Below are 55330 nucleotides of genomic sequence, written 5' to 3'. Positions count from 1 at the left end.
GCTTGGATGGCCGTGATCGCCACGGTGTTGACGATGTCCTCGACCAGCGCGCCGCGGGACAGATCGTTGACGGGTTTGTTCAGACCCTGCAGCACCGGACCGATCGCGATCGCACCGGCGCTGCGCTGCACGGCCTTGTAGGTGTTGTTACCGGTGTTCAGGTCGGGAAAGATCAGCACGGTCGCCCGCCCGGCGACCGGCGAATCGGGCATCTTGGTGGCAGCCACCGACGGCTCCACCGCCGCGTCGTACTGGATCGGCCCCTCCACCAGTAGTTCAGGATCGCGCATCCGGACCAATTCAGTTGCCTTCCTGACTTTTTCGACGTCGGCCCCGCTGCCCGAGGTGCCGGTGGAATAGGACAGCATCGCCACCCGCGGCTCGATGCCGAACTGCGCGGCGGTGCGTGCCGATGACAGCGCGATGTCGACGAGCTGTTCGTCGGTGGGGTCGGGCACGATCGCGCAGTCGCCGTAGGCCAGCACTTCGTCGGCCAGACACATGAAGAAGATGCTCGACACCGTCGAGGTGTCGGGCAGTGTCTTGATGATCTCGAACGCCGGACGGACGGTGTGCGCGGTCGTGTGCCTGGCGCCGGAGACCATGCCGTCGACCATATCCGTGTGCACCAGCATCGTGCCGAAATACGAGACGTCGTGCATGGTTTCGCGGGCCTGCTCGACGGTGACGCCCTTGTGCTTGCGCATCTCGGCGTACTGCTCGGCGAACTGGTCGCACAGCTCGCTGCGCTGCGGGTCGAGGATGTCTGCTGCCGACAGATCCACGCCCAGCTCGGCCGCCCGGGCCCGCACCTGTTGCTCGTCGCCGAGAATGGTGAGGTCGGCGACGTTGCGCTTGAGCAGCCGGCCGGCGGCCTGCAGGATGCGGTCGTCGTCCCCCTCCGGGAGCACGATGCGGCGCCGATCGCTGCGCGCCTGGTCCAGCAGCTGGTGGGTGAACATCTGCGGGGTGACCACCGAGGGGATCGGAATGGTCAAGCGCGCCAACAGATCTGCGGTGTCGACATAGGTGTCCATCAGCGCCAGCGCCGTGTCGACCTTGCGAGGCGAATCCGCGGTGACCCGGCCGCGCGTCGCCGCGACGCGGCTGGCGGTCTCGAACGTGCCGAACCGCGTCTGCAGGATGGGCACCCGCAGGCCGAGCCCGCTCACCAGCGCGTCGATGGCCGGATGCAGCGGCAGCCCGCCGTTGAGGATGACACAGGACAGCGACGGAAAGCCTTCGGCGGCATGGGCGCTCAGCACCGCGAGCACCACGTCCGAGCGGTCGCCGGGGGTGATCACCGCGACGCCTTCGGTCAACCGTTCCAAGACGTGTTCGGCGGTCATTCCCGCCACCAGCACGTCCTCCGCCTCGCGCACGAGGAGCGCGTGGTCACCCTTGACCACCGAACCCTCGACGGCGGTTTGCAATTCGGCCACCGAGGGGGCCACCAGCAGCGGCTCCTCGGGCAATACGTAGCTCGGCGGCGTCACGCTGCTCAGCGCGTCGGCGACCTGACCGAGCTGGGCAGGGTCGCATCGGTTGACCACCACGGCCGCGGTGTGCGCGTGCTGGGCGGCGATCTCGTCGATGCACAGGCCGACGACCTGGGCCACCTGTTCCGAGGTCCGGCCCAGCCCCCTGACCGCGAGCACGACAGGGGCACCCAGATTGGCTGCGATGCGCGCGTTGGTGGAGAGCTCGCTGGGGGTCGCGACGTCGGTGTAGTCACTGCCGACGATCACCACCGCATCGCACCGGTCGGCCACCTGGTGGAACCGGTCGACGATGTCGGCGAGCGCGCCGTCGGGATCGTCGTGCAGCTGCTGATAGCTCACCCCGACGCATTCCTCGTAGGACAGGCCCGCGGTGGTGTGGGTGAGCAGCAGCTCGAGGATGTAGTCGCGCCCCTCGCTGATGCGGGTGATCGGCCGGAAGACCCCGACGCGGGCGACGGTCGCCGCGAGCCGGTGCAGGATGCCCAGCGCGATCGTCGACTTTCCGGTGTCACCTTCCGGTGAGGCCACGTAGATCGCTGTTGCAGTCCGAGGAGCGTCAGGCACATCGAAAGCCTGCCCGATCCCCGGCGCGATGGCCAGCGCGGTGGCTTGTGCCGCACATTACGGAACCGTAGGGATCGATTTTACTCCGCAGTAAGTTGTCTGAGTTTGCTGAACATGGTTCACTGCGTACAACGTGCTGACAGAGACGTTAATTAGCGTTCTGAAGCGAATCGCTGAAATTGCACAACTCGGGGTTTTTTCGACAGAGGGGGTGTCGTGGCCGTTCTGGACCTGCGCAGTACGAGGGCTCTGCGAGCGCTGCCAGCCACCGGTGAGGCGGTCACCGAAGCCGTCCGAATCAGCCCGTTCGTGGTGCGCATGCTCGCCGCGACCGCGCTCAGCGCAGCCGGGTGGGCACCGCTCTACCTCGGCTTATTCCGAGATCTACCTGGTGAGTCGCGCTGCGCCTACCTGCTGGCCGTCCCCGTGCTGCTCGTCGCTCTCGCAGCCGGTCACCGGAACCCGCCCTGTGGCGTCGGCGACGCCGAGTCGGACTGGATCGTCGCAGTCCTCCTCGGCGTCGCCGGCGTCGCAGGGATCGCGGTCCTCGCCGAGCGACTGCCCACACTGGCCGGGCTGTGGCGCCTGCCCGCACTCACTGGCGTGATCTGGTTTTCGTGTGTGCTGATCCTGCTCTTCGGCGTCCGGCACGTGGTGCGGATGTGGGCCGTCTGGGTGTTCGCCCTGGCCACCGCCACTCCACTGCCGTTCCTGCTCCTCACCGCAGAGCTCGGCGGCAGCGTCCGCGCGGCGGCCGCCGTGTCGGCGGGAATCGGCGCCGTGGCGGTCGCGATCGGGACCCCGGGAGTGCCGTGGCGCCGACGCTCGGTGGCCGCCGTGGCCTGCCTCGGCCTCGGTCTGCTGATGGTGTGGGCAGCCGCTGGAACGGGACAGTCGAACGGGCTGACGATGCTCGTCACCGCCGTCCTACCCGTCGCGACGATGCTGGCCGTCCGAGGCATCAACGCCTCCGTCCCGCAGGAATTTCCGCTGCCCACGCGGTCCGCGCCGGCGATGGCGTTCTTGGTCCTACTGGCCGCGGCTCTGCCCCTGGTCACCGCGCCCGCCCCACCATCGCGCGCCGCCGCCGTATCGGTCGACCCCGGGTGGATCCAGCGCACAGCGTGGGGCACCCCGCGCAATTTCCCGTTCATCACCCGCTACCTCGGTCCGGACAGCACGCTTCGGCGTTTCTCGATTCTCCCGGTGGACGGGCTGCCCGCGGCGGCCGTGGACGTGATGAGCACGCCCGACGCGGGCGCTCTACACGACCTGGCCGACGCGGTCTGGTACCCGTCGGCCCGCCCTCTGGACTACCGCCCCGCACCGCAGCCGATGCCCGACGGCGCGCGAATCCTGCACAGCAACGCCGATTCCGTCACCACCGTGGCCGAGGCGCCCTGGTACGCCGTGACCTGGACCTGGACCAGCGGGACGCTGTACCAGCGGATCACCGTCATCGTCAGTCAGTCGCTGACCGGAGCGGTCCCGCCTCCCACACCCCTGTCGATGCCCGCCGCGTCGGTGCGCCCTCTGCTGTGGCTGGCCCGCCAGCAACCCGACGACACCGGGGACGTCGACGAGCTGGTCGCTGTGCGGGCCCGCGCCGTCGTCGCTCAGGTGGCCGCGGTGGCCAATGTCTGATCACCTCGCGGAGCATCTGTCCGCCCGCACCCTGTTGGGCCGGCGCACCCTGTTCCGCACCGGGCTGACCGCGGTTCCGGTCGTCGCCGCCGTGGCCTGCTGGCCGCACGTGATCCTGCCTGCCGTGACCGCGTTGGCGGCTCTGCTGTACCTGGTGTCGAGCCTGGACCGAAACCTGCTGCTGCTCAGAGGTCTTCATGCCTCAGCCCTGATCCGCATCGACGCCGACGAGGCGTTGGCGATCCCTGACGACGACCTGCCCGTCTACACCGTACTTCTTCCGGTCTACGACGAACCCTCGATCGTGTCCAACCTGATCAACGGTGTCGGCAAGCTCGACTACCCGGCAGACAAACTCGAGATCCTGCTCCTCGTCGAAGAAGACGACATCGCCACCCAGACGGCACTACTGGATGCGGACCTGACCTCCGTGCGCGTCGTGATCGTCCCGCACAGCCAACCCAAGACGAAGCCCAAGGCCTGCAACTACGGAATGTCCCTGCCTGATCTGCGCGGTGAGCTGCTCACCATCTACGACGCCGAGGACATTCCCGATCCGCTGCAATTGCGCCGTGCCGCAGCCGCCTTCCGGCAGCTGCCCGCCGACATCGGATGCCTGCAGGCCCGGCTGGGCTACTTCAACGAACGGCAGAACCTGCTCACCCGGTTCTTCTCGCTCGAGTACGACCAGTGGTTCGGCGTGGTGCTGCCCGCCGTCGAGCAGGCCCGGTGTGTGGTGCCACTGGGCGGGACCTCGAACCACATGCGGGTCTCGGTCTGGCGCGAGATCGGCGGCTGGGACGAGTTCAACGTCACCGAGGACGCCGATCTCGGGGTGCGGCTCGCCCGGCACGGCTACCGGACGCTGATCCTGGACTCGATCACGTTGGAAGAGGCCAACTCCGACGTGGTCAACTGGATACGCCAACGGTCCCGCTGGTACAAGGGCTACCTGCAGACCATGCTCGTGGCTCTGCGCGATCCCGTCGGGCTCCATCGCACGATCGGGACCAAAGCCACGCTGCGCCTGATCAACATGACCGGTGGCGTCCCGCTGACCAGTGCGGTGAACATCGCGTTCTGGTTCGCGCTGCTGGTCTGGGTGCTGGGCCGGCCCCCGTTCATCGAGATGCTGTTCCCGCCGATGACCTATTACGTGTGCTTGACGTTGTTCCTCATCGGCTCGCCGCTGTCGGTCTACTCCGGGGTGATCGTTACCCGAGCGCTCGGCAAGCCGCATCTCGCCTGGGCCGCGCTGCTGACCCCGCTGTACTGGGTGCTGCAGTCGATCGCGGCGCTGAAAGCCATCTACCAGTTGGTGTTTCGGCCCTCCTTCTGGGAGAAGACGGTGCACGGACTCAGCCACCCGCTCGACACACCCACGACTGTCCCCACGGAAGGTTCCCCTCGATGACGCTCCCGCTTTCCCGACGCCTCCCCCGCCTGGTCACCGCGTTGGCCGTGACCGCCAGTCTGGCCGTCCTGCCCGGCGTCTCGCCCGCCGCAGCCGAACCGTACGTGGAAGCGGTGGCGGGTCCGTCGGTGACGCCGGCGATCGGTTGGGCGCAGCTGGGGCTCTCCGATCGAATGGACATCATCGGCGCGAACCTGCCTGCAGACGTCAGTGTTCCGGTGCCCACCGGGGTGACCCCGACTCTGTTGACCGGTGAGGTCGGCTCCATCGTCAACGTCACCGACGGCCGCGTCGACGTCATCGACGGTCGTGGTGTCGTGCTGGGGGTGATCCCACTGCCCGCCGGCGCGATCAGTGTCCCGTTCACGATCGACACCTCAGCCGCCCAGGTGGTCGACGGGCGAACGAGACTCAGCTTCGTCGTCCGCGACACCGGACCCGCCGCGACGACGTGCACGCAGCCCCCCGCGGTGACGCTGAGCCGCCTGGCCACCACGTTCTCCGGACCCGCGCCCGACCCCACCACCGTCGCCGGCTTCCTTCCCGGCTACCTCGACCACGTGGTGATCCGCGTCGACCCCGCCCCCTCGCCTGCCGTCGCCCAGGCCGCACTGGATCTGGTCGCCAAGCTCACCCGGCTCTACCGGCCGATGCCGGTCCGCATCGACGTGAGCACCGGCGCAGAGCCCGGTGTGGTCTCGCTGCAGTCACTCTCGGGCACCACCCGCGTGATCGACATCCGCGACGGCGGCCGTCCCGGCATCACGGTGGAGAACCCCGGCACCCCGGCCGCCGTCCTCGCGATCACCGGCACCGGGGATCAGCTCGCCACACAGGTCGGGTTGTTCACCGACCGGCGGCTCGGCCTGGCGCAGGGGAACTCGGCGACGCTGGTGTCGAGCCGGGAGGCCTCCGACGTGTCCTCGACCATGAAGACGTTCGGTCAGCTCGGCATCTCGGCCCAGGCCTCGGTGGTCGGAACCACCACGCTCTACACCGGTTTCGACGCCGCCGCGTTCGGTGTCGGCGCGATCAACGGGGCCGCGGTGCACCTGAAAGCCCACTACACCCCGGTCGTCGGCGGCGAAGGATCGGTGCTGGTGCGTTCGGGGGACACCGTGCTGGCCACCCACAGTCTCGACGGTTCCGGCACCCTCGACATCACCGGTGACATCCCGGCCGAATCGATCACCTCCAACGTCGGGCTGGCCGTGGAACTGCGCTACATCCCCCGCCAGGACTGCCCGCCGCTGAGCGATCGTGTGACGTTCTCGATCGATCCGCAGTCCACGGTGACGGTGCGGCCCGGCGCGGGTAATCGCGGTGGCTTCGCGGCCCTGCCGATGGCGTTCACACCCGACTTCGACGTCGCGATCGACAGCCCCGAGCACCTGCGGTACGCCGCCGCCGCTCTGAACCTCATCGCTCAGCAGACGCAGATCACGTTGCGGCCCAGAGTGACCCAACTGTCCGATGCGGCATCCTCGGGCTCGAGCACACTCGTGGTGAGCGGTGGGCGCGGGCTGGCCGACGCCGGGATGCATCCGCCGCTGCTGCCGGGCACAGCCGACACCGTGGACGTCGGCAGCGCCCCGTCGTCGGCCGCCACCACGCTGGTCGACCTCCACGCACCGCTGGGTATGGTCCAGGCGTTCACCGACAGCGGCCGAGCAGTGGTCGCGGTCACCGGCACCGGCGACTGGACGCTGGTCGACGCCACGCTCGATCATGTGCGCGGCCTGCCGAACCGGTGGGGATCGCTCACCGGCGACGTCGTCGCCACCGGCATCGCCGGCGAGACGGTGACTCTGTCCGTCAGCGAGGGTGATTCGATGCCCCACCAGCCCGCACCGGGCGAGGGATGGCAGTGGTGGGCCTGGGCGAGCATCGCCGCCGTCGGCGCCGCCGCCGTGGCCGCCGTGGCGACAGTGCTGATCCGCCGCCGCCGCGCGTGAGCCCGTCACGCCGGTGGCCCGACGTCGCGCTCTTCGGCGCGCTCTGCCTCCTCTACACCGTCGTCGGGTCGATTCTGGTGTTGCGGTACAACATCTTCGAGCCCGACGCCCCGAACCGGGTGGCCAACGCCGGCTTCGCCCTGCAGTCCAGGCACCCCCACCTGTCGGCCATCGGCTTCGTGTGGAATCCGCTGCCCAGCCTGGTGGAGCTCCCGCTGGTGTGGCTGAGCCAGTGCCCCGGACTGTCCGCGCTGAAACACGCGGGGCTCGCGGGGGTGATCCAGAGCGCGCTCTTCATGTCCGGCGCGGCACTGATGGTCCGCCGGATCGCCTTCGACGCCGGGGTCTCCCCGCTCCTGCGTCGCGTCGCCACGGCCGGCTTCGCATTACACCCGATGATCGTGATCTACGGCGCCTCGGGGTTGAGCGAGGCCGCGCAGATGTTCTGCCTGCTGTGGTGCGTGCGCTACCTGATGCGCTGGTGCACCAGCCGGTGGGTGGGCGATGTCGGGTGGGCCGGAATCGCCCTGGGCGTCGGCTATCTCGCGCGCTACGAGGTGATCCCGGCGGCCGCGGCAGCAGTGGGCCTCGTCGCCGTGATGACGTGGCGGCGGTCCCCCCGTGAGGTCCGCTGGTCGGCCGCCGCGGCGGACGTCGTGATCGTCGCCTTCCCCGTCGTGACAGCGTTCTTCGTGTGGGCGATCACCGGCTGGATCATCAACGACGAGTTCTTCGCCACGCTGTCCTCGCAGTACGGCAATGCCAGCCAGGTCGCGGGCCGGCTCGCCCGCGGCACGGCCGACGCCGGGGCGCAGTGGTCGGTGGTGGCATCCCGGCTGTTCGGGATGCAACCGCTGGTCGGGGTCGCCGTCGCGGTGGCCGTGGTGGTCGCCGTGGCGCGCAAGCGTGCCGCACCGCTGGTACCGGTCGTCGTGTTCGGTGCCACGCTGGCCTTCGCCGCAGTCGCACAACATGATTCACTGACGTTCGGCTGGTTCCGGTTCTATCTGTTGGCGATCCCGATGGTGATCTGTGTCGGGCTGTCGTGCTGGCAGAAGCAGACCGCTGTCCGGGTGACGGCTGCCGCGCTGGTGAGCGCCTCGGTGGTGGTGGCGATTCCGGTGACCACGCCGTTGATCGTGGACCAGGACATCGCCTACGGCCAACTCGAGGCGGGCTTCGCATCGCTTCTCGACCCGCAAGCCCATCCCCCGGGCGAGGATCCGGCTCGGCGCCGGCTGCTCAGCGAGAGGCGCCTCGCCCAGTGGTTCGACAGCAAGGACCTTCCGGACGGGTCGGTGTTGATGGACACGTTCCTCACCTGGGGGATCTGGCTGTCCTCCGAACATCCCAAACAGTTCGTGATCACCAGTGACTACGACTTCGTCGCCGCGCTGAACCGGCCGTGGGACTTCGGGATTCGCTACATCGTCGCCACCAATCCGGGCCGGAACGTGCCGGATGCGCTGAACCGCCGCTACCCGTCGCTCTGGGACGACGGCGCCGGTGTCGCCGCACTCGGGTACACCACCGACGGACCGACGTCCGACGAGATGTTCCGGGTGTACCGGACCACGGGACGGCCGGTCTCGCAGAATCAGCTCGAGGTCATGTCGACCGGCACGCTCACGGTGGCCACCAGGCCCAAATGATCGGTGCCGGCCACGTCCACCGTCGCCACCGACACCGCGTCCGCGTTCTTGGTCAGGATGTGGTCGATGCCGAGAAGAGCCGGCACCACGCGATTCTGGGGGTAGGTACGCAGCAGTCCACCGCCGGCAACGGCGTTCGCGTACCCACCGGTGAGCAACGCCCGGAACGGCGCCATGTCCGCGGTCGCGTTGTAGTCACCGGCGACGATCACGGCGCCGGCCCCGGCCGTGCGACCGATATCGGACAGCGTGTCGGGGAGCCGAGCGATGTCACCGCGCCAGTGGCTGATGTCCTGCGGCCAGGGCGCGGCCACATGCACCGACAGCACGGTCGCGTCGACGGCCACGCCGGGAATGCGCACGCGGGTACCGATCATCGGCAACGAATACCCGTCGATACGACCGGAGTTCACGATCGGGTAGCGGCTCCAGACACCGATACCGGACGCCAGCTGAGCGGGCGCGATCACTCGGTAGGGGAAGGCGACGTCCATGCCCGCGCTGGACAGCCCCGCCGCCGCCTGCGGCGTCATCTCCTGCACGGCGACAATGTCGGCCCGTTCCCTCGCGAGCGCCGCGAATGCCCGCGGATCCGCTTCTCCCATGGCCAGATTCGTGGTGAGAACGCGGATGTCGACGTCCTGACGCTCGGGCGTCCCCGGTGCCTGGTACCGGGGCAGGTACACCACCACGGCGGCCGCGGTCAGCGCGGCGGCCAGAATGACCAGCAGCCAGCGTCGGCCCACGAGGAGCAGCACCGCGGCGACGGGCGCGGCGAGCAGCAGGTACGGCGCCGCCGCAGCGGCGATCAGCAGCGGCTGATTGGACAGCGGTAGATACCGGGCGGCCATGCCGGCCGCGGCGACGACGAGGCCGAGCACGCCCAGCACCGTCGCGAGGACACGGATCATCCCAGGCGGCGCAACCGCGGTTCGAGATCGCGCTGGAACAGTTCCAGGAAGCGCTTCTGATCGTGGCCCGGAGCGTGGAACACCAGATGGTTGAGGCCCCACCCGACGTAGTCCTTGACCTTCTCCACGGCCTCGTCGGGATCGGAGGCGACGATCCAGCGCTTGGCGACCTGCTCGATCGGCAGCGCGTCGGCGGCCTTCTCCATCTCCATCGGATCGTCGATGGAGTGCTTCTGCTCGGCAGTCAGCGACAGCGGCGCCCAGAACCGGGTGTTCTCCAGCGCCAGTTCGGGATCCGTGTCGTAAGAGATCTTGATCTCGATCATCCGGTCGACGTCGTCGGGATTCTTGCCCGCGGCCTCCGCGCCTTCCCGCATGGCCGGGATCAGCTTGTCCTTGTACAGCTCCTCGCCCTTGCCCGACGTGCAGATGAAGCCGTCGCCGGCGCGGCCCGCGTACTTGGCCACCTGAGGTCCGCCCGCGGCGATGTAGATCGGGATGCCACCCTCGGGCACGTCGTAGATCGAGGCGCCCTTGGTTTTGTAGTACTCGCCGTCGAAGTCCACGCGATCGCCGAGCCACAGCTCGCGCATCAGCCGGACCGACTCACGCAGCCGGGCGTAGCGCTCCTTGAACTCCGGCCACTCCCCCTCATAGCCGGTGGCGATCTCGTTGAGCGCCTCGCCGGTGCCGACGCCGAGGAAGATCCTGTCCGGGTACAGGCAGCCCATCGTCGCGAACGCCTGGGCGATGACGGCCGGGTTGTAGCGGAAGGTCGGGGTGAGCACGGAGGTGCCGAGCACGAGTCGCTTGGTGCGCTCACCGACGGCGGTCATCCAGGCCAGCGAGAAGGGGGCATGCCCACCTTCGTGGCGCCAGGGCTGGAAGTGGTCGCTGACGGTGGCGCTGTCCATGCCGTGCTCTTCGGCGAGGACAGCGAGTTCGACGAGTTCACGGGGCGCGAACTGCTCCGCCGACGCCTTGTAGCCCAGTTTCAGTTCAGCCATGACTATGTTTCTACACTCGCGTCATGAGCTTGGCTGTCGCGGCCGTCACCGACCGCGTGCACTTCGCACACACCGATCTCGTGAACTGGGCGCTGGTCGCAGGGGACGGCGGGGTGATCCTGATCGACGCGGGGTATCCCGGTGACCGCGGCGAGGTTCTGGCTTCCCTGTCCGGCCTGGGTTTCGGCCCGTCCGATGTGCGCGCGATCCTGCTGACGCACGCCCATGTCGATCACCTCGGCTCGGCGATCTGGTTCGCTCGCGAGCACGGCACGCCGGTGTACTGCCACAGCGCCGAGGTGGGGCACGTTCGGCGCGACTACCTCGAGCAGGCGTCGCCGCGCGACGTCATCGCCCGCGCCTGGCGGCCGTCGTACCTGCTGTGGTCGTTGGCGCTGGTGCGCAACGGGGGTCTCACTCACGAGGGCATCCCGACGGCGCAGCCGCTGACCGACGAGGTGGCGGCCGGACTGCCGGGAGCGCCGCAGATCATCGCGACGCCGGGGCACACGGGCGGGCACTGCTCGTATCTGGTCGACGGCGTGCTGGTCAGTGGGGACGCGTTGATCACCGATCACCCGGTGGCGCCGCGCTCCGGCCCGCAGCTGCTGCCGTCGCTGTTCAACCACGATGAGGCGGCCTGCCGTCGCAGCCTCGACGTCCTCGCCGAGGTGCAGGCCGAGGTGATGCTGCCGGGCCACGGGCCGGTGTGGCGGGGTCCGGTGGCGGAGGCGGCTTACGCCGCCTATGCCGCCACGGCGAAGCCGTGAATCACACCAGCGTGTCGTAGCCCAGCAGGAAGATCGCGGTCAGGGCCAGGCCGCAGGCGAGGACGATCGCCGGCATCAGGATCATGGTGTCGAGTTCGTCGTCGTTGAGCACGTCGTCGTCGAAGCGGCCGAACAGCACCCGCGCGATGCCGGTGCGGCGGAACACGCGCACCATCCGCTGGACACCCACGGAATGCCGACGGCGCCCGACGAAGACCCGGGAGAGCCCGCCGAAAACGAACGTCAGCGCAGCAGCGGCCAGCATCAGCCAGCCCACCGTCGCCTGCGACACAGCGGCAAGCCTATAGGCCCGCGCTAGGTGAGGGCTTTGAGAAAGGCCACTGGATACGTCTCACCGTCATACGGCAGCGGCTCGTCGAGCCGGGTGTACCCCATCGACTCGTAGAGCGCTTCTGCCTCGGGCTGGCGGTCGCCGGTGGTGAGGTAGACGCGGGTGTATCCGCGTGCCGCGATGGCAGATTCGAGCTGTTTCACCAACACCTTGGCGTGGCCGCGACGGCGATGGCGGCTGTCGGTCCAGATGCGTTTGAGTTCGGCGGTGGTGTCGTCGAAGCGCCGGAACGCTCCGCCGGTCACCGGCCGTCCGTCGAGCAGTCCGATCAGCAGACCACCGGAGGGCGGATCGAACTCGGCGGCCGGGTAGCCGCGCAGCCACGCGTGCACTCGATCGCGTTGCCCGCCGTAGCGGTCGGCGTACTCGACGGCCAGCTCGTCGATGAGCGGGGCAGCCAGCGGATCGTCCTGACCGACGGCAACGAAGCGGAGGCGCTGCGTCAGGAGCTGCCGGAGTTGGTCGGCGCTGACGGACCAGCCGTGGTCGTGGTCGTCGACCGCCTCGGCAGGCAGAAGCGTGTGCTCGATCGACATCACGGTCTCGTGGTCGCCGTGGGGTTCGAAGGTGACGTCGACGACGCTGGCGGCGCTCGGGTCGGCCCAGCCCGAGTGGCTCCAGGTGAATCGCAGGTGGCCGGGTCGGTCGACGACGAGGAACTGGCCGGAGATCAGGACCGAGCGGCCGCAGTCGTCGATGTCGAAACGCACGCGGCCGCCGACGTGAGGTTCGACGGTGACGGCGACACAGCGCGTCGGGCGCGGACACATCCAGTCCATCAGGGCGTCGGGGTCCAGCCATTCGCCGAACACGGCGTCGGGAGGTGCAGGCATCACGCGGCGGATGCGCACGACAGGCTGGGTCATCGGGTCTTCGAGCGGAGTCGTCGGGCGAGGGCGTCAGCGCGGTCGGACCAGAACTCGGTCTGCTCGTCGATCCACTGCCGGGCCGGAGAGAGCCCGCCGGGGTCCAGCGAGAGCCAGTGTTCGCGACCGCGGATCTCACGACGGACCAGGCCGGCGGCCTCGAGGACTGCGACGTGCCGGGAGACGCCCGCGAAGCTCATCGGTAGCGGCGCGGCCAGGTCGGTGATGCGGGCGTCGCCGGTACGGAGGGTTTCGAGGAGCCGCCGTCGCGTCGGATCGGCGAGGGCGGCATAGGCGCGATCGAGAAGATCTTCAACCATTCTGTTGACTATAGCGGCGGCTGATGGTTCTCTGACGTTCAACTCAAATGTTGAACGTTGGGAGGACGGTGTGACGATGGAGCCTCGGATCGTGTCGGCAACGGAGTGGCAGAAGTCGTTGGCGGAGATGCTGGTTCGCGAGAAGGAGTTGACCCGGGCGCGTGACGCACTCGCGGCGATGCGTCGGCGGATGCCGTGGACTGCGGTGCGCAAGGAGTATCGGTTCTCCGGTCCCGACGGGTCGGTCACGCTGCGGGACCTGTTCGCGGGCCGGCGTCAGCTGATCGTCTACCGGGCGTTCATGGACCCCGGAGTCGGCGGATGGCCGGAGCGCGGCTGCGTGGGGTGCTCGTTGATGGCCGATCATGTTCCGGATCTGTCGCATCTGCATGCCCGCGACACCACGTTCGTGTATGTCTCCCGAGGCTCGCAGGCCGACATCGCGCGCATCAAAAGCCGTATGGGATGGACGATTCCGTGGTTCACCATGCTGGACAGCGAGGATGGCTTCTTCGATGCCGATTTCGACGTCGACGAATGGCACGGCACGAACGCGTTCATCCGACACCCGGACACCGACGAGGTGTACCGCACCTACTTCGTCAACAATCGCGGGGACGAGGCGTTCGTCGGCACCTGGAACCTCCTCGACATCACAGCGCTGGGGCGGCAGGAGACGTGGGAGGACTCCCCGCCGGGATATCCGCAGTCGCCGCCGTATCAGTGGTGGCGGCATCACGACCGGTATGACCACGTTTGTCAGAACGGTGGTGGGTCGCCATCGACGGCATCAGCGGGTGGCGCGAGGTAGTCGTTCCACTTGTGTTGTTCTGCTGCGGATTTGGCGCGTTCTTGAGCGCGTTCGTGGTGGTTGAGTTCGCGTTCTCGGTGGATGTAGGCGAGGTGGTTCTGGGTGCGGCTGCGGCCGCGGGTGGGCATCATGAGGTGGCGGCCCGGGGTGGGTCGCTGCGTGGTGGTGGTGGTCGCCGGTGGTGGTCCGGTGCGGGTGTTCCAGGAGGGGAACAGCAGCCCCGAGAGCGGCGCGGTGGTGTAGGCGTGGCCGGTCGGGCTGATCAGATACAGGCGCCCGTCGGGGGTTTGGCGTTCGGTCCACCCCTCCCAAAAGGTTTTCAGTAAATGATGCTGGCGGCAATAGCATTTCGTGTTCGCCGGATGCGTCGCACCGGCCGGGTAGGGCACGGTGTGGTCGATGTCGGCGTGGGTGGCGGGTCGGTCGCAGCCGGGGAAGCGGCACGTCAGGTCGCGGGCGCGGACGAAGCGGTCCAGCGCGGCGGAGGGTCGGTAGCCGTCGGTGGCCAGGCCCTCGGTGGCACCGACGAAACGGACTGTCGCGCCATGAGCGATCAGTTCGGCCAGCAGCGGTGCGGGCACGATGCCCCCGCCGGGGCCCACGATCAGCGCCGCGCGCCGGGACTGTGTAGCGGCGGGCGGCGAGGCGACGGGTGCTGTCGCCGAATCGAGTTCGCCGGCTGCGTTGTCGACATCGCCGACGGCCTCGGCGACGGCCTCGGCGGCGGGCTCGGCCGGCTCCGCGGTGGGCGCGGTGTTTCGTGGCGTGGAGGCGGGCTTGGGTGTTTCGCCGTGCAGCTGCGGATCGGGTTGAGCGTCGAGGGTGGCCTGGTCGGCGATCACGGTGATCGTGATCGCCGAGGCGCGCCCGTCATCCACCCGCGCGGCGGCGCAGTCGGGGCGCCCGCAGCGGCACGTCAACGCGGTGGCGCCAGCGGCGATCGCCCCGACCGAATCCGCGCGTTTCTGATCCAGCGTGCGCGGATCGAACTCACACACCGAAGCGATCATCATCGCCAACCGAGACGCCAGCAGCGCCGCATCCGAGGCAGCCAACTGCCCGTACACACTGGTGACGCCATCAGCATCGCTGCGATCCCCGATGGTGAACGACCGATCCCGCGACCGGGTGCGCACCCGCCGCACCGCATCCGGATCGTAGGTCTCGATCCACACATCGATAGCGGCCTCGAGCTTCTTCTGCGACAACACCCCCCACCCCGCCACAGCGTCGACGAAATGCCCATCGAGCAGCCGCAAAGTAGCGGGATCGAGGACCAGCGCGGTGCGGGACACGATCGTCTTGACCACGTCCATCGTCACCTGCCCGTCGGCCAACAGGGCCCCCACGCCGGGGAACCGGTCACGCACGGCCAGCGCCAGGTCCATCAGCGTCGACGCCCGCCCCGGGCCCATCCCCAAAGCACACCCGATCTCGGCGGCGGCGGCGTCCCAGTCCGCGCACACCCACCGCTCCCGCTCCGGGCAACGGCGCCGCCGCCACAGCTCCGCGATCGCGGCCAGCGTGACCGCTTCAGCGCGCGCGGCCGCGGCCGTGGAGCTGGTCATCACCTCGACCAGATCCGCGTCTGCCACCCGCCCCACATCGAACACATGTACGAATCTACCCGCAGCCAAGCCCGTCGCGCTTCACCAAAAACCCAGCCTGTGGATGAAACAACCCCTGGGGATAACCCCCTTCCCGGCCAAACTTGACACGTGTAAAGTCGCCCCACATGGACAACATCCGCGGGAAGACGATCGCCATCACCGGTGCCGCGCGGGGCATCGGCTACGCCACCGCCGAAGCGCTGCTCAAGCGCGGCGCACGGGTCGTCATCGGCGACCGAGACGTCGCCCTCCAGGAGTCGTCGGTCGCCAAGCTCTCCAACCTCGGCCCCGCGTCGGGCTATCCCCTCGACGTCACCGACCGCGAATCCTTCGCGACATTCCTGGACAAGGCCCGCACCGACGGCGGCGGCCACATCGACGTGCTGATCAACAACGCCGGCGTCATGCCGATCGGTCCGTTCCTCGATCAGTCCGAGCAATCCATCCGCTCGTCGATCGAGGTGAACCTCTACGGCGTGATCGCCGGCTGCCAGCTGGCCCTGCCCGACATGATCGCCCGCCGCCGCGGCCACATCATCAACATCGCGTCGCTCTCCGGCGTCATCCCCGTGCCCGGTCAGGTCGTCTACGTGGGCGCGAAATTCGGCGTCGTCGGCCTGTCTGCTGCACTTGCCGACGAAGTCGCGCCGCACGGTGTGCACGTGTCGGTCGTGATGCCGCCGTTCACCAACACCGAGCTGATCTCTGGAACCAAGGAGATGTCCATCAAACCCGCTGAGCCGGAGGACATCGCGGCGGCCATCGTCAAGACGCTGAACAAGCCGAAGACGCACGTGTCGGTGCCGCCGGCCCTGCGGTTCACCGCCCAGGCTGCGCAGATGCTGGGACCCCGTGGACGGCGGTGGCTGAACGGAAAGCTCGGCCTGGACAACGTCTTCCTCGAGTTCGACCAGACCAAGCGCGCAGGCTACGAGCAACGCGCCCAGGCAGCTCAGGGCGTCGTCGAAGGCTCCGACAAGAACTAGCGCGCGATCCCGTCGATCAGACGGTCGCAGACCGCGTACATGTCGGATTTCGCCGCGGCCTGATCCGGTGCCCGCGCGATGAACAATGCCGCCTCGTCCAGCGCGCCCAAAAGCACGTGCGCCGTCGGCCGTAGCGGCTGCTCGGGAATCACACCGTCGGCAATCGCCTGCGCCAACATCGCCTCCACCACGCCGAGCCCGTACTGCATCCCCACCTCGCGCCAGCGCTGCCAGCCGAGCACTGCGGGCGCATCGATCAGCACGATCCGCTGCACGTCGGGTGCCGAGCACAGATCCAGGAAGAGCCGGGCGCCCGTCCGCATCGCCGCCAAGTGGTCAGCCGGCTCGGCCTCGGCGATCCGCGTGGCGATCTGGGTGACCAATTCGGCTTCGACTTCCTCGTACACCGCCGCGAACAGCTCGGCCTTGTCCGCGAACTGGTGGTAGAGCGCACCGCGCGTCACACCGGCGGTAGCGACGATCTCCTGTGTCGACACGTCGGCAAAACCGTTGACGGCAAACAGCTTTCGCGATGCGCCGAGTAGCTTCGCGCGGGTCGCGGCAGTGCGCTCCGCCTGGGTACGGCGAGGCCGAGGGTTGACTTCCATACAGTCAGTACGTAACTTTCATACTCAGTGTTCGTAAATGTCGACGCAAAGGATAGCCGGTATGCCCACCGTAGAACTGCCAGCCGCCACCATCGAGTTCCGCGAGTCGGGTCCGGCGGACCCGGCCTTCCCGCCGGTCGTCTTCGTGCACGGCGCCCTGGTCGACTCCCGGCTGTGGGATGCCGTGGCCACCGACCTCGCAGCACGCGGATTCCGGTGCCTGCAGCCGGATCTCCCGTTGGGTGCCCACCGCATCCCCGTCGGCGACCGCACCGTCCTGACGCCCCAGGGCATCGCGGACCTGGTGCACCAGTTCCTCGTCGAGCTGGATCTCGATGACGTGATCCTGGTCGGCAACGACACCGGAGGCGGCGTCTGCCAGTTCCTGATCGATGCGCACCCCGAACGGATCGGGCGGCTCGTCCTCACGAATTGCGATGCGTTCGATAAGTTTCCGCCGTTTCCGTTCAATGCGGTGTTCGCGGCGATGCGAACCCGGATCACGACCAGCGCGCTGATGGCACCCATGGGCGTCACCGCGCTGCGGCACTCCCCACTGGGCTTCGGCCTGCTCGCCCGCACGCTGGATCCGGCCCTGACCGCGTCGTGGCTCACCCCGGCCCGTACCGATCGACGCATCGCCGGCGACTTCGCCGCGCTGGCCCGCGGGATCGGCCGCACCGATCTGACAGACACCGCGCCGCGCCTGCACCGGTTCACCAAGCCCGTCACCATCGTGTGGGGCACCGAGGACCGTTGCTTCACAACGGCTTTGGGTCGCCGACTGGCGGCATTGTTCCCGAACTCGACCGTGATCGACGTCCCCGGCGCCAGCACGTTCGTGCCGCTGGACGCGCCCGAGGCGGTCAGCGCCGCGATCGTGCGTCAGGCGAACTCCGGTATCGGATCACCGAGTCGGTAGGCCTCGATGGCGTCGAGGTTGGCGAAGAACTCCTCGACACCGAACTGGTAGTCGTCGGCCGTCCCGACGAACACCACGTGCACGATCTCGCCGTCGTCCTCGGGAGTCAGCAACGCGACCGTCACGTTGACGACGTCGTCCTCGTCGGGAACGTCGGCCTCCGACGGCACCCAGTACCACGCCGCACCGGTCTCGTCGTCGACGTCCTCGGAGAACTCCCACCCGCGCTCGGTCAACTGCTCGTCGAAAGCCTCGAGATCAGAGGCGATTTCGAGCTGCTCGAGCATGCGCGCCGGAATCCAGCCCTCTTCACGCCCTGCCTGCCGCTTCTTGCGGCGGGCCTTTTTCTGCTCGGAGCGGCGCGACACCTAACCCAGCGCCTGATCGAGGTCGGCGATCAGGTCCTCGGTGCCCTCCAGGCCCACCGAGATGCGAACCACACCGTCGCCCAAGCCGATCGCCGCGCGCCCCTCCGGCCCCATCGCCCGATGGGTCGTGGTCGCCGGATGCGTGATCAGCGACTTCGAATCGCCGAGGTTGTTGGAGATGTCGACGATGCGCAGCTTGTCGAGAACCTCGAACGCCCGGTCCTTCGTGCCACCGGCGAGCTCGAAGGTGACGACGGTTCCGCCGCCGGTCATCTGCCGTTTGGCCAGGTCGAACTGGGGGTGCGATTCCAGTAGGGGGTACTTCACCCAGCTCACCGACGAGTGGGATTCCAGGAACTCGGCGATGCGGTGCGCCGACGAATTCTGGTGTTGCACACGCAGTGCGAGCGTCTCGAGGCCCTTCAGCAGAGTCCACGCATTGAACGGGCTCAGCGCCGGACCGGTGTGCCGCATCAGCTTCTGCACCGGGCCGTCGATGTAGTCCTTGCTGCCGAGGATCGCGCCGCCGAGCACCCGGCCCTGCCCGTCGATGTGCTTGGTGCCCGAGTAGATGACCACGTCGACCCCCAGCGGGAAGCCCTGCTGCAGGATCGGAGTGGCAAACACGTTGTCCAACACCACCTGTGCGCCCGCGGCGTGGGCGAGCTCGCTCACCGCGGCGATGTCGACCAGCGACTGCATCGGGTTCGACGGCGTCTCGAAGAACACCGCCTGCGTGGGCACCGACAGCGCTTCCTCCCACTGCGACAGATCGTCGCCGTCGACGAAAACCGTCTCCACACCCCAACGCGGCAGGATCTCGCTGCAGACCACGAAGCACGAGCCGAACAGGCTGCGCGCGGCCACAAGTCGATCGCCGGCGCCCAGCAGCGCGCCCAGCGCGGTGAACACCGCCGACATGCCCGTGGCCGTCGCGAAGCAGGCCGGAGCGCCCTCGAGCAGCCGCAGCCGTTCCTCGAACATCGAGATCGTCGGGTTGCCGTACCGGGAGTAGACGTAGCGGTCGATCTCGCCGGTGAACGCCTTCTCCGCGTCAGCTGCGCTCTCGTAGACGTAGCCCGACGTCAGGTACAGCGCCTCGGAGGTCTCCTCGAACCCGGATCGCAGCAAGCCACCCCGCACGCCGACGGTGGCCTGGCTGACGCCCTCGGGCAGCTCAGCGGGGGTACGCACCGACTTGCCAGGCGATTCGGTCACGACTGCCTCCACGGCAGGCCCACGGCTTTCCAGCCGGTGGCACCGCGGTGACCGTGCTCGTCCAGGTTGCCCTCGAACCCGTCGAGAATGTTGTACGACGGCCCGATGCCCGCCTCGGTGGCGGCTTCGGCGGCCCCGATCGACCGGTTGCCGGACCGACAGAGGAAGGCCACGGGCCTCTCCCCCGGGGTGATGCCGGCGGCCACGAGATCGTCGACGAAGCCGTCGTTGCGGGAGCCGTCGGTGCGGTTCCACTCGATGAACACCGTCTCGCGCTGCAGCGGCGTCAGATCCGGGACCCCCACGAAGCGCCATTCGGCATCGGTGCGGCAATCGACCAACACGGCATCGGGGTTCTCGCTCAGGAGCTTCCAGGCCTCCTCCGGCGAGATGTCTCCGGCATAACTCACGGTCGTGAGTGTCGCACAGCTAGCTGGGGCCGGTCGAACAGACCTTCCAGGCCCCGTCCTCCCGCGCGAACGGGATGTCGACCGTCTGCTTGGCATCCGGTGCGTTCGAGAAGTGATAGGTGACCGACGCGGTGGCCCGGTCCCCGTCGACCCGGACGTCGGTCACCCCGTCGAGGAATCGCTCCCCCTGCTTGGCCTTCGAATCCCGCTGTCTGTCAAGGATTCCCGCCTCGGTACCGATCTGCGCGGCGCACGTGTAGCTGCGGAAGTCCGCGTAGTCGTCGCGCTGCAGGGCGTCGTTCTGGCCGGCCGCGGCGCGCCCGATCAGTTGCTCGTCGGTGAGCTCCCCGCCGGAGAACACGTTGAACAGCCAGATTGCGATCACGATGGCGACAAAGATGGCCAGCGCACCGAGGAACGGCGCCGCCGACGTGCCGGTGGACTCGTCGGGCTCGGTCACGCGAGCCTGCGCAGTGCCGACGCGACGCGGCGCACGCGGTCGCGGGCCACGATCGGGTCGGGCGCGGTCGCGGTGGCCAACCAACGCTGCGAGGGGAACGACCGCACATCGCTCTCGGCGACCGCGAGCGCCTCGCCGAGCGCGGCGCGCCACGAGTCGTCGGCGAGCTCGTGGTCGTCCGAGGAGATCTCCATCGCCGCCGGCGACACCATGATCGTGTCGACGGGCAGCCCGAGCACGGCCCGAGCATGCAGTTCGTACGCCGAGAGCCGCTGCGAACGCAGCGTCACCAGCGCACTGTCCCGCGGCCGGGGCGCGACATCGCTGAAGTACACCTCGTCGCCGCGGACCAGCAGCTCGACCGCGAAGACGCCACGACCGCCGAGGGAGTTGACGATCCGCGCGGCGATCGACTTCGCCGCGTCCAAGGCCGCAGATGGAAGATGCTGCGGCTGCCAGGATTCCAGCGTGTCGGCCGACTCCCGGTGATGACCGATGGGTTCGCAGAAGCTGACGGTCGGTCCCGACGGCCCGGTGGTGCGCACGGTCAGCAGCGTCACCGCCACGTCGACCTCCACCACCGTCTCGGCCAGCACCCGCTGCAGGCTGAGTCGGCCACCGGCCACCGCGCCGCGCCAGGCCGGCTCGATGTCGTCGGCGCGCAGCACGATCGACTCTCCCTCGCCGGGTGCCGCGGTCACCGGCTTGACCAGCAGCGGGTAACCGGCGTGCTGGGCGACCGCGGTGAGTTCGGCCACCGAGCCGGCGAACCAGAACGGTGCCGTGGGCAGCCCGAGTTCGTCGGCAGCCAGCCGGCGCAGCCCTTCCCCGTCCACCGACAGCCGCAGCGCACGCGGGGTCGGCAGCACCTCGACGTCGTCGCGGTCGGCGGCCGCGAGCAGCGCATCGGTGGCGACCCCACCGGCGTCGGCGACGACGAATCGGGGCTGGGTCTCGTCGATCAGCGCTGTCAGCGCATCCGCATCGGTCATCGCGGCCATGTCGTCGGACACCGTCACCCGGGCGCCCAGCCGCTCGAAGGCCAGCGCCAGGTCACTCGTGTGCTCACCGCCCCCTAGCAGCAGCACCGATGTCGTCTCGGCCGCAGTCGTCTCACTCATCGAGCATCCAGCCTGCCAGAACCTTCACTCGGGGGTGACGTGCAGATCGGTACCGAAGGCGCGCATCGACTCGACGATGGCGCCGAACACCCGGTGAGCGGTCTGCAGATCAGCGTCCGGCACGTCGGCCAGCGCGCTGCTGAGATGGCCGGCCAGCGGGGTGAAGAACTCGCGGCCGACCTCGAGACCGTGGTCGGCGACCCGCAGCTTGACCTTGCGCCGATCGGCGGGATCGGGTTCGCGCAGGACGTGGCCGGAGGCGATCATCCGCTCGACCAGGTAGGTGATCGCCGCGCCGGACATGCCCATCCGCTCGCGCAATCCTCCGGCCGCGAGCGGATCACCGCCGGATTCGGCGACCATCACGTGCAACAGCGCGCGAAAGTCGTTGTCCGACAGGCCGTGGCGGGCGGCGAAGGCGTGACCGATCTGGTCGGACTGGGCGGTCAGCGCCCGCACGTCCGCGGCAATGAGCGCTTCCAGCGCGGCTCGGTCTTGCTCTGGCACGTCCGACACCTTACCGCTTGTTCATTTGATTAACGTTTAAGTATCTGAAATATTGGTCGGCATGAGCAGACGACTGTCGTGGTTGATCGCGCTGGTGATCCTCATCGCGTCCGGCGCCGCCCTCGGGCTGCTGAGCGGCGGTTCCTCCGGCGAGCAGTCGCCGGTGCCGGTACCCGCCGGCGCCGAGTCGACGCGCGCCGACGCGCTGCGTGACGACTTCCCCGGCGGTGACAAAGCACCGGCGCTGCTGGTGCTGACCCGCACCGACGGCGCAGCGCTGAGCCCCGCCGACCGGACCGCCGCCGACGCGGCGCGCGAGCGCATGCTGGTCGCCGCCGGGGACACCGGACCCGGCGGCCCCCCCGTCCAGGTCTCCGAGGACGGCCAGGCCGCGATCGCCGTGGTTCCGCTGCCCGCCGATCTGTCCGGCTTCGCGCTCGGCGACGAGGTCGCGAAGCTGCGCACCGCCGCCGGCGACGGCCTGCCCACAGACCTGCGCGCGCAGGTCACCGGTGGACCCGCGTTCGGCGCCGACATCGCCGACTCCTTCTCCGGCGCCAACATCACGCTGCTCGCCGTCACCGCCGCGGTGGTGGCCCTGCTGCTGATCGTCACCTACCGCTCGCCCGTGCTGTGGCTGGTGCCGCTGCTGGTGATCGCGTTCGCCGACCGTGCCGGCGGCGTGGTGGGCACGGCCGTCGCCGAGGCGCTGGGCATGTCCCCGGACGGGTCGACGGCCGGCATCACCAGCGTGCTGGTGTTCGGTGCAGGCACCAACTACGCGCTGCTGCTCATCTCCCGATATCGGGAAGAACTGGGCCGTCATCAGTCTCACCACGATGCGCTCACCACAGCGGTGCGCAGAGCCGGGCCGGCGATCATCGCGAGCAACGCGACCGTGGTCCTCGCGCTGCTGACCCTGCTGCTCGCGTCCTCCCCCAGCACCCGCAGCCTCGGAGTCCAGGCCGCGTCCGGCCTGGTCGTCGCCGCCGTGTTCGTACTGCTGGTACTACCGCCGTTCCTCGACCTGTTCGGGCGAAAGCTGTTCTGGCCGTTCATCCCGCGCCTCGGTGCCACCGCACTGACCGAAGGCGGGGCATGGCATCGCGTGGCCGCCGGGGTGGCGCGCAAGCCGGTCGTCGTCGCCGTCGTCGCGATCGGGGTGCTCGCACTGCTGTGCACCGGGCTGCTGAAAACGCCCATCGGGCTGTCGCAGACCGAACAGTTCCGCGTGCAGGCCGAATCGGTCAGCGGTTTCGAGACCCTCGCCGACCACTTCCCGAGCGGCGTCACCGATCCCACGGTCGTCATCGCCTCCACCGAGCGCACCGACGCCGTCCAGCAGGCGATCACCGGCACCCCCGGCGTCGTCTCCGCCACCCCGACCGGCACCTCGCCGCAGGGTCTGACCCAGTGGTCTGTCGTGCTGGCCGCCGAACCGGCCTCCGACCAGGCCTTCGACACCGTCGACGCGCTGCGCGCCGCCGTTCACGGCGCCGACCCCGACAGTCTGGTCGGCGGCTCGGACGCCAAGGCCCGCGACGCTGCCGGCGCCGCCGGCCACGACCGTGCGCTGGTCGTGCCCGCGATCCTCGCCGTCGTGCTGCTGGTGCTGTTCGTGCTGCTGCGCTCGGCGCTGGCGCCGGTGATCCTCGTCGCGGTCACCGTGCTCAGTGCGCTCGCTGCGCTCGGTCTCGGCGGCTGGGCCAGCGTGCATCTGTTCGGCTTCCCCGCGCTGGACAACACGGTGCCGCTGTTCGCGCTGCTGTTCCTGGTGGCGCTCGGCGTGGACTACACGATCTTCCTGGTGACCCGCGCCCGGGAGGAGACGCCCGAGCACGGCACCCGAGACGGCATCGTCCGGGCCGTCTCGGCGACCGGAGCGGTGATCACCAGCGCCGGGATCGTGCTCGCCGCGGTGTTCTGCGTCCTCGGCGTGCTGCCACTGATCGCGCTGACGCAGGTGGGCATCATCGTCGGGCTCGGCATTTTGCTGGACACGTTCGTGGTGCGCACCGTCGTCATCCCGGCGCTGTTCACGCTGATCGGTCCGAAGATCTGGTGGCCGGCGCTGCGAGCGGAAAGGTAGCTGGGCTAACGGTCAGGTAGCGTCGAGAGATGAGTCAGGCCGATACCCGCACCGAACCGGAGGCCGGGCTGCCGCCGCTGCACATGCGCCGCGACGGCCTCGACCCGACACCCGCGCTCGCCCAGATCCGCGACAGCGTCGGCGTCGCGAGTGTCACCAACGCCTTCGGCATGCAGGTCTTCCTCGTCACCCGCCACGAGGACGTCAAGTCGGTGCTCAGCGACCACGCACGGTTCTCCAACGGCAGGCCGCCCGGCTTCGTCGTCCCCGGGGCACCCCTCATCGACGAGGAGGAGGCCGCACGCAACCGCGCCGGCAACCTGCTGGGCCTGGATCCGCCCGAGCACCAACGGCTTCGGCGCATGCTGACCCCGGAGTTCACGATCCGGCGGATCCAGCGGCTGAAGCCCCGCATCGTCGAGATCGTCGACGCGCAACTCGACGCGCTCGACGCCGCCGGCTCCCCTGCCGACCTCGTCGAACACGTCACGCTGCCGATCCCCTCCCTGGTGATCTGCGAGCTGCTCGGAGTGCCCTACGCCGATCGCGACGACTTCCAACGCCGCAGCGCGCGTCAGCTCGACCTGTCCGCCCCGATCCCCGAACGGCTGCAGCTGCAGCAGGAGGGCCGCGCCTACATGGGCACCCTCGTCGACCGGGCCCGGGCCGCTCCGGGCGAGGACATCCTCGGCATGCTGGTGCGCGAACACGGCGACGACCTCACCGACGACGAACTGATCGGCATCGCCGGACTCCTCCTGCTCGCCGGCCACGAGACCACGTCGAACATGCTCGCGCTCGGCACGGTGGCGCTGCTGAGCCATCCCGACCAGATGGCCGCCGTGCGCGACGATCCCGCCGCGGTGGGCCCCGCCGTCGAGGAGCTGCTCCGCTACCTGTCGATCGTGCACACCTCGATTCCGCGCATCACCACCACCGACGTCGAGATCGCCGGGGTGGAGATCCCGGCTGGCCGGCTGGTGTTCGCCTCACTGCCCGCCGCCAATCGAGACCCCGAATTCATCTCTGCGCCAGAACAATTGGACATCCGCCGGGGTGCACCGGGGCATCTTGCCTTCGGCCACGGCGTGCACCACTGTCTGGGTGCGCCGCTGGCGCGCATGGAGATGCAGATCGCCTTCCCGGCACTGCTGCGCCGATTCCCGACGCTGACGCTGACCGAGGACACGAGCGAGATCGCGTTCCGGTCCTTCCACTTCATCTACGGCGTGGCGTCGCTGGGGGTGCGCTGGTGAGCAGGGTCAGCGCCGATCGGGAGATCTGCATCCAGTCGGGCAATTGCGTGATGGTCGCCGGTGACGTCTTCGACCAGGACGACGACGGCGTGGTCGTCGTGCTCACCGACGAAGTGAGCGGCGACGCCGAGGAGCGGGCACAGCAGGCCGTCAACCTCTGTCCGGCAGCGGCATTGGCACTGCAGGACCGCTCGGGGGACGACGCAGCATCAGCAGGCTGACCACCAGCACCCACGCCGGGAACGTCAACGTCATCCACGGGGTGACGTCACCGGCGATGAGCACGCTGACGGCGACCAGATAGGTCGTCACGACCAGCCAGCGCGCCATCAATCCGGTCCGCAACCAGATGGTGGCCAGCGACATCATGAACACCGCGGCCATCCGCAGCGCATAGGTGTTGGTGAGCGCCAGCAGCAACCCGTGGGCGAACGCCACCACTTCCGGGTCAGCCTCGATACCGGCCTTCCTGCCGGCCAACAGGCCCGCTTCGACTGCCGTCCCAGCGAACACCATCGCCAGGAACAGCAGGCCGCTGCCGATGAACACGGTGGTGAAGAACCGGTCCTCGAGCCGGCCCAGGCTGTCCCGGACCACGCCGATGAACCACAGGAAGGCGATGCCCGCGAACGGCGTCAGCACGATCGAGATGCGCAGCCGGGTGCTCGTCGCCGGCTCCGGCAGACGCAGCGCCACCAGCACCGCGGCGAACAGCAGCGCGAACACCACTCCGGCCAACGCCGCGGCACGTGGGGTGGTGAGGCTGTGCAGTTGCCGACCCGAAGGCTCCGTCATGCGCGTCATAGTGACACGCACGCTCAGTGTTCGGCGGCGAGACCGTCGCCGACGACCACGGTCTGGTTGCCGCCGACGCTCTTCGCCCGGTACATCGCGCCGTCGGCCAGCTCGAGCAGCGAACGCACCGTCGACGAGGCTTCCCGGTCGGTGCTCCACGCCGTCGCGACGCCGACGCTGACCGTCGGCACCACCGCGGCGCCACACCGGGCCACCGCGTCGTGCAGCTGCCCGCCGACCGATCGCACGGCCGTCGGCGGCCCGAGGACCACCACCGCGAATTCCTCGCCGCCGGTGCGCGCGATCAGCGACGGCACGTCCGCGGCTGCCACCGCGCTCCTGATGGCGTTGGCCACGGCCACCAGCACCGCGTCGCCGACGTCGTGGCCGTGGCCGTCGTTGATCGTCTTGAACTTGTCGATGTCGACGGCCAGCACGCCGAGGTGGGCGCCGTCCTCGGACACCAGTCCGGCCACCTCGTCCTCCAGGCCGCGCCGGTTGAGCAGCCCGGTCAGCGGGTCGTACAGCGAATCCACTGCGCCCATCCGCAACGCCAGCAGGTAGGACTGCACGATCACCTGCACCCCGATCACGGTCGGCAACAGGACCAGCAGGCGGATGGTGACCACACTCGTCGCGTTGGTGCCCTGGGCAAGGGCGATGCCGTACATCACCGCGAACGCCACCACGGTGAACGCGAGATGCGCCGCCAGTGCGCGCGGGCCGTGCAGCACCACGATGTAGATGCCGTTGGCGGCGAGCAGCGCCAGGCCCGGCATCGCGGTGAACGCGTCCTGGTAGCAGGCGATCACGGCGATGGTGCCGAGGTCGGCATAGATCGCGAAGGCTCGGGACTGCCGCTCGGTCGGTGCGGGCCCGACGATCCAGATCACGCCCACGATCGCGGAGCTGACCGCCACGGCGATCACCAGCGGACGGCCGTTCACCGCGCCGCCGTCGCGCGCCGCCCACACCACGGTCAGCAGCGCGGTCACCCCGTAGAGCAACGTGAACGACCCGATGAACAGCTGATGGATGCGCATCAGCCCGCGAGACTGCAGATGGCGCCTGGTCCATTCGTAGTCGAACGGCTGCCGCCACCAGATCAGCAGGTACTCGCGTAAGCCCTTGTCCATCGCCCCCCTGAGAAGCAGCGCTAGGGCTGTCCGGGGAGCAGCCTGATCATCAGTCCGTTCGCCTCGGCGAGCACTGTGCCGTCCGGCCCGAGCAGCTCGGCGTTGACGAACGCCTTGCGCCCCTGCGCCTCGCGCAGCCAGCCCTTCGCGGTGAGCACCGTGTCGATCGGTGTCACGTTGCGATAGTCCACGTGCAGGAACGCGGTCCGGCTGATCGGGCGCCCGGTGGCATGGATGACCATTCCGAACACGCTGTCGAACAACAACGGCAACACTCCGCCGTGGACGGCACGGTTCCCGCCCACCGAGAACCGACTGAACTCTACCTGCAGTTCGACGCCTGCGTCAGTGAAAGAAATGATGCGATACGGCGGCATCAGCAAGCTTCCGGTGCCTGGCAGCGACGGTGCGCGGTTCGCCGGGCCCACCCCTTCGTCGGCCTCGAACGGGGCGAGGAGTTCGACCAGCCGTTCCACCTGATCGGCAGCGTCGTCCCACGTCGCGGCGTCCGGGGCGGCCGACACCGCGAGGTCCTGGGCGCGGCGCATCGCCGTCAGGAATCGAGCGAACCCGGGCGGCGGAGTGACCGGCTGGAGGTCCGGAAACCCGCCCCGGGCCGCATCCGTCACGCCAGCACGTCGCGGCGCACGATGGTCTGATCGCGGCCCGGACCGACGCCGATGCACGAGACATGTGCGCCGGCGAGCTCTTCCAGGCGCAGCACGTAGTCGCGCGCCTTGGCGGGCAGATCGTCGAACTTGCGCGCCCCGGAGATGTCCTCCCACCAGCCGGGCAGTTCCTCGTAGATCGGCTCGGCGCGGGCGATGTCGGTCTGCGTCATCGGCATCTCGTCGGTCCGCTTGCCGTCCACGGTGTAGCCGACGCAGATCGGCACCGTCTCCAAGCTCGACAGCACGTCCAGCTTGGTCAGGAAGTAGTCGGTGATGCCGTTGACCCGGGTCGCGTACCGGGCGATGACGGCGTCGAACCAGCCGCAGCGGCGCCGCCGGCCGGTGGTGACCCCGATCTCGCCGCCGGTCTTGGCCAGGTACTCGCCGTGTTCGTCGAACAGCTCGGTCGGGAACGGCCCCGACCCGACGCGCGTCGTGTAGGCCTTCAGGATGCCGAGCACCGTCGTGATGCGGGTGGGCCCGATCCCCGAACCGACGGCCGCTCCACCGGACGTCGGATTCGACGACGTGACAAAGGGATACGTGCCGTGGTCGACGTCGAGCAGCGTGCCCTGCGATCCCTCGAGCAGCACGGTCTCACCCTGTTCGAGTGCGGTGTTGAGCAGAAGCCGGGTGTCGGCGATGCGATGCCGGAAGCCCTCGGCCTGGGCCAGCAGGTTGTCGACCACCTCGCCGGCGTCGAGCGCCTTGCGGTTGTAGATCTTGACCAGCACCTGATTCTTGAATTCCAGTGCGCCCTGGATCTTTTCGGCCAGCAGATCCGGGTCCAGCACGTCGGCGACGCGGATGCCCTGCCGGGCGATCTTGTCCTGGTAGCACGGGCCGATACCGCGACCGGTGGTGCCGATCTTCTTGCTGCCTGCGTAGCGCTCCACGACCTTGTCGATGGCCACGTGATAGGGCATCAGCAGGTGCGCGTCGGCCGACAGGAGCAGCCGATCGGTGTCCACGCCGCGGTCTTCGAGGCCGCGCAGCTCGGTCAGCAGCACGCCCGGGTCGACGACGACGCCGTTGCCGATCACGTTGGTCACGTCGGGCGTCAGAATGCCCGACGGAATGAGGTGCAGGGCGAAGTTCTCCCCCGTCGGAAGCACCACCGTGTGGCCGGCGTTGTTGCCGCCCTGGTAGCGCACCACCCATTGAACCCGTCCACCGAGCAGGTCGGTGGCCTTACCTTTGCCCTCGTCGCCCCACTGGGCGCCGATGAGGACGATTGCCGGCATGCCGCGCCTCTCCCGCTCGAATGCTGTGCATAGTGTGTGCAGCCGGTGAGCTACCTTATCCGATCCCGCGCTACACCCCCGTCTGTCGCGGTGTGCAGCCCCGGCGGCGCCCGGGTGCCGCGCCCGCTGCGCGAGCTTCCGGGCACCGATCTGGACCAGGTCGGGACGTGGCGCCGCGTCGTCGTGGTCGGCGCCGAGGCCGATCTGGCGGCCGTGCTGAAGGCGCTGCTGCGCGCCGATCGCCTCGACGTCGAGGTGGCGCACGTCCGCCGCGCGTTCGGCGCCCGCCGGGCGGTGCACGCCCCGGCCACCCGGGTCCCCCTGATCAGGGACGAGACCGGCTCCGTCGTCGTCGGCACCGCGCTGTGGCGGCCGCCCGAGGGCGAGCGCACCCTGCACGGCGAGGCCGTCGTCGACGACACCGTGCTGTTCGACGGTGAGGTGACCGGGGTGCGCGTGGAGCCGACCCGGCAGCTGCCGGGGCTGCGCGCGGCGGTCGAGACAGGGCGGTGGCGGCCGCGGCGCTGGGTGGCCGGCCGGGCCGCGCAACTGGGCACCACCGGCGCGCAGGTGGTGCGCGACGGCGCGCCCGGGCCGCGGCCGGTGCGACGCTCCACGTTCTACCGCCACACGCAGGGCTGGTTGCGCGTCGGCCGCAGGTAGCGTGGGTGCGTGAGCGTGATCAGAGGCGGGGGCCCGCTGCGCCAGTCGGTACGGCCGAGCCCCCTGTTCCTCGTCCTGATCGCCGTGACGGCCGCCGGCGGGGTCGCGGCGTGGCTGGCGGCAGCCGAAGTCGGCCCGATGGCCTATCTCGGGGTGTTCGTGTTCGTGATCTTCGGCTGGCTGATCTCGCTGTGCCTGCACGAGTTCGGACATGCCTACTCGGCGTGGCGGTTCGGTGACCGCGACGTCGAGGCGCGTGGCTATCTGACGCTCAACCCGCTGAAGTACTCGCATCCGCTGCTGTCGCTGGGCCTGCCGGTGCTGTTCATCGCGCTCGGCGGGATCGGGCTGCCCGGCGGCGCGGTGTACCTGCGGACCGGCTGGATGGGCGCGTGGCAGCGCACGGTGATCAGCCTGGCCGGGCCGGCGGCGAACGTCGTGTGCGCGATCGTGCTGCTGACGGCGACCCGGCTGTTCTACGACCCCGGGCACTCGGTGTTCTGGGCCGGGGTCGCATTCCTCGGGTTCCTGCAGATCACCGCGTTCCTGTTGAACATCCTGCCGATCCCCGGGCTGGACGGTTACGGCGCACTCGAGCCGCACCTGAGCCCCCAGACGCAGCGGGCGGTGGCGCCGGCCAAGCAGTGGGGCTTTCTGCTGCTGATCCTGCTGCTCTTCGCCCCGGGCGTGAACCAGTGGTTCTTCTCCGGGGTCTATGCGCTGTTCGAGCTGTCCGGAGTGCCGGCGTATCTGTCGGCCGTGGGCGGCGAGCTGACGCGGTTCTGGTCGGCCTGGCAGTAGCGTCTTGCCATATATGCGTTAGTACGCATATATTCGCCCGCATGGGTGCGGGACACGATCACAGCCACGGGGGCGATGCGCGCGTCTCGCGGATGGTGATCGCCGCGGCGATCCTGACGGTGTTCTTCGCCGTGGAACTGGGCACCGCGCTCGCCATCAACTCGATCGCGCTGCTGGCCGACGCCGGCCACATGCTCACCGACCTCGTCGCGATGTTCATGGGGCTGACCGCGGTGTTGCTGGCCAAGCGCGGCAGCAACTCCCCGTCGCGGACCTACGGATGGCACCGTGCCGAAGTGTTCACCGCGGTCGCCAACGCGGTGCTACTGATCGGCGTCGCCGGATTCATCCTGTACGAGGCGTTCGAGCGGCTCGGGGGCGCGCCGGATGTGCCCGGTGTGCCGATGATCGTCGTCGCGCTCGCCGGACTGCTCGCCAACGCGGCGGTCGTGCTGCTGCTGCGCTCGCAGTCGGAGAGCAGCCTCGCGGTCAAGGGCGCCTACATGGAGGTCGTGGCCGACACCGTCGGCAGCATCGGCGTCCTGATCGCGGGCATCGTCACCGTCACCACCCGGTGGCCCTACGCCGACGTCGTCGTCGCGGTGCTCGTCGCACTGTGGGTACTGCCCCGGGCGATCGCATTGGCCCGCGCCGCGCTGCGCATCCTCTCGGAGAGCTCGCCCAGCCACATCGACGTCGACGAACTCCGCGCCGCCTTGTGCGCGGTGGAGGGCGTGACCGAGGTCCACGATCTGCACGTCTGGACGCTGGTGCCCGGCAAGGACATGGTGACCGCCCACCTGACCAGTCGGCGCAACTCGGCGCGGGTCCTCGACGACGCACGCGCCGTGCTCACCGCGCGCGGGCTCGACCACGCGACCGTGCAGGTCGAGCCGCCGGATTCGGCCGCCGACTGCGAGTGCGAAAGCCAGAACCGGTAGCCCCGCCCCGGCTGCCCGTCGCGCTGCGCGCTGCGGTCAGCACCGCCATCCCCGTCCTCGTCGGCGTGGCCGCGGGCGACCTCGGCGCCGGCCTGATCGCCACCCTCGGGGCCTTCACGTCCCGATTCGGGGTGGGCCGGCCCTACCTCAGCCGCGCCGTCCAACTCGCCGTCGTCGCACTCGCGCTGGCACTGGCCGTCGCGGCCGGCTCCTGGGCCGCCGACGTGGCGTGGGCCGGCGTGCTGACCGTCTCCACCGTCGCGGTGATCGCGGTGTGGCTGTGCAGTGCGCTGCGGGTCGGGCCGCCGGGGGCCTACGTGTTCGTCGTCGCGTGCGCCGCCGGGATCGGCGTCTCGGCGTCCCGGCTGGAGCCCTGGCAGATCGGCGGACTCGTGCTCGCGGGCGGCACGATCGCCTGGGCGGTCCAGATGGTCGGCGCGGTCACCGGATTCCGACGCCCCGAACGCGCGTCCGTACAGGCGGCCGGCGAACGGGTCGCGGGCTACCTCGACGCGATCGGCGGGCCGGCCGAGGAGAGCTCCCGACGTCAGGCGGCGCACGCGCTCCACCAGGCGTGGACAGCCCTGATCGACCAGCAGCCGGCCGCGTCGGCGAGCCACGAACTGCAGCGACTGCGCGCCACCACCCATGCCGTGCACGTGCTGTTCGCCCGCGCCGACGCCGACACCGCCGATGTGGCACGCGCTCTCGGACGGCTCGACGCCGACCCCGATGCGGTCGCACACCGCGACCCCGGCCAACCCGCTCCCGCGCCCGTCCCCGCGTGGCGTCTCCTGCGGGACGCGCTGCGCACCGGCTCGCAGACACGCCTGGTGATGGTCCGGGTCGCGATCGGGGTGCCGCTGGCGGGGTTCGCCGCCGTCGGACTCGGTATCGACCGGGCGTACTGGGCGATGGCCGCCGCGGTGCTGATCCTGCACCAGGGCGCACCGCTGTGGCACGCAATGCGCCGCGGCGCCGAGCGACTGGCCGGCACCTGGATCGGACTGGCACTGGCCGCGGCGATCATCGCGATCCATCCGCAGGGCTGGCTGCTCGCCGCGGTGCTCGCGCTGCTGAACTTCGCCATCGAGATGCTGGTGGTCCGCAACTACCTGCTCGCCTCAGTGTTCATCACCTCGACCGCGCTGACCATCGGTACCGCCAGCCACCCGCTGGCCCCCGGACAGGTCGGGCACCTGCTGCTGACCCGCGGCGTGGACACGCTGATCGGCTGCGCCATCGGGCTGGCGGTGTACCTCGCGCTCGCGCGCGGACAGGAGACCCAGCGGCTCGCGGATGCGTTGACGACCACCCGGGCGGCGCTGGCACTGGCCGAGCCGTTCGCCGCAGCGGGCGACGCGGAGAGCCTCTCCGCGCGTACCGCGCGGCGGGACCTCCAGCGGGCCGCGCTGGACATGCTCGACGTGCTCGAGGCCGCCGAGGCCGGACCGCGAGAACAGCGGGAGGCGGCGGAGCGCCTGCGTCCCGACGTCCTGGCCGTCGAACGGGCGTCGTCTCAGACGATCGCCGCGCTGTGGATCTAGGCCAAGCCGAGTTCGGCGCGCGCCGCCGGATCGCAGTCGTCGAGCAGGTCCAGGCAGCGCTGGAACTCCGGCTCCTCACCGATCGCATCGGCCGCGCGGGCGAGCGCCGCCACACAGCGCAGGAAGCCGCGGTTGGGCTCATGGGTGAAGGGCACCGGCCCGAAGCCCTTCCAGCCGTTGCGGCGCAACTGATCCAGGCCGCGGTGATAACCGGTGCGTGCGTAGGCGTACGCGGTGATCGCCTGATCGGCGTCGAGCGCATCCTCGGCCAGCTGGGCCCACGCCACCGACGCCGACGGATGAGCGGCGGCGACGATCGCCGGGCTCTCCGCGGCGTCGAGCTCGGCTTCGGCGTCGGGATCGCCAGGCAGCAATACAGGTTCCGGTCCGAGAAGATCGCCCATCCGAGTCATGGCCCCATTGTGCCGTGCAGGGTTATCCGATCGTCACCGCGGATGGCTAAGCTTCGGCCACAGCCGTCAGGAGGACCGCAGCACCGATGTCGAACCCCACTGGCCCGGATCAACCGGACGAAGCAGCCCACCCGCAGGACGAGCCCGCCACCGAGGTGTTCGCGCCGGCCGACCCCTCGACACAACCCGCCGATCCGCCGGAAGGTGAGCGGCGGTTCACCGCACCGTCAGGCTTCGACGCCGGGTCCACCCAGATCATCAACCGGCCGCACGAGCCGGCCACCGAGGTCTTCGGCACCGGCGGCAGCGCCGACACGGAAGCCTTCACCGCGCCAAGCGTTGCGCCGCAAAAGATTCCGGCCCGCGACGACGCACCCAAGCCACCCGCCAAAAAGCGCAGCTGGGGCTGGGTCATCGCGATCGTGTTGGTGATCGCGGCGCTCGCGGCCGTCGCGATCCTCGGCACCATCCTGCTCACCCGCGGGTCGTCGCCGGCCGCCTCACAGGAGGACCAGGTCCGCGACACCATCTCCGACTTCGACGTCGCGGTGCAGAACGGCGACCTGGCGGCGCTGCGCAGCATCACCTGCGGCAGCACCCGCGACAGCTACGTCGCCTACAACGACAAGGCGTGGGAGCAGACCCACGCCCGTGTCGCCGCAGCCAAGCAGTACCCCGTCGTCGCCAGCATCGATCAGGTCGTCGTCAACGGCGAGCACGCCGAGGCCAACGTCACCACGTTCATGGCGTACGCGCCGCAGACCCGCTCGACGCGCAGCTTCGACCTGGAGTTCACCGACGAGCAGTGGAAGATCTGCCAGGCCCCCACCAGCTAGCCCGCGGTCACACTCCGGCCCGCGCTGTGCAGGTCGTTGCACGCCTCGACCACGCGCTCGGCCATCGACGCCTCGGCCTTCTTGAAGTAGCTGCGCGGGTCGTAGACCTTCTTGTTGCCGACCTCGCCGTCCACCTTGAGCACACCGTCGTAGTTGCTGAACATGTGGCCGACGATGGGCCGGGTGAACGCGTACTGGGTGTCGGTGTCGACGTTCATCTTCACCACGCCGTACTTCAGGGAATCCTCGATCTCCGACTTCAGCGAGCCCGAGCCGCCGTGGAAGACGAAGTCGAACGGCTTGGAGCCCTCGGGCAGTCCGAGTTTGGCGGCCGCGACCTTCTGACCCTCGGCGAGGACCTCAGGCTTGAGCACCACGTTGCCCGGCTTGTAGACGCCGTGCACGTTGCCGAACGTGGCGGCCAACAGGTACTTGCCGTGCTCGCCCGCGCCCAGCGCGGAGATGGTCTTCTCGAAATCCTCGGGCGAGGTGTAGAGCTTCTCGTTGATCTCGGCCTCGACACCGTCCTCTTCGCCGCCGACGACGCCGATCTCGATCTCCAGGATGATCTTGGCGGCGGCGGCCTGCTTGAGCAGCTCCTGCGCGATCTCCAGGTTCTCGTCGATCGGCACCGCCGAGCCGTCCCACATGTGCGACTGGAACAGCGGATTCTGGCCCTTGGCGACGCGCTCGGCGGAAATCGCGAGCAGCGGCCGGACCAGCCCGTCGAGCTTGTCCTTGGGGCAGTGATCGGTGTGCAGCGCGACGGTGATGTCGTACTTGTCGGCGATCACGTGCGCGAACTCGGCCAGCGCGACCGCGCCCGTCACCATGTCCTTCACGCCGAGTCCCGACGCGAATTCCGTTCCGCCGGTGGAGAACTGGATGATGCCATCGGAGCCGGCGTCGGCGAAGCCCTTGATCGCGGCGTTGATGCTCTCCGAGCCGACGCAGTTGATCGCCGGGAACGCGAACGAGTGCTCCTTGGCCCGGCTCAGCATCTCGGCGTAGACCTCGGGCGTGGCGATGGGCATGACTGTTCCTCTCAGCTGGGATGGTTGGAGTATCTCAGGTGCGGTGGACGTTCACACGGTCAGAACCATGCGATAGCGGGCCTTGCCCGAATCCATCGCCTCGAACGCCTCGGCGGCCTCGGCCAACGGCCGTTCCTCGACCATCGCCCGCACGCCGCTGAGCACCGCGAAATGCAGGGTCTCCTCGACGTCGCGGGAGGTGCCCGACGGGTGGCCGCTCACCGAGAGCCCGGAGTTGATCAGGTCCAGCGGGCTGATCGGCAGGTTCTCGGGCGTGACGCCGACTGCCACCAGCTCGCCCGCCGGGCGCAGGCCGCCGACGGTCGCCGCCATCGCCTCGGCGTTGTTGGCCGTCGCCAGGACCACCGCGGCCCCGCCGAGCTTCTGCAGTTCGGCCGCGACGTCCTGGGCGGTGGAATCGATGTAATGATGCGCGCCGAGCTTCGTGGCTTCCTCGGCCTTGCCGGTGCCCCGCGCGATCGCGACGGTCTCGAAGCCCATCGCCCGCGCGAACTGCACACCGAGGTGGCCCAGGCCCCCCACCCCGAGGATCGCGACGACGTCGCCGGCTTTCGCGCGGGTCTGCCGTAGCCCGTTGAACGTCGTCACCCCGGCGCAGCCCATCGGCGCCGCCTCCACGAACGACAACCCGTCGGGGATGCGGGCCAGCGCGGTGGCCGGCACGGTCACCGACTCCGCGTAACCGCCGGGGTAGTGCCAGCTCGGCACCTCCATGCGCACGCACTGCATGAAGTGCCCCTGCCGACACGGGATGCAGCGGTTGCAGTTGCCGCCAAACCAGCCGACCGCGACGCGGTCACCGGCGGCGAAGTCCTCGACCCCGTCGCCGACCTCGGCGATGGAGCCGGCGATCTCGTGGCCCAGCGTCAGCGGCCACTGCAGACCCGGGAAGTGCCCGGCATGGAACTCACGATCGGTACCGCAGACGCCGCAGGCGGCCACGTCGATCCGGACGTGACCCGCCGACGGCGACGGGGTGTCGACGTCGACGACGGTCAGAGCAGCGTTGGCTTCGGGAACCTGGACAGCCTTGTGCGTGGGCATGCCTCACCTTATGCCGCCGGTACCCTTGTGGCCGTGGTCGTCGACAATCTCGCGCTGATGCCCGATTTCCTGGACCCGATCAACCTCATCGGTTACTTCGGCACCTGGGCGCTCGTCGGCATTCTCGTCGTCGTCTTCGTCGAGTCCGGTGTGCTGTTCCCGGTCCTGCCGGGCGACACGCTGCTGTTCGTGGCCGGCATGCTGGCGGCAGGTACGGCCGCGCGCGGCGAAGCGGTCGACGCCAACTTCCATCTGTGGCAGCTGCTGCTGTTCATCCCGATCGCCGCCATACTCGGCGGCCAGGTCGGGTATTGGATCGGCCGCAGCCTGGGCACCGCGATGTTCAAGCCGAACGCGCGGGTGCTCAAGCAGCGCTACCTCGACGAGGCGCACCTGTTCTTCGAGCAGCGCGGACCGTTCGCGATCGTGATCGCCCGGTTCGTGCCGATCGTGCGCACGCTGGCGCCCATCACCGCGGGCGCGGCGAAGATGAGCTACGGCCTGTTCACCGCGTTCAACGTGCTCGGGGCCGTGGTCTGGGGCGTGGGCCTGACGCTGATGGGCTACGGCCTCGGCCAGTTCGAGGTGGTGCAGAAGCTCCTCGAACCGATCTTCATCCTGATCGCGGTCGCGTCGATCACCCCGATGATCTGGGAGTGGTACAAGCGGCGGAAGGCTGCGAAGGCGGCCGGCATTCCGACTCCGCCGATGGACGCCGACGAGCAGGCAGGGCCGTCAGCACCCGAGCCGCACCATCCGTGATCGCGATCGTGTGCTCGCTGTGGGCCGCGCGGGATCGGTCGGCTGAGCGGATGGTCCACCCGTCGGGGTCGTAGACGATCCTGTTCGTGCCCTGAGCCAGCCAGGGCTCCAAGGCCAGTGTCAGACCCGGCCGCAGCACCATCCCGCGGCCCGCGCGTCCGACGTTCGACACGTGCGGGTCCTCGTGCATCGTGCGGCCCAGGCCGTGGCCGCCGAAGTCGGTGTTCACCCGGTAGCCGTACTCGGCGCACACCGCGCCGATGGCCGCCGAGATGTCGCCCAGGCGGTTGCCCGGACGCGCCGCGCCGATGCCCGCGTCCAGCGCGTGCTCGGTGGCCTCGATGATCCGCTGGTCTTGCGGGCGCGGGGTGCCGACGATGATGCTGCGCGCCGAGTCGGCGACCCAGCCGTCGATCGACACCGCGATGTCCATACTCAGCAGATCGCCGTCGCGTAGCACGTAGTCGTGCGGAAGCCCGTGCAGCACAGCGTCATTGACGGACAAGCAGATCACGTTGCGGAAGGGTCCGCGGCCGAAGGACGGGTCGTAATCCCAATAGCAGGACTGCGCACCGCGCTCGGCGATCAGCTCACGCGCCCGCTGCTCGAGGTCGAGCAGATTGACCCCGACCTGCGCACGCCCGGCCAGATCGTCGAGGAGTTCCGCGATGAACGCTCCCGTGACGGCCATGGCGTCGACCTCTGTCGCCGTCTTCAACTCGACCATCGACACCCCTTCCCAAAACGGTATAGAAATACCACTCTAGACCGGGCTTATCCTTGGCCCATGGTGCGTTCCCCCCTGACCCCGCAGCAGCGGGCAGCCGGCGCTCGCCTCGGCGCCCACCTGCGCGCCGCCCGCGGGGCCCGCAAGGCCGCCGACGTCGCGCGCGCGGCGTCGATCTCCCCGGAGACGCTGCGCAAGATCGAGACCGGTCGGCTCGCAACCCCGGCGTTCACCACCGTCGCGGCGCTCGCCGCGGTGCTGGACATCCGCCTCGACGAGCTGGCCCGCACCTGCCGTTCAGAACTGGCCGAGCCCGTTCTGCAGCGCATCGAAGAGCCCGCTTAGGCGTTGCCGATGATCCTCGACGACGGGATCCGGTGAACCTGCGTCGATGACGCGCCGTGCGGTTTCGGTCAGGACGGTGGAGTATCCGGCGATGACGAGCGTGGCGAACAGGTCCGGGTTGCCAGTGAAGTCGGGGTCCGCGTCGATTGCGTCCCGCAGCGCCTGCACGAGTTCGGCGGCGATCTCCCGCAGCCGCGCGATCAGCACCGGTGATCCGGCGACGGTCCGATAGAACGGGATCGACCCGTCTTTGACGCCGGAGAGCGCATGCCGCTCGTCGACGAGACGGACCGCCGCGTCGCGCAGCGACGTCAGCACGGAGGTGTCGGGGGCGCGGTCACGCACCGCCCCACGCAGAATCTCAACGGCGTCGTCGACGCGGTCGAACAGCAGGTCCTCCTTGCGCGGGAAGTGCTTGAACACCGTCACGCTCGAGACTCCGGCCTCCTTGGCGACCTGCGCGACCGTCACCTCGTCGAACCCGCGATCGAGGAACATCCGGGTCGCGACATCCGAGATCTTGCGGCGCGTCAGCGGCCCGCCGCGCTCCGAGGTCCTGGGCATCGCACCTCACTATATTGACTCACTTAGTTTAGTCACTTAGCTTAGTGACATGACGACTCCGAGCATTGTCTCTCCTCGCTCGCTCACCCAAGCCTGGCCCGCTCTCGTCGGCCTGTCGGCCGTGTTCCTCTTCGAGATGCTCGACAACTCGATCCTGACCGTCGCGCTGCCCACCATCGGCCGCGACCTGCACGCCTCCACCACGGCACTGCAGTGGGTGACGGGCGCCTACGCCGTCGTGTTCGGCGCTTTGATGCTGGCGCTCGGAGCGGTCGCCGACCGGGTCGGACGGCGTCGCGTGATGCTGCTCGGCCTCGCCCTGCTCGCCGCCGCGAGCCTGGCAACCGCGTTCGTGACGACGGCCGAACAGCTCATCGCCGTGCGCGTGCTGACCGGTGTGGCGGCGGCGATGACGACACCGGGCGCGATGGCGCTGGCCTTCCGGCTGTTCGACGACGACACCCTGCGCATGCGGGCGATCACGCTGATCTCGACCGTGGGGCTGGTCGGTCTCGCGATCGGCCCGACGGTCGGCGGCTTCGTCGTCGAGGTCGCGCCGTGGCAGGTGCTGCTGCTGGTGAACGTGCCGATCGCGCTGCTGGCGATCGTGGGCGTTCGCGTCGGTATCGCTGCCGACCGACTCGAGGAGCTGCATCGCGATCCACTGGACGTTGCGGGCGGCGTCCTCGGCACGGTCGCGATCGCGTGCGCGCTGGTCGCACCGACGCTGTTCGTCGACGACGGCGCCGGCGCGTGGTTGCCGTGGACGACGGCAGGCCTGGCTCTGGCCGGGTTCGTGGCTTTCGTGATCCGGGAGCGGATCGCACGCTTTCCGCTGATTTCTTTGCAGCTCGTGGCGTACCCGCTGGTGGCGAGCGGGCTGGCGTTCAAGGCCGCGGCCGGGTTGGCGATCGCGGGGCTCGGCTACCTGGTGACGTTGCAGCTCCAGCTCGACTGGGGTTGGCCGCCGGCGCTCGCCGCGATCGGGATGCTGCCGCAGGTCGCGGTGCTGATCGCGGGCAGCTTCGTCGTCGGGCCGTTCGTGAAGCGGGTCGGGCCGGAGCGCGCCGCGTGGCTCAGCGCATCGGCGGTCGTGCTCGGGCTCGCGGTCTATGCCGTGCTCGGCCGCTTCGGCTATCCGTTCGTCGCGACCGCGCTCGTGCTCGTTGCGGCGGGCCTGCGTGTGGTCGGTGTTGTCGCCGCGGTGAACGTGTTGCGCGGGCTGCCCGAGAACCGGACCACGATCGGGACGGCTCTGGTCGACACGTCGAGTGAGGTGACGTCCGGCGTCGGTATCGCTGTGAGCGGGACGATCCTGGCCGCGATGTTCACCGGCACGATCACCGCCGCGCACTGGACCGCGAGTCAGACCATGGAGTTCCGCGAGGCAGTCACCGTCGCAGGCCTCGCGCTCACCGCGATCGCCGCGGCATTGGTTGCGTTCGGGATCAGCGCTGCTCGAGCGCGCGAATCAGGCTCGCCGCGTCCCACGGCCCCTTGTGCCGGATGCCGTTGACGAACAGCGTCGGCGTCGCGTTCAGATCCATCGCCTCGGCGTCCTCGGCGTCGTCGGTCACCCGGTGCAGCACCTTCGACGAGTGCAGCCGCACGTCGTTGTCGAACTGCTCGATGTCGCAGCCCGCCGCCACCGCGTAGCGGTAGATGTCCGACCAGTCGAGATGGTCCTGATGCGCGAAGAGCTGCCGCGACATCTCCCAGAACAGGCCCTGCTGCGCCGCTGCCTCGCTCGCCCGGGCGGCGTCGAACGCCCTCGGGTGCGCGCGCTCGAGCGGGAAATGCCGCCATACGTAGCGCAACTCGTCGCCGAAGTGCTCGCGAACCTCGTCGATGGCTCCGGTGGCGCGGCTGCAGAACGGGCACTCGAAGTCGCCGTACTCGACCAGCGTCAGCGGTGCGTCGGGCCGGCCACGCAGGTGGTCCCGCTCCGGGTCCACGGGCCGCAGCAGATGCAGGCCGACGGGTTCGGGCGGGCTGAGCCAGTCGGTGATCCGGAAGATCGCCCAGCCGAACACGAAGGCCAGCACCGACGCGGCCAGCACGCCGATGCGGGCCTGGTCCTGGCGGCCCGGGTCTTCGATCGCGATGTCGACGATGAACAGCGAGATCGTGAAGCCGATGCCGGACAGGGCCGCCCCGCCCATGATCCGTCGCAACGTCAGCCCCGGCGCCAGCACACCCAGCCCGGTCCGGCGCATGAACCACGTCGCCCCGGTGATGCCGATGAACTTGCCGATCACCAGGCCGGCGACGATGCCCCACGTCAGCGGCGACCGAAGGGCCGCACCCACGCTCGCCGCGTCGAGCTTCACCCCGGCGTTCACCAGCGCGAACAGCGGCAGGATGCCGAATGACACGACGGGTCCGACCGCGGTCTGCAGCCGCTCGTTGATCGAGATCGAGTCCTGCAGCGAGCGGCTGGCGGCGCGGGCGTACAGCGAATTCGGCGACTGCCGGAACGCGCGAATCTGCTCGACCGCGCGTTCCACCGGCTGGCGCTCCGGGGTGAACACCGGGATCAGCAGCGCGACGGCCACGCCGGCCAGGGTCGGGTGCACGCCACCCATGTACAGCGCGATCCACAGCGCCACACCGAGCACCGTGTAGGCGGGTCCGTGCGCCTTCGGCAGGTAGCGGACGGCGGCCAGCGCGGCCAGCAGCGCCGCGGCCACCAGCAGCGGCACCCATTGGATCGCATCGGAGTAGAACAGCGCGATCACGCCGAGCGCGCCGACGTCGTCGACGACGGCCAGGGTCAGCAGGAACAGCCGCACCCGGGCGGGGAACACCGGCTTGATGATCGCCAGCGCGCCGACGAGGAACGCGGTGTCGGTCGAGATCACCACACCCCAGGCCGCGGCGTTCTCCCCCGACGGATTGAGCGCGAGGAACACGACCGCGGGCAGCACGAGCCCGGCGATCGCGGCGACGACGGGCACCGCGGCGCGCGACCGGTCGGTGAGTTCGCCGATGGTGAATTCGCGGGTCACCTCGAGTCCGACGATGAAGAAGAAGAACGTCATCAACGCGTCGTTGACCAGGTGCTGCACCGACATCTCGGCGTGGAAGGAACCGACCGTGAAGCCGACCCCGGTGTGCAGCAGCGCCGAATACGCCTCGGCCCAGGGCGAATTCGCCCACAGGATCGCGATGACGGTCGCGAACAGCAGCAGCGCGGCGGCGGTGTTGTCGGTGGTCTTGTTGGTGGTGGAGCCGCGGCTGAGCCGCGAGGGCCGCAGCGGGAAACCGCGTGACTGGGTGGCGGGTTCGGTCACGGCTGACCGGCGACGGTGTGAGCTGCTTCCATCAGCATCCACCCTGCCAGCTGTACCGACAGGTCGCGCTCCGGGATCTCCGAGGAGTTCACCGCGCCGGCGACGAACTGGGCGTCACCCGAGGTAGCCGTCGGCAGCTGCGCCTCGCGCTCCCAGAACGCGCTGAACAGAGGCAGGTCCTCGACCGTCACCCGGTTCTCCCAGGCTGCCTCCGCAGAGGAGAGCACCAGCGATCCGGCGGTCGTGCGGGCCGCCTCGTCGTCCGGTGAGTCGCCGGGCAGGTCGGTCGCCACCAGCGCCAGGTAGCGCGCGAGGATGCCGTGGAACAGGCCGCCGTCGCCGCCGCCCGCGCCCTTGAGCACACCGTCGGGGGCCATGTGGTCGGCCACCGCAGCGACCAGCCGATGCACGCGTTCGGCGTGCCGCGGGTCCTGGGTGCGGGCCGCCAGTTCGGTCTCCAGCCCCAGCACCACGCCCTGGCAGTAGGTGTACTGGGCGCGCACCATCGAGCCGCCCTGGATGCCGTCGAAGACCAGGTGCGTCTCGGGATCGATCAGCGTCTCGTCGATCCAGTCGGCCATCTGCTGGGCTCGTCGCAGCCTGCCCTCGATCCGGGCCAGGAAGATGCCTGCCGGACCGTTGGCGGGGGCGTTGAAGAACTGGTCCTGTTTGCGCCACGGGATGCCGCCGCCGTCCTCGGGCACCCACGCGGTGAGGAACTGGTCGGCGAGGGTGTCGAGCGCTTTGGGTCGCGCCACGTCGGCGAGCCGGGCGGCGCGCTCCAGCGCCAGCGCCAGCCAGGCCATGTCGTCGTAGTAGTCGTTGGTCCAGCGGCCGATGTTGCGCAACCGATGGCTGCGGATCTGACGGGTGATGCGGGTCAGACGTTCGGGCTGCGGATCGCGGACCTGCGCGTCGACGAGATTGTCGATCAGATGGGCCTGCCACCAGTAGTGCCACTTACCGAAGCGCCGCTGGCCGCCCGCCGCGGGCCACGCCACGACGCCGAGCTGCGTGCCCGGCAACCCCCAGAGCTTGCGGAGATGACGGCGGGTGATCGCAGCCTCGGCGCTGGCGGCGCGGTTGGCCCACATCTGATCCATGGGTCGATCCTGCCTCACAGGCTCCCCCAAAAGCCATGAGACAAATTTGTCTCACGTGAGCTATAGTCGTCTCATGTCAACGCGCGAAGATCTGCTGCGCGCCGCCGCCGACTACCTCGGCCGGCGGCCGAACGCGACACAAGACGAGATCGCCTCGGCGGTCGGCGTCAGCCGCGCGACGCTGCACCGGCACTTCTCCGGCCGCGCCGCGCTGATGACGGCGCTCGAGGAACTCGCCATCAGGGAGATGAGCGAGGTACTGGCCGCGGTCCGTCTGCACGAGGGGCCCGCCGACGAGGCGCTGCGCCGGCTCGTGATGGCCTGCGAGCCGATCGCCCCCTACCTCGCGCTGCTCTACAGCCAGAGCCAGGACGACGTGACCGCCTGCATCGAGGTGTGGGATGAGGTCGACGGCGCGATCAGCGAGCTCTTCCTGCGCGGGCAGCGTGACGGCGTCTTCCGGCCCGATCTTCCCGCCGCCTGGCTCACCGAGTCCTTCTACAGCCTCGTCGCCGCGACCGACTGGTCCATCCGCGCCGGCCGCGTCGCCGCCCGCGACGGCACCCGACTGATCATCGACCTTCTCTTGAACGGAGTACGTACCTCATGATTCGCCGCTGGCTCGCTCTCGGCGTCCTCACTCTCGCCGTGCTGCTGATCGGCATCGACGGCACCGTACTGGCCCTGGCGACACCGTTCATCAGCGCCGACCTTGATGCGACGGGAACGCAGATCCTCTGGATCGGCGACATCTACTCCTTCGTGCTGGCCGCACTGCTGATCAGCATGGGCAGCCTCGGCGACCGCATCGGCCACAAGAAGTTACTGCTCTGCGGCGCAACAGCATTCGCCGCGTTCTCCGCCCTCTCGGCTTATTCGGCCACCGCGCCGATGCTCATCGGTACCCGAGTCCTGCTCGGCATGGCCGGCGCGACGCTGGCGCCGGCGACGCTGGCGCTGATCCGCGGACTGTTCGCCGATCAGCGCGAACGCAGTATCGCAGTGGGCATCTGGGCCGCGACGTTCTCCGCGGGCGCTGCGCTGGGACCGCTCGTCGGCGGCGTGCTGCTCGAACACTTCTGGTGGGGTTCGGTGTTCCTGATCAACATCCCGGTGATGGTGGTCCTCGTGGTCGGTGGCGTGCTGCTGCTGCCGGAGCACCGTGATCCGGAGCCGGGTCCGTGGGATCTGCCGAGTGTGGCGCTGTCGATGGTCGGCATGATCGGCGTCGTCTACGCGATCAAGGAGGGCTTCACGAGCCTCTCCGAGGGGCTCGGTGGCGACGTGGTGGTGGCGGGCGTTCTGGGCGCTGCCGCGCTGGTGGCCTTCGTGCGGCGGCAGCTGCGGTTGCCGCACCCGCTGATCGACGTCCGGCTGTTCGCGAACCCGAGATTCTCCGGCGTCGTCGCGGGCAACCTCCTGTCGGTGCTCGGCCTGTCCGGGCTGGTGTTCTTCCTGTCGCAGTACTTCCAGCTGGTGCACGGTTACGGTCCGCTGAAGGCCGGGCTGGCCGAGTTGCCCGCCGCGTTGACGGCGACGGTGTTCGGCGTGCTCGCCGGTGTGCTCGTGCGCTACGTCTCGCACCGGGCGGTCCTGACCGCCGGGCTCGCGCTGGTCGGCGTCGCGATGGCGGGGATGATGGTCTCGCTGCGGGTGTTCACCCCCATCGCGCCGTATCTGCCGCTGGGCATCGCACTGTTCGTCGTCGGCATCGGGTTGGGTCTGGCGTTCACCGTCGCCAGCGACGTGATCCTGGCCAGCGTTCCGAAGGAGCGCGCCGGTGCGGCAGCGGCGGTCTCGGAGACGGCGTACGAACTCGGCATGGCGTTGGGCATCGCGGTACTGGGCTCCATCGTCACCGCGGTCTACCGCACTGTGACCCTGTCTCCCGCCATCCCGGCCGCGGCCACCGCGCAGGCCCGCGACTCGCTGCCGCACGCGCTCGAGGCGGCTCGGGACCTACCGCCGGCGCAAGCCGAGGGCCTGGTCGACGCGGCGCGCACCGCATTCACCCACGGGCTCTCGATCGCCTCCGGCGTCGGGGCACTGCTGTTGCTCACCTCGGCGGTCGGCGTCTGGATTCTGTTGAAGTCACCAGGCCCGGCCGAGGTCGGCGTGCTGCCGGACCCAGGTGTGCATCGCGATCCCCGCGGCGACCGACGCATTGATGCTCCGTGTGGAGCCGAACTGCGCGATTGAGACTGTCAGTGCCGCACCGGTTTTCGCGTCATCGGTGATCCCGGGCCCCTCCTGGCCGAAGATCAGCAGGGCCGCCCGCGGCAGCGTGACCTCTTCGATGCGCACCGCACCGGGCACGTTGTCGACGGCCACCGGCGTCAACCCGTCCTGCGCGGCGGCGTCGAGCAGCGCGGCGGTGCTGTCGTGGTGGCGCAGACGCTGGTAGCGATCGGTCACCATGGCGCCGCGCCGGTTCCAGCGCCGCCGGCCGACGATGTGCACGGTGTGCACGGCGAATGCGTTCGCCGTGCGGACCACGGCGCCGATGTTGGCGTCGTTGCCGAAGTTCTCGATCGCGATGTGCAACGAGTGCCGGCGGGAGTCGATGTCGGCGACGATCGCCTCCCGCGTCCAGTACCGGTACGCGTCGACGACGTTGCGGGTGTCGCCGTCGCGCAACAGGTTCGGGTCGTAACGGGGGTCGTCGGGCAGCGGACCCGGCCACGGACCGACGCCGGGCCCCTCGCCCCATTCGGTGGGGCCGGTCGGTTCGCCCATCAGCGCGTCCACAGCGCGGCGTGGGTGCCGACCACCGACACCGTCGCGTACAGCAGCGCCTGGTTGATCTCACCCTGGGTGCACAACGACGCCCGCACGTGCACCCCGTCGCGCGACGCCTCGGGCAGCACCAGCACCGACGCGCCGTAGACGTCGCAGGCGTGGCTGAGGCCCCGGCCCTGCACCGTCGGCGCGGCCACCACCATCAGCGGGCCGCCGCGGGCGGCGGCGTCGTCGCGGTATCGCGCGGCCAGGCCGCTGACGTCGAGCCCGATCAGCATGTAGCCCTTGCCGCTGAACGCCTCGGGATCGCCGAGGGCGGTCGGGTTCAGCGCGGCGCCATCGGCGCGGAACGCGTCCAGGCTGGTGGTCGTCAGGTCCAGCCCGGTGTCGTTGGCGTTGATCTCGGGCAGCCCGACGGGGAACGCGACGGGGTAGGCGACCGTCGAGCCGGCGATGCGGTCGCGCGGCGAATAGGCGTACACCCCGCGGACCTGGTTCTGGTCGCGGAACGGCCCGATGCACACGGTGCCCGACATCCGATCCTGGTCCTGCGACGAAACCGGTTGCAGCGCAAGGGTTGTCACGTCGTCACAGCCGCCGATCACGTTGGCCTCGACGGGGTGGTCGAGCGCCCCGTACAGGCCGAAGCGGATGTCTTTCGGCGCGGTGTGGGGTGCGCCCTGCTGCGCCGGCGCGGCGTCGATGTCGACGAGCACGTAGTCGGCGTCGAAACGCAGGTCGGTCACCGAGATGTTCCAGCCGAGGACGGCCAGCGATTCGCCGATCGTCGCCGTCAGCGCCGAATACACATCGGGACGGTCGTCGTCACTCGAGCAGGAGGTGGCGGTCAGCACCAGGACCACCAGGAGCGCGATCAGTCGCACGGCATCTCAGGTCCGGCCACGGCCCTTGCCCACGGTTCGGGTCAGCGCGCGCACCAGGGTGCGCGGCACCATCCGCCCGCCGGTGGTCAGCGCCTTGTACTGCAGGCCGGGGATGATCACGACCTTCCCCTTGGCCATGTCGGACATCGTCTCGGCGACGACGTCGTCGACCTCGAGCCACAGGAACGAGGACGTGCCGGCCATGTCGATGCCGGCGCGGGCATGGAACTCGGTGCGCACGAACCCCGGGCAGAGTGCGTGCACACCGACACCCGTGCCGGTCAGCCCGTTGGCCAGTCCCTCGGAGAACGACACCACCCACGCCTTGGACGCGGAGTACGTCGAGCCGCGGCCGGGCAGCAGCCCCGCGACGCTGGCGACGTTCAGCACGGTGCCGGTACCGGCCGCCACCATCGACGGCAGCGCCGCGTGCGTGAGTGCCATGACAGCGGTGACGTTGACGTCGAGCTGCGCCTGCAGCTGTTCGTAGGGTGCGGACCAGAACTCCCCGGCGGTGCCGAATCCGGCGTTGTTGACCAGGACACGCACCCCGGCGCGCAGCCGCTCTGCGACCGCGTCCCGGTCGGTCACCGATGACAGGTCGGCGGTGATGGTCTCGACGGCGGTGCCGTGCCGCTGCTGCAGATCGGCGGCCAACCGGTCGAGTCGGGCGGTGTCGCGGGCCACCAGCACCAGGTCGTAGCCGTCGGCGGCGTAGTGACGGGCGAAACCCTCGCCGATTCCGGAGGTCGGCCCGGTGATCAGGGCGACAGGGCGGGACATGCCCAGAGGATAGCTACCGCTGATAGTTCGGCGACTGCCGGCCGTTGCGCTGGCCGGGCGGCACCGGGGGCACCGGACGGCGCGGCGGCTCGGGGCGGGGCGGGGGCGGGCTCAGCGGCCGGCTCGGAGACCCGCTACGCCGGGCGACGGGCTGCCCGGCGGCGGCCGACGGCACCGGCGGTAGTACCCGCAACAGGTCGTTGAACTGGCGCACGGTGCGCAGGCCCTCGTCCCACTGGGCGCGGGTGCTGGTCACCGGCATGCTGATCAGCGTCCAGTTCTGCTCGTTCCACATGATCTCCGCGCAGTCGGGCGCCGTGTGGGCGAACGTCACCATGCGACGGTCGCAGGCGCGCCGGGCGGCGTCGAGGTTGGTGGAGTAGACCATGCGAGGCCCGATGGCTCCGAGCAGCCAGATGTCGCTCTCGCGCGGCTCCTTGATGCCCTTGAGTCGCATGTCTACGACGACGTTGGTGCCGACCTTGCGGTGCAGCGCGATCACCGTCGCGACGTCCTCGAGGTCGAAGATGAACACCGCCTCGCCGCGGATCTGTCCGAGCACGACGTTCTTGGCCGTGACGTCACCGACGGTCGACATGACGCCGCGCTTCCACCGGTCCAGGATGTCGGCGGATTCGGGTTCGTAGTCGAAGCCGTGCGACTTCGCCCACGACTTACGACGCCGGCCCAGACCGCGGCGGCGGTCGTGGTCGACGTACAGCAGAACTGCCGCACCCACGAAACAGAGTGCGGACAGCGTGAACCAGAGCGGAACCATTGCGACCAGAGTATCCGCTTTCAGCGGTCCGGTCCGAATCCGAATGGGTCACAACCCGGTCACCTTCTGCAGGATCTCTCGTCGTCGCTGGCCACGCATACTGGCCCGATGAGCGATCTGAGCGGCAAGGCCTATCTCGTCGTCGGCGCCAGCGGGGCGCTCGGATCGCGGATCGCGCGGCTCCTGATCGACCGCGGTGCGGCGGTGACGGTCACCGGTCGCGACGCCGACGCGCTGGGCCGGCTCGCGGAGGCGCACGCCGTCACCGCCGATCTGCGCGAGCCCGACGCCGGTCGCACGGTGGTCGAGGCGGCCCGCGAGCGGCACGGCCGGCTCGACGGTGTGGTCATCGCGGCCGGTGTGGTGGCGTTCGGGCCGTTCACCGACATCGACGACGACACCGTCGACGACCTCGTGCTCGTCGACTTCCTGGCCCCGCTGCGGGTGATGCGCGCCGCGCTGCCGGCGCTCGAGCCCGGTGGGGTGATCCTCGGCATCAGCGCGGTGGTCGCGGAGAAACCGCTGGCCAACATGGCGGTGTACTCGGCGGTCAAGGCGGCGACGGCAGCGCTGTTCACCGCGGTGCGTAGCGAGGCGCGCCGGCGCAAGGTCCGCGTCGTCGACGTGCGGCCGCCGCACACCGAGACGGGTTTGGCGAACCGGGCGATCGCGGGCGACCCGCCGCGGCTACCGGAGGGGTTGGACCCCGATGCGGTCGCCGGGCGGATCGTCGAGGCGCTGCTCGGCGACGACACGGACCTCCCGAGCACGGCCTTTTCTTAGGCCCAGCAGACACAAACTCGCGTGCTTTCGGCGGAAAACACGCGAGTTTGTGTCTGGTCGCGGGCTGAAAATCAGCCCAGCTGTCGGGTCTTCGCGCGAGCGCTCATCCCAGCACGAGCCGGTCGCCGTCGGGGCTCACGTTGACGGGCACGATGTCGCCGTCGTGCACGTCGCCCGCGAGCAGCATCTTGGCCAGCTGGTCGCCGATGGCCTGCTGCACCAGCCGGCGCAGCGGCCGAGCCCCGTACAGCGGGTCGAAACCGCGATCGGCGAGCCACTTCTTGGCCGGCAGCGACACCTCGAGGGTGAGCCGCCGCTGAGCCAACCGCTTCGCCAGCTGGTTGAGCTGGATGTCGACGATGGAGACCAACTCTTCAGGGTTGAGCCCGTCGAAGATGATCACGTCGTCGAGCCGGTTGATGAACTCGGGCTTGAACGCCGAGCGCACCGCCGCCATCACCATCTCCTCGGTTCCGCCGGCGCCCAGGTTGGACGTCAGGATGAGGATGGTGTTGCGGAAGTCGACCGTGCGGCCCTGGCCGTCGGTCAACCGGCCCTCGTCGAGCACCTGCAGCAGCACGTCGAACACGTCCGGGTGAGCCTTTTCGATCTCGTCGAACAGGATCACCGAGTACGGGCGCCGCCGGACGGCTTCGGTCAACTGACCGCCCTGGTCGTAGCCGACGTAGCCGGGAGGCGCACCGACCAGCCGAGCCACCGAGTGCTTCTCGCCGTACTCGCTCATGTCGATGCGGATCATCGCCCGCTCGTCGTCGAACAGGAACTCCGCCAACGCTTTTGCGAGCTCGGTCTTGCCGACACCGGTCGGGCCCAGGAACATGAACGAGCCCGTCGGCCGGTTCGGATCGGCGACACCGGCACGCGACCGGCGCACCGCGTCGGAGACGGCAGCCACGGCCTTGCGCTGCCCGATGACGCGCTTGCCCAGCTCCTCCTCCATGCGCAGCAGCTTGGCGGTCTCGCCTTCGAGCATCCGGCCGGCCGGGATTCCGGTCCACGCCGACACCACGTCGGCGATGTCGTCGGGCCCGACCTCCTCCTTGAGCATCACGTTCTCCTGCGCCTGAGCGGTCGGGATAGCCGCCTCGAGCTTCTTCTCGACCTCGGGGATCCGGCCGTACCGCAGCTCGGCGGCCTTGGCCAGATCACCGTCGCGCTCGGCCCGGTCGGACTCACCGCGCAGGTGGTCCAGCTGCTCCTTGAGGTCCCGGACCACGTCGATGGCGCTCTTCTCGTTCTGCCAGCGCGTGGTGAGCTCGGACAGCTTCTCCTTCTGGTCGGCCAGCTCGGCGCGCAGCTTCTCCAGCCGATCCTTCGACGCGGCGTCCTCTTCCTTGGACAGCGCCATCTCCTCGATCTCGAGGCGGCGCACCAGGCGCTCGACCTCGTCGATCTCGACGGGGCGCGAGTCGATCTCCATGCGCAGCCGGGACGCGGCTTCGTCGACCAGGTCGATGGCCTTGTCGGGCAGGAAGCGCGAGGTGATGTACCGGTCGGACAGCGACGCGGCGGCCACCAGCGCGGAGTCGGTGATCCGCACGCCGTGGTGCACCTCGTAGCGCTCCTTGAGCCCACGCAGGATGCCGACGGTGTCCTCGACGGACGGTTCGCCGACCAGCACCTGCTGGAAGCGCCGCTCGAGGGCGGCGTCCTTCTCGATGTACTTGCGGTACTCGTCGAGCGTGGTCGCGCCGACCAGCCGCAGTTCGCCACGGGCGAGCATCGGCTTGATCATGTTGCCGGCGTCCATCGCGGACTCACCGGTCGCGCCGGCGCCCACGATGGTGTGCAACTCGTCGATGAACGTGATGATCTGCCCGGCCGAGTTCTTGATGTCGTCGAGGACAGCCTTGAGGCGCTCCTCGAACTCACCACGGTACTTGGCGCCGGCGACCATCGAGCCTAGGTCGAGGGACACAACAGTCTTGTCGCGCAACGACTCTGGCACGTCGCCGGCGACCACGCGCTGGGCCAGGCCCTCGACGATCGCGGTCTTGCCGACGCCGGGCTCACCGATCAGCACCGGATTGTTCTTGGTGCGACGGGAGAGCACCTGCACGACGCGACGGATCTCGGTGTCCCGGCCGATGACCGGGTCGAGCTTGCCTTCGCGGGCACGCGCCGTCAGGTCGGTGGAGTACTTCTCCAGCGCCTGATAGGTGCCCTCGGGGTCGGGGCTGGTGACCCGGGCGCTACCGCGGACCTTGGTGAACGCCTCGCGCAGCGCCTGCGGAGACGCGCCGTGGCCGGTCAGCAGCTTAGCTGTGTCGTAATCCCCCGTTGCCAGACCGACGAGCAGGTGCTCGGTGGAGACGTACTCGTCGTCCATCTCGGTGGCGAGGTGTTGCGCGGCGGTGATCGCCGCGACGGCTTGCGGCGAGAGCTGCGGCTGCGACGCCGATCCGGTGGCGCTGGGCAGCCGGTCCAGCAGACGCTGGGTCTCGGCGCGCACGGTCGCGGGTTCGACGCCGACAGCTTCGAGCAGCGGGGCGGCGATGCCGTCGTTCTGCGTCAGCAGCGCCATCAACAGGTGAGCGGGCGTGATCTGCGGGTTGCCCGCGGCCGTTGCCGCCTGCAGCGCCGACGTCAGGGCCGCCTGGGTCTTGGTCGTCGGGTTGAACGAGTCCACGACACTCCTTTTCAGGTCCGATGGGCCACACGAGTGGCCCGGAAAATTGCTTGTCGACAGAATCAACGCGGACAACCTTGAGTCTGTTCCGCTCAACTTTAACTTTTTTGTCGGCGAGGCACCAGGGGCCGAACGTCACCGATACGGCTCCCCGGAAATCCGGATGACACACCCACGCTGATCCGACGACAATCCGTCGGTGCCGACCCGACGCCGACTCCACATCCTCGTGGTCGCGGCCTCCGCGCCGAGCCACATGTACCCCCACCTTGCCGTGATCCGTGAGCTGGTCGACCGTGGGCACCGCGTCAGCTACGCCGTCGGTGGTCACCTGTCATCGCTGGTGGAACCCACCGGTGCCGACGTCGTCTCGTGCAGCTCGGTGCTGCCCGGGGCACCCGGGGCGCCGACGGCCTTCGACGACGACGACCCGGTCGCCGGCATGCGGATCTTCCTCGACGAGGCCATCCATGTCCTCCCGCAACTGCGGAGCGCCTTCGACACCGACCGTCCCGACCTGGTGCTCTATGACATCGGCGGGATGGCGGGCCCGGTCGCCGCCGAGCTGTGGGGTGTCCCTTCGGCGCAGCTGTCCCCGAGCGAGGTGGCCTGGGACGGCTACTACGACGACATGGCAGCGATCCTGGACCCGCTGATGGGCAGCCCGAGCGGCGTCGACTACCGGCACACCTTCGAGCGATGGCTGGCCGCAGCGGGGACGTCGCTGACGGTCGAGGACGTCACCGGTATCCCGAGACGATGCCTCGTGCTGATCCCGAGGATCATGCAGCGCCACGCCGACCGGGTCTCGGATCGCTACCGCTTCGTCGGCCCGTGCCTGGACCCCCGTCGGGAAGAGCCCGGCGACTGGACACCGCCGCCGGGCGACGGACCGCTGGCCCTGCTGGCGCTCGGCACCGCGTACACCGAGCGCCCGGACATCTACCGCGCGGCGATCGACGGACTCGACGGCACCGGCTGGCGGCTCAGCATCGCGATCGGCACGACGACGTCGGCCGACGAGCTCGGGCCGATCCCCCACTGGGTCCAGATCCGGCCCCGCGTTCCCCAACCCGCTGTGCTCGCGCACGCCGATGCCTTCGTCACGCACGCCGGCATGGGCTCGTGCAGCGAGGCGCTGTGGTTCGGCGTCCCCACCGTTGCGCTCCCGCAAGCCGTCGACCAGCCGGCGAACGCCGACCGGCTCGAGGAGATCGGGGTCGGCCGTCATCTGCGCGCGGACCCACCCGACCCGGCGGAACTCGGACGGGCCGTCCTGGAGGTGGCGTCAGACCCGGCAATCCGGCGGCGCCTGGACGCCGTGCGCGCCGAGATCCGCGGGCAGGGCGGTCCACAGCATGCGGCCGACGCCGCCGAGGACGTCGCAGCCGGCAGGTGGTGACTCACCGAATGTCCTGGTGGACACGAACGCCACGTCCCCACCCGTGAGCATGACCAGGGTTAACGTCGCACTATGTCTGACATCGGCGACTTCGAGTTCGAACGGAAATTCTTCGTTCGCGACATGCCGGCCGTCGCGGCGTCCGACCCCAGCCCGCTGCTGATCGCGCAGGCCTATCTGTTCGTCTCCGACGGCTACGCGGTGCGGGTGCGCGTGCAGGGGCCCGCCCCCGCCGATCTGGACGCGACGCCGGCCCAGCTGGTGACGGCTCTGGGCGATGAGGCCATGGGCACGATGACCGCCAAGGGCCCCGCCGCCGGGGGGACCCGCTACGAGGCCGAGCGCGAACTCGACCCGTTGGTGGCGGGCCAGATCGTCTCGCGGGCCAACCATGTCGTGGTCAAGATCCGCTCGTCGGTCTGGCTCGGCGAGGACGGGTGGGTCATCGACCGTTTCCTGGGCGCCAACGCACCCCTGCTGATGTCCGAGGTGGAACGCGACGGCCCGGTGGTCGATCTCGCGATCCCCGCGTTCTGCACCACCGAGGTCTCCGAGGACGACCGGTTCCGCAACGAGTACCTGGCCCATCACCCCTTCGGGTCGTGGTCCGACGACTATCTACGCGAACTCGGTTCGCGTGGACCGGCTTTCGTCGACAGCCTCGGACAGAACCGGTTCGACGGCGCCTAGTACTGGACGCGAAATCCCCCGATGACGGTGATCGTGTTCCCGTCCGGATCGGTGAGCGCCGACAACCGCACGCCCTTGTTGGCCTCGACCACCTCGCCCGGTTCGAGCCCGCGCGCCCGGAGCTCCGCGAGCGTGACATCGAGGTCGTCGACGGCCAGGTTGAACAGTCCCGATCCGGCGCGGTCCGCGTCGCAGAACACCTGCAGCCACGCTCCCGGCAGCACCTGCCACTCGATCAGACTGGGCATCGGGTTGTTGTCCTCGGGCCTGCCGAACAGCGCGGTGAACCACGGGCGGCTGGTCTCGACGTCGGCGACGGGCAGGACGGCGAGGAGATTGGTGAAAGCCATACCGTGTTGACCGTCGGCGCCGCCGGGACTCATCGTCACGACGCGTAATCCCAGAACTGGAGCTCGTGCACGGTGGCGAACACCGTCAGCGTCACCGCGTAGACGGCGAGAAGCACCGCCACGCCCGCCGCGCTCACTCGAGTGCCGGCGCCGTCGACCGGGTCCAGCCACCGCCGCAGCGGGCGGGACGCCGCGGGCATGAGCCACCACTGCATGGCGACGATGCTGACGATCTGGCTGATCCACAGGCCCAGCCACGGCGGCGCACCCGCGTGATCGACGACGGGCCCGAGGAAGCGTGACAGCAGCATCACCGTGGGGTAGAGCACGGCGAGGACCAACATCGCCGACTTCCAGTTGGGCGTCATCAACGTCCGGCCGTCCTGCACCCGCACCGTGGTGCCGAACGGCGTGGTGCCGGTACTGAAGTCCCTGCTCAAAGTGGTGCGCATCCGCTCCAGTGCGGCACCGCGCTCGGCGGAGGCGAGCCACTGTGCCAGCTGCGTGCCGGTGCGGAACCGCACGATCGAGGTCCACTCGCCGTCCTGCTCGCCCGCCACCAGGACCGTGCCCAGATAGCCCGGGAGCGCGGCCGCCGCGCGGGAGAGCCGGGCCTGGGTGGCCCGGAAGTCGTCGTCATGACCGGCGGCGACGACGTGCCCGAACACGCCGATTCCTGAGGCGTCCAGATTGTCGGCCGAGGTGATCAGGTCGGCGGTCGCGGTCCAGAATCCCCGCGACCGACCGTCGCGCAGCACGTCCGCGCGGTGAGGGCTATCGAGCCAGCGGTGCAGCGCCGCGTCATCGGAAAAGGCAACGGCCACAGCACGATCCGACGTGACATCGGAGACGTCGGAGACACGTCCCGACAGGTGTCCTCGCGCGTCACGCGCCGAGGCCAACAGCTCGCCGGCCCACCGGGTGAACTCCGCGTCGTCACCGTCGGCATGGAACACCGTCACCGCTGTCGCCGGGCGCGGACCGGGCTGAGTCATTAGACGACGATAG

Annotated in this window: 55 protein-coding genes and 2 pseudogenes (1 of these 57 cut by a window edge); 24 read left to right on the top strand and 33 right to left on the bottom strand. The window is 69.4% G+C overall.

The genetic code is table 11. The features are described from left to right. Positions 1–2066: the 5' portion of a phosphate acetyltransferase gene (gene pta / locus ACZ50N_RS02640; RefSeq protein WP_464474560.1), read on the bottom strand. It extends 16 nt beyond the left edge of the window; only the first 2066 of its 2082 coding nucleotides appear in the window; the start codon lies at positions 2064–2066; its stop codon lies off the left edge, out of view. A 216-nt stretch (positions 2067–2282) separates the two neighbouring features. On the opposite strand from pta, the gene ACZ50N_RS02635 reads away from it, so the two are divergent. From ACZ50N_RS02635 to ACZ50N_RS02620, 4 genes are read left to right on the top strand one after another with little or no spacing between them, the layout of a single operon-like run. After that, the gene (locus ACZ50N_RS02635; protein ID WP_464474559.1) at positions 2283–3710 is read left to right on the top strand and encodes a hypothetical protein; all 1428 of its coding nucleotides are present in this window, start codon (positions 2283–2285) and stop codon (positions 3708–3710) included. Continuing rightward, the gene (locus tag ACZ50N_RS02630) at positions 3703–5124 is read left to right on the top strand and encodes a glycosyltransferase family 2 protein (protein ID WP_048423490.1); all 1422 of its coding nucleotides are present in this window, start codon (positions 3703–3705) and stop codon (positions 5122–5124) included. Before ACZ50N_RS02635 ends, ACZ50N_RS02630 begins: the two co-directional genes overlap by 8 nt. Next, entirely contained in the window at positions 5121–7079 is a 1959-nt protein-coding gene (locus tag ACZ50N_RS02625; protein WP_464474558.1) for a hypothetical protein, read from the top strand. The genes ACZ50N_RS02630 and ACZ50N_RS02625 overlap by 4 nt, the downstream gene beginning before the upstream one ends. Continuing rightward, entirely contained in the window at positions 7076–8731 is a 1656-nt protein-coding gene (locus ACZ50N_RS02620) for a hypothetical protein (RefSeq protein ID WP_464474557.1), read from the top strand. Before ACZ50N_RS02625 ends, ACZ50N_RS02620 begins: the two co-directional genes overlap by 4 nt. Here ACZ50N_RS02620 and ACZ50N_RS02615 read toward each other — a convergent pair. Both ACZ50N_RS02615 and fgd read right to left on the bottom strand, forming a co-directional pair. Then, on the bottom strand, positions 8677–9642 hold the full coding sequence (locus ACZ50N_RS02615; protein ID WP_464474556.1) for an endonuclease/exonuclease/phosphatase family protein: 966 nt from the start codon (positions 9640–9642) through the stop codon (positions 8677–8679). The two genes, ACZ50N_RS02620 and ACZ50N_RS02615, sit on opposite strands and share 55 nt — an antisense overlap. Continuing rightward, positions 9639–10649, bottom strand: coding sequence for a glucose-6-phosphate dehydrogenase (coenzyme-F420) (fgd, locus tag ACZ50N_RS02610; protein WP_046365650.1), 1011 nt, complete (start codon positions 10647–10649; stop codon positions 9639–9641). The genes ACZ50N_RS02615 and fgd overlap by 4 nt, the downstream gene beginning before the upstream one ends. Positions 10650–10672: 23 nt before the next feature. Between fgd and ACZ50N_RS02605 the strand changes: the two genes are divergently transcribed. After that, positions 10673–11419: an MBL fold metallo-hydrolase gene (locus ACZ50N_RS02605; RefSeq protein WP_464474555.1), complete on the top strand. Its 747-nt coding sequence runs from the start codon at positions 10673–10675 to the stop codon at positions 11417–11419. Between the two features lies 1 nt (position 11420). On the opposite strand, the gene ACZ50N_RS02600 is transcribed toward ACZ50N_RS02605, so the two are convergent. The 4 genes and pseudogenes from ACZ50N_RS02600 to ACZ50N_RS02585 all read right to left on the bottom strand — a co-directional run bounded on the left by ACZ50N_RS02600 (position 11421) and on the right by ACZ50N_RS02585 (position 12957). After that, complete coding sequence (locus ACZ50N_RS02600; protein WP_046365659.1) at positions 11421–11684, bottom strand: hypothetical protein; 264 nt, start codon at positions 11682–11684, stop codon at positions 11421–11423. 50 nt (positions 11685–11734) lie between these two features. Next, entirely contained in the window at positions 11735–12217 is a 483-nt protein-coding gene (locus ACZ50N_RS02595) for a GNAT family N-acetyltransferase (RefSeq protein WP_464475749.1), read from the bottom strand. Then, a pseudogene (locus ACZ50N_RS02590) lies at positions 12215–12637 on the bottom strand (SRPBCC family protein); the annotation flags it as partial. The pseudogene ACZ50N_RS02590 and the gene ACZ50N_RS02595, both read right to left, overlap by 3 nt. Further along, on the bottom strand, positions 12634–12957 hold the full coding sequence (locus ACZ50N_RS02585) for an ArsR/SmtB family transcription factor (RefSeq protein ID WP_464474554.1): 324 nt from the start codon (positions 12955–12957) through the stop codon (positions 12634–12636). The gene ACZ50N_RS02585 and the pseudogene ACZ50N_RS02590, both read right to left, overlap by 4 nt. 76 nt (positions 12958–13033) lie before the next feature. Between ACZ50N_RS02585 and ACZ50N_RS02580 the strand changes: the two genes are divergently transcribed. Continuing rightward, entirely contained in the window at positions 13034–13768 is a 735-nt protein-coding gene (locus ACZ50N_RS02580) for a DUF899 domain-containing protein (protein ID WP_464474553.1), read from the top strand. On the opposite strand, the gene ACZ50N_RS02575 is transcribed toward ACZ50N_RS02580, so the two are convergent. Next, a complete protein-coding gene (locus ACZ50N_RS02575) occupies positions 13717–15381 on the bottom strand; it encodes an HNH endonuclease signature motif containing protein (protein WP_464474552.1) in 1665 nt (554 codons plus the stop codon). The two genes, ACZ50N_RS02580 and ACZ50N_RS02575, sit on opposite strands and share 52 nt — an antisense overlap. Positions 15382–15503: 122 nt before the next feature. Between ACZ50N_RS02575 and ACZ50N_RS02570 the strand changes: the two genes are divergently transcribed. Continuing rightward, positions 15504–16364 (top strand): SDR family oxidoreductase, encoded by an 861-nt coding sequence (locus tag ACZ50N_RS02570; protein WP_046365646.1) that lies wholly within the window; start codon positions 15504–15506, stop codon positions 16362–16364. On the opposite strand, the gene ACZ50N_RS02565 is transcribed toward ACZ50N_RS02570, so the two are convergent. Next, positions 16361–16972, bottom strand: coding sequence for a TetR/AcrR family transcriptional regulator (locus ACZ50N_RS02565; RefSeq protein WP_073682642.1), 612 nt, complete (start codon positions 16970–16972; stop codon positions 16361–16363). The genes ACZ50N_RS02570 and ACZ50N_RS02565 overlap by 4 nt on opposite strands. Positions 16973–17033: 61 nt before the next feature. On the opposite strand from ACZ50N_RS02565, the gene ACZ50N_RS02560 reads away from it, so the two are divergent. Next, entirely contained in the window at positions 17034–17894 is an 861-nt protein-coding gene (locus ACZ50N_RS02560; RefSeq protein ID WP_464474551.1) for an alpha/beta fold hydrolase, read from the top strand. Here the strand turns inward: ACZ50N_RS02560 and ACZ50N_RS02555 are convergent. Genes ACZ50N_RS02555 through ACZ50N_RS02530 form a run of 6 tightly spaced genes read right to left on the bottom strand, consistent with a single transcriptional unit; the run spans position 17858 to position 21978 of the window. Then, positions 17858–18262 carry a hypothetical protein gene (locus ACZ50N_RS02555; protein WP_073682640.1) on the bottom strand — a complete coding sequence of 135 codons (405 nt, stop codon included), beginning with the start codon at positions 18260–18262 and terminating at the stop codon, positions 17858–17860. The genes ACZ50N_RS02560 and ACZ50N_RS02555 overlap by 37 nt on opposite strands. Further along, complete coding sequence (locus ACZ50N_RS02550; protein ID WP_046365655.1) at positions 18263–19480, bottom strand: O-succinylhomoserine sulfhydrylase; 1218 nt, start codon at positions 19478–19480, stop codon at positions 18263–18265. Further along, positions 19477–19890: a rhodanese-like domain-containing protein gene (locus ACZ50N_RS02545; protein WP_046365642.1), complete on the bottom strand. Its 414-nt coding sequence runs from the start codon at positions 19888–19890 to the stop codon at positions 19477–19479. The genes ACZ50N_RS02550 and ACZ50N_RS02545 overlap by 4 nt, the downstream gene beginning before the upstream one ends. A gap of 19 nt (positions 19891–19909) precedes the next feature. Beyond that, a complete protein-coding gene (locus tag ACZ50N_RS02540; RefSeq protein WP_073682639.1) occupies positions 19910–20350 on the bottom strand; it encodes an Rv0361 family membrane protein in 441 nt (146 codons plus the stop codon). Next, positions 20347–21471: a formate-dependent phosphoribosylglycinamide formyltransferase gene (gene purT / locus ACZ50N_RS02535; RefSeq protein ID WP_464474550.1), complete on the bottom strand. Its 1125-nt coding sequence runs from the start codon at positions 21469–21471 to the stop codon at positions 20347–20349. The genes ACZ50N_RS02540 and purT overlap by 4 nt, the downstream gene beginning before the upstream one ends. A gap of 24 nt (positions 21472–21495) precedes the next feature. Then, entirely contained in the window at positions 21496–21978 is a 483-nt protein-coding gene (locus ACZ50N_RS02530; RefSeq protein WP_464474549.1) for a MarR family winged helix-turn-helix transcriptional regulator, read from the bottom strand. Positions 21979–22039: 61 nt separating this feature from the next. Between ACZ50N_RS02530 and ACZ50N_RS02525 the strand changes: the two genes are divergently transcribed. From ACZ50N_RS02525 to ACZ50N_RS02515, 3 genes are read left to right on the top strand one after another with little or no spacing between them, the layout of a single operon-like run. Then, positions 22040–24067, top strand: a complete 2028-nt coding sequence (locus ACZ50N_RS02525) for an MMPL family transporter (RefSeq protein WP_464474548.1) — start codon at positions 22040–22042, stop codon at positions 24065–24067. A 29-nt stretch (positions 24068–24096) separates the two neighbouring features. Then, on the top strand, positions 24097–25323 hold the full coding sequence (locus ACZ50N_RS02520; RefSeq protein WP_464474547.1) for a cytochrome P450: 1227 nt from the start codon (positions 24097–24099) through the stop codon (positions 25321–25323). Between the two features lie 50 nt (positions 25324–25373). Beyond that, the gene (locus ACZ50N_RS02515) at positions 25374–25544 is read left to right on the top strand and encodes a 4Fe-4S domain-containing protein (RefSeq protein WP_236694262.1); all 171 of its coding nucleotides are present in this window, start codon (positions 25374–25376) and stop codon (positions 25542–25544) included. Here ACZ50N_RS02515 and ACZ50N_RS02510 read toward each other — a convergent pair. The 4 genes from ACZ50N_RS02510 to ACZ50N_RS02495 are packed head-to-tail and all read right to left on the bottom strand — an operon-like array spanning position 25474 to position 29169. After that, positions 25474–26118 (bottom strand): hypothetical protein, encoded by a 645-nt coding sequence (locus ACZ50N_RS02510; protein WP_046364755.1) that lies wholly within the window; start codon positions 26116–26118, stop codon positions 25474–25476. The genes ACZ50N_RS02515 and ACZ50N_RS02510 overlap by 71 nt on opposite strands. A 23-nt stretch (positions 26119–26141) precedes the next feature. Then, complete coding sequence (locus ACZ50N_RS02505; protein WP_464474546.1) at positions 26142–27254, bottom strand: GGDEF domain-containing protein; 1113 nt, start codon at positions 27252–27254, stop codon at positions 26142–26144. Between the two features lie 20 nt (positions 27255–27274). Continuing rightward, complete coding sequence (locus ACZ50N_RS02500) at positions 27275–27883, bottom strand: PaaI family thioesterase (RefSeq protein ID WP_046364737.1); 609 nt, start codon at positions 27881–27883, stop codon at positions 27275–27277. Continuing rightward, positions 27880–29169, bottom strand: coding sequence for an adenylosuccinate synthase (locus ACZ50N_RS02495; protein ID WP_464474545.1), 1290 nt, complete (start codon positions 29167–29169; stop codon positions 27880–27882). The genes ACZ50N_RS02500 and ACZ50N_RS02495 overlap by 4 nt, the downstream gene beginning before the upstream one ends. 90 nt (positions 29170–29259) lie before the next feature. Between ACZ50N_RS02495 and ACZ50N_RS02490 the strand changes: the two genes are divergently transcribed. Genes ACZ50N_RS02490 through ACZ50N_RS02475 form a run of 4 tightly spaced genes read left to right on the top strand, consistent with a single transcriptional unit; the run spans position 29260 to position 33121 of the window. Further along, positions 29260–29832, top strand: coding sequence for a peptidase M50 (locus tag ACZ50N_RS02490; protein WP_110798023.1), 573 nt, complete (start codon positions 29260–29262; stop codon positions 29830–29832). A gap of 9 nt (positions 29833–29841) precedes the next feature. After that, a complete protein-coding gene (locus ACZ50N_RS02485) occupies positions 29842–30633 on the top strand; it encodes a site-2 protease family protein (RefSeq protein ID WP_236694337.1) in 792 nt (263 codons plus the stop codon). A gap of 41 nt (positions 30634–30674) precedes the next feature. Then, entirely contained in the window at positions 30675–31574 is a 900-nt protein-coding gene (locus ACZ50N_RS02480; protein WP_464474544.1) for a cation diffusion facilitator family transporter, read from the top strand. Next, positions 31553–33121, top strand: a complete 1569-nt coding sequence (locus ACZ50N_RS02475; RefSeq protein ID WP_464474543.1) for an FUSC family protein — start codon at positions 31553–31555, stop codon at positions 33119–33121. The genes ACZ50N_RS02480 and ACZ50N_RS02475 overlap by 22 nt, the downstream gene beginning before the upstream one ends. On the opposite strand, the gene ACZ50N_RS02470 is transcribed toward ACZ50N_RS02475, so the two are convergent. Continuing rightward, on the bottom strand, positions 33118–33534 hold the full coding sequence (locus tag ACZ50N_RS02470) for a DUF3151 domain-containing protein (RefSeq protein WP_046364740.1): 417 nt from the start codon (positions 33532–33534) through the stop codon (positions 33118–33120). The genes ACZ50N_RS02475 and ACZ50N_RS02470 overlap by 4 nt on opposite strands. Before the next feature lie 86 nt (positions 33535–33620). Between ACZ50N_RS02470 and ACZ50N_RS02465 the strand changes: the two genes are divergently transcribed. Continuing rightward, positions 33621–34370, top strand: a complete 750-nt coding sequence (locus ACZ50N_RS02465; RefSeq protein ID WP_046364741.1) for an Rv0361 family membrane protein — start codon at positions 33621–33623, stop codon at positions 34368–34370. On the opposite strand, the gene fbaA is transcribed toward ACZ50N_RS02465, so the two are convergent. Continuing rightward, positions 34367–35404: a class II fructose-bisphosphate aldolase gene (gene fbaA, locus ACZ50N_RS02460; RefSeq protein WP_046364742.1), complete on the bottom strand. Its 1038-nt coding sequence runs from the start codon at positions 35402–35404 to the stop codon at positions 34367–34369. The two genes, ACZ50N_RS02465 and fbaA, sit on opposite strands and share 4 nt — an antisense overlap. 51 nt (positions 35405–35455) lie before the next feature. Beyond that, complete coding sequence (locus tag ACZ50N_RS02455) at positions 35456–36469, bottom strand: alcohol dehydrogenase catalytic domain-containing protein (protein WP_133412947.1); 1014 nt, start codon at positions 36467–36469, stop codon at positions 35456–35458. 57 nt (positions 36470–36526) lie between these two features. Between ACZ50N_RS02455 and ACZ50N_RS02450 the strand changes: the two genes are divergently transcribed. Continuing rightward, a complete protein-coding gene (locus ACZ50N_RS02450; RefSeq protein ID WP_046364759.1) occupies positions 36527–37231 on the top strand; it encodes a DedA family protein in 705 nt (234 codons plus the stop codon). Here the strand turns inward: ACZ50N_RS02450 and map are convergent. Continuing rightward, positions 37203–37958: pseudogene (map, locus tag ACZ50N_RS02445) on the bottom strand (type I methionyl aminopeptidase); the annotation flags it as partial. The gene ACZ50N_RS02450 and the pseudogene map overlap by 29 nt on opposite strands. 60 nt (positions 37959–38018) lie before the next feature. Here map and ACZ50N_RS02440 point away from each other — a divergent pair. Further along, positions 38019–38303: a helix-turn-helix domain-containing protein gene (locus tag ACZ50N_RS02440; RefSeq protein WP_046364745.1), complete on the top strand. Its 285-nt coding sequence runs from the start codon at positions 38019–38021 to the stop codon at positions 38301–38303. Here the strand turns inward: ACZ50N_RS02440 and ACZ50N_RS02435 are convergent. Next, positions 38256–38867: a TetR/AcrR family transcriptional regulator gene (locus ACZ50N_RS02435; protein ID WP_464474542.1), complete on the bottom strand. Its 612-nt coding sequence runs from the start codon at positions 38865–38867 to the stop codon at positions 38256–38258. The two genes, ACZ50N_RS02440 and ACZ50N_RS02435, sit on opposite strands and share 48 nt — an antisense overlap. A 49-nt stretch (positions 38868–38916) precedes the next feature. On the opposite strand from ACZ50N_RS02435, the gene ACZ50N_RS02430 reads away from it, so the two are divergent. Next, positions 38917–40383, top strand: coding sequence for an MFS transporter (locus ACZ50N_RS02430; protein WP_464474541.1), 1467 nt, complete (start codon positions 38917–38919; stop codon positions 40381–40383). Here the strand turns inward: ACZ50N_RS02430 and nhaA are convergent. Both nhaA and ACZ50N_RS02420 read right to left on the bottom strand, forming a co-directional pair. Then, entirely contained in the window at positions 40316–42160 is a 1845-nt protein-coding gene (gene nhaA, locus ACZ50N_RS02425; RefSeq protein ID WP_464474540.1) for a Na+/H+ antiporter NhaA, read from the bottom strand. The genes ACZ50N_RS02430 and nhaA overlap by 68 nt on opposite strands. Further along, positions 42157–43263 carry a glycoside hydrolase family 76 protein gene (locus ACZ50N_RS02420; RefSeq protein WP_464474539.1) on the bottom strand — a complete coding sequence of 369 codons (1107 nt, stop codon included), beginning with the start codon at positions 43261–43263 and terminating at the stop codon, positions 42157–42159. Before ACZ50N_RS02420 ends, nhaA begins: the two co-directional genes overlap by 4 nt. 73 nt (positions 43264–43336) lie before the next feature. Between ACZ50N_RS02420 and ACZ50N_RS02415 the strand changes: the two genes are divergently transcribed. Together ACZ50N_RS02415 and ACZ50N_RS02410 are read left to right on the top strand one after the other, a co-directional pair. Beyond that, positions 43337–43873: a TetR/AcrR family transcriptional regulator gene (locus tag ACZ50N_RS02415; protein WP_464474538.1), complete on the top strand. Its 537-nt coding sequence runs from the start codon at positions 43337–43339 to the stop codon at positions 43871–43873. Further along, the gene (locus tag ACZ50N_RS02410) at positions 43870–45462 is read left to right on the top strand and encodes an MFS transporter (RefSeq protein WP_464474537.1); all 1593 of its coding nucleotides are present in this window, start codon (positions 43870–43872) and stop codon (positions 45460–45462) included. Before ACZ50N_RS02415 ends, ACZ50N_RS02410 begins: the two co-directional genes overlap by 4 nt. Here the strand turns inward: ACZ50N_RS02410 and ACZ50N_RS02405 are convergent. The 4 genes from ACZ50N_RS02405 to ttfA are packed head-to-tail and all read right to left on the bottom strand — an operon-like array spanning position 45355 to position 48447. Then, positions 45355–45999 (bottom strand): TrmH family RNA methyltransferase, encoded by a 645-nt coding sequence (locus ACZ50N_RS02405; RefSeq protein WP_464474536.1) that lies wholly within the window; start codon positions 45997–45999, stop codon positions 45355–45357. The two genes, ACZ50N_RS02410 and ACZ50N_RS02405, sit on opposite strands and share 108 nt — an antisense overlap. Next, on the bottom strand, positions 45999–46886 hold the full coding sequence (locus ACZ50N_RS02400) for a hypothetical protein (RefSeq protein WP_464474535.1): 888 nt from the start codon (positions 46884–46886) through the stop codon (positions 45999–46001). The genes ACZ50N_RS02405 and ACZ50N_RS02400 overlap by 1 nt, the downstream gene beginning before the upstream one ends. Before the next feature lie 6 nt (positions 46887–46892). Beyond that, complete coding sequence (locus ACZ50N_RS02395; protein WP_464474534.1) at positions 46893–47669, bottom strand: SDR family NAD(P)-dependent oxidoreductase; 777 nt, start codon at positions 47667–47669, stop codon at positions 46893–46895. Between the two features lie 13 nt (positions 47670–47682). Beyond that, on the bottom strand, positions 47683–48447 hold the full coding sequence (gene ttfA / locus ACZ50N_RS02390) for a trehalose monomycolate transport factor TtfA (protein ID WP_048424397.1): 765 nt from the start codon (positions 48445–48447) through the stop codon (positions 47683–47685). Between the two features lie 108 nt (positions 48448–48555). Here ttfA and ACZ50N_RS02385 point away from each other — a divergent pair, with 108 nt between their 5' ends. Further along, positions 48556–49230 (top strand): SDR family NAD(P)-dependent oxidoreductase, encoded by a 675-nt coding sequence (locus ACZ50N_RS02385; RefSeq protein ID WP_133412938.1) that lies wholly within the window; start codon positions 48556–48558, stop codon positions 49228–49230. A gap of 103 nt (positions 49231–49333) precedes the next feature. On the opposite strand, the gene clpB is transcribed toward ACZ50N_RS02385, so the two are convergent. Further along, positions 49334–51880: an ATP-dependent chaperone ClpB gene (gene clpB / locus ACZ50N_RS02380; protein ID WP_046364423.1), complete on the bottom strand. Its 2547-nt coding sequence runs from the start codon at positions 51878–51880 to the stop codon at positions 49334–49336. Between the two features lie 199 nt (positions 51881–52079). Here clpB and ACZ50N_RS02375 point away from each other — a divergent pair, with 199 nt between their 5' ends. Both ACZ50N_RS02375 and ACZ50N_RS02370 read left to right on the top strand, forming a co-directional pair. Continuing rightward, positions 52080–53282 (top strand): macrolide family glycosyltransferase, encoded by a 1203-nt coding sequence (locus tag ACZ50N_RS02375; RefSeq protein ID WP_464474533.1) that lies wholly within the window; start codon positions 52080–52082, stop codon positions 53280–53282. Positions 53283–53354: 72 nt separating this feature from the next. After that, the gene (locus ACZ50N_RS02370) at positions 53355–53972 is read left to right on the top strand and encodes a CYTH domain-containing protein (protein WP_464474532.1); all 618 of its coding nucleotides are present in this window, start codon (positions 53355–53357) and stop codon (positions 53970–53972) included. Here the strand turns inward: ACZ50N_RS02370 and ACZ50N_RS02365 are convergent. Further along, entirely contained in the window at positions 53969–54322 is a 354-nt protein-coding gene (locus ACZ50N_RS02365; protein WP_073682092.1) for a VOC family protein, read from the bottom strand. The two genes, ACZ50N_RS02370 and ACZ50N_RS02365, sit on opposite strands and share 4 nt — an antisense overlap. Positions 54323–54357: 35 nt before the next feature. Continuing rightward, positions 54358–55317 carry an antibiotic biosynthesis monooxygenase gene (locus ACZ50N_RS02360; RefSeq protein WP_172835533.1) on the bottom strand — a complete coding sequence of 320 codons (960 nt, stop codon included), beginning with the start codon at positions 55315–55317 and terminating at the stop codon, positions 54358–54360. Positions 55318–55330: the final 13 nt, after the last annotated feature.

The organism is Mycolicibacterium obuense, assembly GCF_055397605.1.
This window is presented reverse-complemented; position numbering and strand designations above follow the sequence as displayed.

Bases quoted from the DNA above. Each gene is read 5' to 3' on its own strand.
- ACZ50N_RS02630 (WP_048423490.1), top strand. From the start codon at position 3,703: ATGTCTGATCACCTCGCGGAGCATCTGTCCGCCCGCACCCTGTTGGGC.
- ACZ50N_RS02625 (WP_464474558.1), top strand. From the start codon at position 5,121: ATGACGCTCCCGCTTTCCCGACGCCTCCCCCGCCTGGTCACCGCGTTG.
- ACZ50N_RS02615 (WP_464474556.1), bottom strand. From the start codon at position 9,642: ATGATCCGTGTCCTCGCGACGGTGCTGGGCGTGCTCGGCCTCGTCGTC.
- fgd (WP_046365650.1), bottom strand. From the start codon at position 10,649: ATGGCTGAACTGAAACTGGGCTACAAGGCGTCGGCGGAGCAGTTCGCG.
- ACZ50N_RS02605 (WP_464474555.1), top strand. From the start codon at position 10,673: ATGAGCTTGGCTGTCGCGGCCGTCACCGACCGCGTGCACTTCGCACAC.
- ACZ50N_RS02600 (WP_046365659.1), bottom strand. From the start codon at position 11,684: ATGCTGGCCGCTGCTGCGCTGACGTTCGTTTTCGGCGGGCTCTCCCGG.
- ACZ50N_RS02585 (WP_464474554.1), bottom strand. From the start codon at position 12,957: ATGGTTGAAGATCTTCTCGATCGCGCCTATGCCGCCCTCGCCGATCCG.
- ACZ50N_RS02580 (WP_464474553.1), top strand. From the start codon at position 13,034: ATGGAGCCTCGGATCGTGTCGGCAACGGAGTGGCAGAAGTCGTTGGCG.
- ACZ50N_RS02570 (WP_046365646.1), top strand. From the start codon at position 15,504: ATGGACAACATCCGCGGGAAGACGATCGCCATCACCGGTGCCGCGCGG.
- ACZ50N_RS02565 (WP_073682642.1), bottom strand. From the start codon at position 16,972: ATGGAAGTCAACCCTCGGCCTCGCCGTACCCAGGCGGAGCGCACTGCC.
- ACZ50N_RS02560 (WP_464474551.1), top strand. From the start codon at position 17,034: ATGCCCACCGTAGAACTGCCAGCCGCCACCATCGAGTTCCGCGAGTCG.
- purT (WP_464474550.1), bottom strand. From the start codon at position 21,471: ATGAGTGAGACGACTGCGGCCGAGACGACATCGGTGCTGCTGCTAGGG.
- ACZ50N_RS02525 (WP_464474548.1), top strand. From the start codon at position 22,040: ATGAGCAGACGACTGTCGTGGTTGATCGCGCTGGTGATCCTCATCGCG.
- ACZ50N_RS02520 (WP_464474547.1), top strand. From the start codon at position 24,097: ATGAGTCAGGCCGATACCCGCACCGAACCGGAGGCCGGGCTGCCGCCG.
- ACZ50N_RS02515 (WP_236694262.1), top strand. From the start codon at position 25,374: ATGGTCGCCGGTGACGTCTTCGACCAGGACGACGACGGCGTGGTCGTC.
- ACZ50N_RS02510 (WP_046364755.1), bottom strand. From the start codon at position 26,118: ATGACGGAGCCTTCGGGTCGGCAACTGCACAGCCTCACCACCCCACGT.
- ACZ50N_RS02505 (WP_464474546.1), bottom strand. From the start codon at position 27,254: ATGGACAAGGGCTTACGCGAGTACCTGCTGATCTGGTGGCGGCAGCCG.
- ACZ50N_RS02495 (WP_464474545.1), bottom strand. From the start codon at position 29,169: ATGCCGGCAATCGTCCTCATCGGCGCCCAGTGGGGCGACGAGGGCAAA.
- ACZ50N_RS02480 (WP_464474544.1), top strand. From the start codon at position 30,675: ATGGGTGCGGGACACGATCACAGCCACGGGGGCGATGCGCGCGTCTCG.
- ACZ50N_RS02470 (WP_046364740.1), bottom strand. From the start codon at position 33,534: ATGACTCGGATGGGCGATCTTCTCGGACCGGAACCTGTATTGCTGCCT.
- ACZ50N_RS02465 (WP_046364741.1), top strand. From the start codon at position 33,621: ATGTCGAACCCCACTGGCCCGGATCAACCGGACGAAGCAGCCCACCCG.
- fbaA (WP_046364742.1), bottom strand. From the start codon at position 35,404: ATGCCCATCGCCACGCCCGAGGTCTACGCCGAGATGCTGAGCCGGGCC.
- ACZ50N_RS02455 (WP_133412947.1), bottom strand. From the start codon at position 36,469: ATGCCCACGCACAAGGCTGTCCAGGTTCCCGAAGCCAACGCTGCTCTG.
- ACZ50N_RS02450 (WP_046364759.1), top strand. From the start codon at position 36,527: ATGCCCGATTTCCTGGACCCGATCAACCTCATCGGTTACTTCGGCACC.
- ACZ50N_RS02440 (WP_046364745.1), top strand. From the start codon at position 38,019: ATGGTGCGTTCCCCCCTGACCCCGCAGCAGCGGGCAGCCGGCGCTCGC.
- ACZ50N_RS02435 (WP_464474542.1), bottom strand. From the start codon at position 38,867: ATGCCCAGGACCTCGGAGCGCGGCGGGCCGCTGACGCGCCGCAAGATC.
- ACZ50N_RS02430 (WP_464474541.1), top strand. From the start codon at position 38,917: ATGACGACTCCGAGCATTGTCTCTCCTCGCTCGCTCACCCAAGCCTGG.
- ACZ50N_RS02420 (WP_464474539.1), bottom strand. From the start codon at position 43,263: ATGGATCAGATGTGGGCCAACCGCGCCGCCAGCGCCGAGGCTGCGATC.
- ACZ50N_RS02415 (WP_464474538.1), top strand. From the start codon at position 43,337: ATGTCAACGCGCGAAGATCTGCTGCGCGCCGCCGCCGACTACCTCGGC.
- ACZ50N_RS02410 (WP_464474537.1), top strand. From the start codon at position 43,870: ATGATTCGCCGCTGGCTCGCTCTCGGCGTCCTCACTCTCGCCGTGCTG.
- ACZ50N_RS02405 (WP_464474536.1), bottom strand. From the start codon at position 45,999: ATGGGCGAACCGACCGGCCCCACCGAATGGGGCGAGGGGCCCGGCGTC.
- ACZ50N_RS02395 (WP_464474534.1), bottom strand. From the start codon at position 47,669: ATGTCCCGCCCTGTCGCCCTGATCACCGGGCCGACCTCCGGAATCGGC.
- ttfA (WP_048424397.1), bottom strand. From the start codon at position 48,447: ATGGTTCCGCTCTGGTTCACGCTGTCCGCACTCTGTTTCGTGGGTGCG.
- ACZ50N_RS02385 (WP_133412938.1), top strand. From the start codon at position 48,556: ATGAGCGATCTGAGCGGCAAGGCCTATCTCGTCGTCGGCGCCAGCGGG.
- ACZ50N_RS02370 (WP_464474532.1), top strand. From the start codon at position 53,355: ATGTCTGACATCGGCGACTTCGAGTTCGAACGGAAATTCTTCGTTCGC.
- ACZ50N_RS02365 (WP_073682092.1), bottom strand. From the start codon at position 54,322: ATGGCTTTCACCAATCTCCTCGCCGTCCTGCCCGTCGCCGACGTCGAG.
- ACZ50N_RS02360 (WP_172835533.1), bottom strand. From the start codon at position 55,317: ATGACTCAGCCCGGTCCGCGCCCGGCGACAGCGGTGACGGTGTTCCAT.